Genomic DNA, 49,134 nt, shown 5'->3' with positions numbered 1-49,134 from the left:
GCGGGAGACCGCGCGGCCCTCCCGCATCTGCGGCCGCCCCGGCGAGGGGATCGGCCTGAGCCGTCGAGGCGGGTCTCCTGCCGGTGAAAAGCGCGGGCCCCACCTAGCATGGCGATCGTGGAGTACCTCAACCCCGCACGCGCCCCGTACACCGCCCAGGATCGCGCGCTCATCGGAGCCGGGCACGCCCGCCAGGCGCGCGCCCGTTTCGCCGGGCGGCGCGGTTACCGGCCGACGCCCGTCCACACCGTCCGCGGGTTCGCGGGAACGGCCGCCGTGCACATCAAGGACGAGAGCCTGCGCATGGGGCTGGGCAGCTTCAAGGCGCTCGGCGGCGCCTACGCCGTGCGCCTGATGGCCGAACGCGAGCCGGAAGGGCCTCCGTTCGTGTGCGCCAGCGCCGGCAACCACGGCATATCGGTGGCCGCCGGAGCGGCGGAGGCCGGGGTGCCGTGCGTGATCTATCTGAGCGACGACGTACCCTCGGCGTTCGAGCGGCGGCTGCGCGCGCTGGGCGCGGAGGTGCGGCGCAGCGGCCGCCACTACGACGACAGCATGGCCGCCGCGCTGCGCGCCGCCGAGGAGCACGGGTGGCGCCTGGTCTCCGACAGTTCGTGGGAGGGCTACACCGCCGTCCCGCTGGACGTCATGCGCGGCTACACGGTCCTGTTCGACGAACTCTCCGACCCCGGCGCGCTGCGGTTCTCTGCGGAACCCGCCGGACCTCAGACGATCGGGAGCTCCGTTCACGGCCCCGTGAACGGCCCGGCCGGGGCCCTGGAGGCGCCCACGCACGTGTTCGTGCAGGCGGGGGTGGGCGGGCTGGCCGCCGCTGCGGCGGCGTACGTACGCGACCGCTGGGGCGAGCGGCCCAAGGTCGTGGTCGTCGAGCCAGAGGGGGCGCCCTGCCTGCTGGAGAGCGCCCGCGCGGGCAAGCCCGTCCGCGTCACGGGTGGGCACACCACGCTCGGCCGGCTCGACTGCCTCGAACCCTCCCTCATGGCCCACCGCCTGCTGTCCCACCTCGCCGACCTCTACATGACGATCACCGACGAGCAGGCGGACGCCGCGGTACGGCTCCTGTCCGGGCACGGGGTGGCCCTGTCGCCGTGCGGCGCCGCCGGGGCCGCCGGGCTGCTCGAACTCGGCGACGCCTCCCGCGACGCGCTCGGCGTCGGCGACCGCTCACACGTGTTGCTCGTGGGAACAGAGGGACCGGTGGAACCGAAATGATCGACAACTACGTCAAAGGGGCGTGCACTCACCCAACCGGCCGAAGCATGTCCGGGGGGACGGCCGGTTGGCCGAACTCGACCTCCTGCGATTCATCGCCGCCCTGGCCGTCGTCGCCTTCCACTACCTCGTCGCGTACGCCTCCGTCTGGGGGGACAGGCCCGCCGAGCTGTTCCCGGCGCTGGCGCCCATCGCGGGGTTAGGCATCCTGGGTGTCGAGCTGTTCTTCATCATCAGCGGTTTCGTCATCTTGATGACCGTCTGGGGCCGCGGGCTCGGCGGCTTCGCGAGGTCCCGGTTCGTCCGGCTCTATCCCGCGTACTGGCTCAGCCTCGGCTCCGTCGCCGCCCTCTACGCGATCACCGGCGCCAAGGCGCTCAACCCAAAACTTTCACCAGGCGAATACCTGGTGAACGCCACCATGCTCCAGCGGCTGTTCAAGGTCACCGACGCCGGCGGCGTCTACTGGTCGCTCTGGGCCGAACTCCGGTTCTACCTGCTGATGGCCGTCCTCGTGATCATCGGCGTGACGTACCGGCGCGTGCTGGTCTTCGCGGGCGTCTGGCTGGCCGCGGCGCTCGGCGCGGAACTGCTCGGCAACGACCTGCTCGACGAGATCGTGATGCCGCGCTACGCCCCCTACTTCGTGGCCGGCATGTCCCTGTACCTCATTCACAAACACGGCAGCGCCTGGCTGCCCTGGTTGTACGTGGCCGGCGGGTACGGCCTGTCGATCAACGCCGCGCTCGGGCGGGTGCACAGCCGCGTCGAGGCCGCCGGCTTCAAGAACATGCCCGTCACCGACGTCAGCGTCATCATCACCATCACCCTGATCTTCGCCGTGATGGCCCTGGTCGCCCTCGGCCTGCTCAGGCTCAGGCCGTCGCGGGCGCTCACCGCGCTGGGCGGGGTCACTTACCCGCTTTACCTGTTCCATGGTGTGGTCGCGGTGGCCCTCATCCCCGTGCTCGTCGAGGGCCTGCCCCCCTGGGCCGTCGCCGTGACCGCGACGCTGGTCGCGATTCTCCTGTCCTATCTCGTCCATGCCTTTGCCGAACGTCCTGTCCAGCGACTTCTCAAGCCGCGCAAGGCACCGCATACCGCGTCAGCTCCCGCCGTACAGGTTGAAAAGGCGTCGGTGCCATAACCTTGTGGCCTCGGGGCACTGTGAAGGGCATAGGCTCGGGCATATAAACGGCGGATAGACAGACCCGGACGAACAGAGGGTGTTGCATGACGGTGCGTCGGGTGATGGGCATCGAGACCGAGTACGGCATTTCCGTACCTGGTCAGCCAGGCGCCAACGCGATGGTGACCTCCTCACAGGTCGTGAACGCCTATCTGGCCGCCTCGGCGGCCCGCGCGCGCAGGGCACGGTGGGACTTCGAGGAGGAGAACCCTCTGCGCGACGCGCGCGGGTTCGACCTTGCCCGGGAGGTGGCCGACCCCACCCAGCTCACCGACGAGGACCTCGGCCTGGCCAACGTCATCCTCACCAACGGCGCCCGGCTCTACGTCGACCACGCCCATCCGGAGTACAGCGCACCCGAATGCACCAACCCGCGGGCCGCGGTTATCTGGGATAAAGCGGGCGAGCGGGTCATGTACGACGCGGCGACCAGGGCGTCGGCCATTCCGTCCAACGCCCCGATCCAGCTCTACAAGAACAACACCGACGCCAAAGGCGCCTCCTACGGCTGCCACGAGAACTATCTGATGCGGCGGGCCACTCCTTTCGCCGACATCGTCAGGCACCTCACCCCGTTCTTCGTCTCCCGGCAGGTCGTCGTCGGCGCCGGCAAGGTCGGCATCGGTCAGGACTCCCGCGGCGAAGGCTTCCAGATCAGCCAGCGGGCCGACTTCTTCGAGGTCGAGGTCGGGCTCGAGACCACGCTCAAGCGGCCCATCATCAACACCCGGGACGAACCGCACGCCGACCCCGAGAAATACCGCCGGCTGCACGTGATCATCGGCGATGCCAACATGTCGGAGATCTCGACCTACCTCAAGCTCGGGTCCACCGCGCTCGTCCTCGCCATGATCGAGGACGGCTTCCTCACCCGCGACCTCGCGATCGACAATCCCGTGCAGGCGCTGCGGGCGGTCTCGCACGACCCCGGCTGCCGCTACGAGATCCCCATGCGTGACGGCCGCAAGCTCACCGCGATCCAGCTCCAGATGGAATACCTGGAGCAGGCCCGCAAATACGTCGAGGAACGCGGCACCGCCCACGACGAGATGAACAAGGACATCCTCGACCGCTGGGAGTCCGTGCTCACCCGCCTCGCCGAGGACCCGATGCAGCTCGCCGGCGAGCTCGACTGGGTCGCCAAGCTCGAACTCCTCGAGGGCTACCGCAGTCGTGACGGCCTCGCCTGGTCCCACCCCAGGCTCCAGCTCGTCGACCTGCAATACTCCGACATCCGTCCCGACCGTGGCCTCTACAACCGCCTCGTGGCCCGCGGGCGCATGCAGCGCCTCGTCACCGAGGAGGAGGTGCAGCGCGCCGTCGAGCACCCGCCCACCGACACCCGGGCCTACTTCCGCGGCCGCTGTCTGAGCCAGTACAGCGAAGCCGTCGCCGCCGCCTCCTGGGACTCCGTCATCTTCGACATCCCGGGCAGGGAGTCGCTGCAGCGAGTGCCGACCCTTGAGCCGCTGCGCGGCACCAAGGCCCACGTCGGTGAGCTCTTCGACCGCTGCCGCACGGCCGCCGACCTCGTCGCCGCGCTCACCGGCGGCGACTGACCACGCATCGTGCCGGCCTGCTCATGGTGGGCCCACGCCGGGCCCCGGGGTGCGCGCGGGCCGTCCTGGTCCCACGTACGCCATCGCCACCGGGGCGAACAGCGCCGGCACACCCGCCCGCGAAGGGCCGGGGTAGCCTGGAACGTTCCGTAGCAGAGACTTCCGCTGAAGGCGAGCTGGGAGACTGTGATGAGAAGCACATCGGCCATACTTGAGGACAAAGGGGACATCTCAACCTCCCATGGGAGCGGTCGTCCCGTTGTCGGGTAGCTCTACTATCTGGTCAACCCCGCAAGATCGCTGGATGATCGGCGCGAAATGTCGCCCGGTTCGGGGAAGATATGCAGGAGAGGCAGTCCCCCAGACGGAGGTAGGACATGGCAACCAAGGACACCGGCGGCCAGAAGCAGGCCGGTCGGCGCGAGGCCGAAGTTGAGGAGACCGAGGCCTCGGCGGCGCCGGACGTTCAGGAGCGGCAGGAGAAGCTCACGGACGATGTCGACTCGATCCTGGATGAGATAGACGAAGTTCTCGAAGAGAACGCTGAGGAATTCGTACGCAGCTATGTCCAAAAGGGTGGGGAGTAGGACCAAAGCACGTTAAGGGATGATTCGGGTGGAAGCGCCGGACCGAACGACGACCTGCCCGGACTGTGGTGAGGCATGGCCCTCGCCCGGTCCGGGCTCATCCAGCGCAGCCCCGTCGGGCGCGTGGCAAGGTCCTCTTCGGCGGCCACCCGCTTGCCTACCGTCACGGCACCACCAGGACGACTGCGAGCGCGTGCTCGCCCGTCAGGGCGAGCACGGCGCCGCTCTCGCGCGGCACGGGGGCTCGGGGCTGTTCTCTAGTCCAGGTGGTCGAGGGTGGGCTGGTCGTCCGGCATGGCATAGTCGACCGCGACGCCGAGGAGGCGCACGGGGCGGTCGAGATCGAAGCGGCCGAGCACGGTGAGGGCCGTCCGGGTGATGGCGGCCGGATCGGTCGTTGCGGCGGGAAGTGTGGCCTGGCGGGTGCGGGTGAGAAAAGGCGTGTAGCGCACCTTGACGATGACGCGGGTCGCCTGGCGGCCGGCGGCGATGGTGTCCTGCGCGACGCGCCCGGCGAGCGTCGCGACGTGGTGGGCGATGTCGGTCCTGTCGGTGAGGTCGTGTTCGAAGGTGGTTTCGCGGCTGTGGCCGCGGGCGATCCACGGTGTGGTGACGACCTCGGCCTCGCCCTTGCCGAGGGCGAGATAGCGCAGCCAGGGGCCGTTGGTGGGGCCGAAATGACGGGCGAGCTCGGCAGGGTCGGCCGCGGCCAACTCGGCGACGGTGTGCACGCCCTGAGCGGCGAGCTTACTGGCGGTCTTGGCGCCGATGCCCCACAGCGCGTCGGTGGAGCGGTGATTCATGGTCTCGGCCCAGTTGTCGCTGGTGAGCCGGTGCACCCCCGCCGGCTTGGCGAAGGCCGAGGCGAGCTTGGCCTGGTGTTTGTTGCCGCCGATGCCGACGGAGCAGGTCAGCCCGGTGCGGGCGAGCACGGCGCGCTGGAGGTCCGCCGCGAGCGCCTCGGGATCGTCGGTGGCGGCGCCGACGAAGGCCTCGTCCCAGCCCCAGACCTCCACGCGTACGGGAAACTCGCGCAGCACGGCCATCACCTCCCGCGAGGCGGCCTCGTAGGCCGGCGGGTCGCTGGGCAGGAAGATCGCTTCCGGGCAACGTCTCTGTGCGGTGCGCAGCGGCATGCCGGAGTGGACGCCGTGGGCGCGGGCTTCGTAGGTGGCGGTGGCCGCCACGGTGCGGGGACGGGTGGGGTCGCCGGTGCCGCCCACGACGACGGGCCTGCCGCGCAGCTCGGGGTGGCGCAGCAGCTCGACCGCGGCGATGAACTGGTCGAGGTCGACGTGCAGGATCCAGTCCCGGGCGGACCTGGTGGCCATGCTGTCCAGTATGGCCGGTGGGTTCGTGACGGTCGCCGCGCGGGGCACGACCCGTGGGCGGGTGTCGGGTTTGGGGGGTTCAGCCGGTACGTCAGTGGCTCCCGCGCAAGATGGTTCGCCGTTAGCTGATCGTGGGAAGTGCAGACAGCAACCCAACATGAGTAGGGTCGCCCTAGGAACACTGACGTTTGGAGGGAGTCGCGTGGCATCGCACAGGGATCTGCCCGTCGGCTTGGTGAACCACCTTTTCCGGAACACGGGGAATTCCTCGTTCACGGAGTTTGTCAGCTCATATGCGCCCGAGTTGCTGCCACAGCGAGATGAGGTTCTCGCCACCCCGATCGGCGATCAGGTCCCGCACGCGACCACGATCGTGGCCGCCACCTTCGCCGGCGGCGTGATCATGGCAGGTGACCGGCGGGCGACGTCGGGCAACATCATCTCCCAGCGCGACGTGGAGAAGGTGTTCCGCGCCGACGACTACTCGTGCATGGGCATCGCGGGCACGGCCAGCACGGGCCTCGAGTTCGCCCGCCTCTACCGCGTCGAGCTGGAGCACTACGAGAAGCTCGAGGGCCGCACGATGTCGGTGGCCGGCAAGGCCAACCGGCTGGCGACCATGATCAGGGGCAACCTCGCCATGGCGATGCAGGGGCTGGTGGTGGTGCCGCTGTTCGCCGCCTACGACCCCGACAAGGACGAAGGCCGCATCTTCAGCTACGACGTGGCGGGCGGCCCCTACGAGCGGGAGCGCTTCGACGCGATCGGGTCCGGTTCCATCTTCGCGCGCGGGTCGCTGAAGAAGCTCTACCGCGACGGCGCCTCCTCCGACGACATGGTGATGACGCTCATCCAGGCCCTCTACGACGCGGCCGACGACGACTCGGCCACCGGTGGGCCCGACGTGAGCAGGAAGATCTGGCCGATCGTGACGGTGATCGACGCCGACGGTTTCCGCCGCCTGACCGACGAGCAGGTCTCCTCCTACGTGGAGCAGATGCTCGAAGCCCGCTTGATCTCGCCCGACGGCCCCATCGCCCCGCTGCGCTAGAAAGGACCACCGCACGTGTCCATGCCTTTTGGATATGCGTCCCCTGAGCAGATCATGCGGGACAAGGCCGACTACGCGCGCAAGGGCATCGCGCGGGGCCGGTCCGTCGTCGTGCTGCAGTACGTCGACGGCATCCTGTTCGTGGCGCCCAACCCGTCGCGGGCGCTGCACAAGATCAGCGAGATCTACGACCGCATCGGCTTCGCCGCGGTCGGACGCTACAACGAGTTCGAGGAGCTGCGGCTCGGCGGCATCCGCTACGCCGACATCAACGGCTACACCTACGACCGCTCCGACGTGACCGGGCGCGGCCTGGCCAACCTCTACGCCTCCAACCTGGGCCGCATCTTCACCGAGTCGATCAAGTCGCTCGAGGTGGAGGTCGTCGTCGCCGAGGTGGGCGAGACGAAGGACGGCGACGCCATCTACCGGCTCACGTTCGACGGGTCGGTCTTCGACGAGCACGGCTTCGCGGCCATGGGCGGCCAGGCCGAGGCGGTGTCGTCGCGGCTGAAGGAACACTACCGCGAGTCGATGTCGCTGGCCGACGCGCTGGAGGTGGCGCTGACGGCGCTCACCGAGCCGGGCGGCGAGCGCCCGCCGGTGGCGCAGCTTGAGGTGGCGGTGCTCGACCGCAACCGCGAGCACCGTAAGTTCCTCCGGCTGACGGGGGCGCGGCTGGAGCGCCTGCTCGCCCAGACGACCACCCCACCCGCCTCCGAGCCCACGCCTCCGGCTGGCGAGGGCAAGGACACACCCCCGCCCACGGGTCCGGACGGCGACGTGGACGACGGCTCCTCGCCGCTGTAACGGCGGTTCCCGCGGGGGCCCCACCACGACGGGGTCCCCGCCGCCGGGCGGCCTGTGGCCGTTACGTCGCGGTGAGGGGGCCGGTGGGCTAGGCGGCGTGCTGCGTCCAGGGCCTTTGCCGGTGACCGATGGGGGACGCCAGTGACATGCTGTGCCACCGGTCCGGCTTCGTAAGGCGGTGGCCGGCGTCGGGGGTCCAGTGACCGCGCCTCACGTACGCGATCGGCCCTCACGCGGGACGGGCTCCCTGCACCCGAGGTCGTTCGCTCGTCCGGAAACCGCGATGGAGGCGGCACAGAAGTGTGTGATGTGTTTCACACTGATTTGGGCGAACTCCGGAGGGTAACCAATGATCTTACGTTGCATGAACACTTGCCTGCGCGGCATCCTCGCGGCCGGGGCAGCCGCGGCTGTGGTGCTGACCTCCGGCGGTGCGGCCGACGCGGCCGCCTATCCCAGGTACAAGGCGCCCAAGATCTTCGGCACGACCTTCCAGCCCGACCCGAAGCATGACTTCACCAAGGGAATCCACTCCCGCCGCAACGGCACCCTGCGCGGCTGGATCACCGGCGTGCGCGGGGGCACGGCGGAGTACGTGCCCATCAGGTGGAAGAAGGGCAGCCACACCCCGGGGAACTTCGTCGCCCCGCGCGAGGGGCATGTGGGTGCCTACGCCTCGCCGATCGCGAAGAACGTGGTGTTCCTGTCGGCGTACGGGTGCAAGGCCACGATGTCGAACCTGACGGTCAGCAGGAAGACGGGGCTCGGCGCGAAGAGCTGCTCCAGGGCGGCGCTGATCAAGCGTCACGGCACGAATCCGCACCCTTCGCTGATCACCGTGCACAAGGGGCGGATCGTCAAGGTGCAGGAGATTTACACCCCTTGACCTGCGCCGCGTGATCCGCGCCCCCGGGGGGCGGGCGCGGGACGAACGCCGTAAACGCCCGGTCAACGGGGCGCCGGATGAGGCCGGCACGGGAAAACACCTGCGAAGATCTCTCCCGCATGCCGATCCGTGGGCATAGTGTGAGGTGATGGATCGTCGCATCTTCGGGCTGGAGAACGAGTACGGCGTGACCTGCACGTTCAGGGGACAGCGCAGGCTGTCGCCGGACGAGGTCGCGCGCTACTTGTTCCGGCGGGTCGTGTCCTGGGGCCGATCGAGCAACGTCTTCCTCCGCAACGGCGCACGTCTCTACCTCGACGTGGGCAGCCACCCTGAATACGCAACACCTGAGTGTGACAACGTCATCGAGCTCGTCACCCACGACAAGGCGGGCGAGCGCATACTCGAGGGCCTGCTCGTGGACGCTGAGAAGCGGCTGCGCGAAGAGGGCATCGCCGGTGACATCTATCTGTTCAAGAACAACACCGACTCGGCCGGCAACTCCTACGGCTGCCACGAGAACTATCTGGTGGGCAGGCACGGGGAGTTCGGGCGGCTGGCCGACGTGCTGATCCCGTTCCTGGTGACGCGGCAGATCGTGTGCGGGGCCGGCAAGGTGCTGCAGACGCCGCGCGGGGCCGTCTACTGCGTCTCGCAGCGGGCCGAACACATCTGGGAGGGCGTCTCGAGCGCCACCACCCGGTCCAGGCCCATCATCAACACCCGCGACGAGCCCCATGCCGACGCCGAGCGGTTCCGCCGGCTACACGTCATCGTGGGCGACTCCAACATGAGCGAGACCACGATGTTGCTCAAGGTCGGCGCCACCGACCTGGTGCTGCGCATGATCGAGTCGGGCACGGTCATGCGTGACCTGTCGCTGGAGAACCCGATCAGGGCGATCCGCGAGGTCTCTCACGACATGACGGGCAGGCGCAGGGTGCGCCTGGCCAACGGGCGCGAGGCCTCCAGCCTGGAGATCCAGCAGGAATACCTGTCGAAGGCAAAGGACTTCGTCGATCGCCGCGGCGGCGACGCCATCGCCCACCGGGTGCTGGAGTTGTGGGAGCGCACCCTGCACGCGGTCGACACGGGCAACCTCGACCTGGTGTCGCGGGAGATCGACTGGGTGACGAAATACCAGCTGATCGAGCGCTACCGCAAGAAGTACGACCTGCCGCTGTCCTCGCCGCGGGTGGCGCAGCTCGACCTCGCCTACCACGACGTGCACCGTAAGCGCGGCCTGTTCTACCTGCTGCAGAAACGCGGCTCGGTGGAGCGGGTGGCGTCCGACCTGAAGATCTTCGAGGCCAAGTCGGTGCCGCCGCAGACGACGCGGGCCCGGCTGCGCGGAGAGTTCATCCGCAAGGCTCAGGAGAAGCGGCGCGACTTCACCGTCGACTGGGTGCATCTCAAGCTCAACGACCAGGCGCAGCGCACGGTGTTGTGCAAGGACCCGTTCCGCAGCGTGGACGAGCGGGTCGACAAGCTCATCGCCGGCATGTAGCCCGTGCCAGAGCGTGGCGCCGCGTTTACCCCGGCCCTACCTGAATGTCGGGTAGTGTGACGCGAATCTGACGTCTTTTCCGAGGGAAATCCATGCGCCGCGCTCTGGCCGCTTCGGCCGCCGTGCCTCTGCTCTTTTTCGCCGCCGCGTGCGGCTCCGATGACGGCGCGAACTCCGGCGCCGAGTCCAGCGCCAGCTCCAGTGCCGCGCCGGCCGACGGGGCCAAGGTGTCGGTCGCGGGGAACGTGGGCGCCAAGCCCACGGTGACGTTCCCGGCCGGCTCGCCCGCCACCACGTCGTCGTACAAGGTGATCCATCCAGGCGACGGCGACGCCATCAAGGCGGGCGACCGGGTGGTCGTCAACCTGACCGTCTACAACTGGGACGGCCAGGGCAACGCCGTTCAGGGCTCCTCGTACGACACGAAGGCGCCCGAGGCCATCCCGGTCAACGAGCAGTTGCCGAAGATCCTGCAGGAGGGCTTCACCAAGGTCAAGCAGGGCGGCCGGCTGCTGGCCGTGCTGGCCGGCGACGCCGCTCCCCAGCAGCAGGCCGCGCCCGCCCAGCCCACCAAGGTGTTCGTGTTCGACGTGGTCGGCAAGCAGCCGCCGGCGCTCAAGGTGGCCGACGGCAAGGAGACCGGCGACAGCATCAAGGGAGTCAAGGTCGACAACCCCGGTGGTGAGAAGGCTCCCACGCTGACCACGAAGACCGACGCCAAGCCGCCGGCGAAGCTCGAGGTCAAGACGGTCATCAAGGGCACCGGGGAGAAGGTGAAGGCCAACCAGTCGCTCACCGTCCACTACACGGGCAAGATCTGGGGCACCGACAAGAAGTTCGACTCCAGCTGGGACCGCGGCCAGCCGGCCGAGTTCCCGCTCGGCCAGGTCATCAAGGGGTGGCAGCAGGGATTGGCCGGGGTGCCGGTCGGCAGCCGGGTCGTGATGAGCATCCCGCCGGACCTCGGTTACGGCGACCAGGAGCAGCAGGGCATCCCCGCGAAGAGCACGCTGGTGTTCGTGGTGGACGTCCTGGGCGCCTACTGATCAGCGCCACGGTGCCGGACGGACCCGCGTAAACCGCAGGCGTTCGTCCGGCATTGTGGGACCATGGCCGGGTGCATGTCGCCCGGCCTTTTCTGCGCGCCTTGCGCGCCTCCGCGTTCGCGGCGGTGTGCGTGCTGGTGTCGGCCGCACTGCACGTGCTGGCCGGGGGCACGGTCGTGCGCCTCGGCAGCCTTTGCGTGGCCCTCGCGGCGGCCTGGGCGGGCGCCTACCTGCTCGGCGGGCGCCGGCGAGGCGTGAGCGTGCTGCTGGGGGCCTGTTTCGCCGCCCAGTACGGCATGCATCACCTGTTCGGCGCCACCCTGCCTGATCTGCCGTCCGTGGGCGGGCACGCGCACGGGGGCGGGCTGGGCATGCTGGCCGTCCACGCCGCGGCGGCCTTCGGCTCGGCCTGGTGGCTGGCCCGGGGCGAGGCCGCCCTGGCGACCCTGCTGCGGCTGGCCGTCACGTCCGTCGGCCGTTTCTGGGCCACGCTGCTCGTCCTGGCCGGCGCACCGATCGAGATTTCTCGTCCCGGCCGCACCACGGGCTGGGACGGCCCCGCGGCGCCACCACGAGCACCGTTCATGGCAGCGGTGTCCCGGCGCGGACCGCCGCTCGTTCTCTCCGTTCTCTGACCCGGGCGCTCGCCCGGCCTCAGGCCGTGTGGTTCCGTCCCGCGGCCCTTTCTCGCGTGGCCGCGCCGCCACGCGCCCGAACTGTCTCGCGGAACGCGGCACGTCCGCGGATGTGCGCGTCTCCGCCGAACGGAGAAACGCCTGATGACCTCCTCCTCCGATCTGTCGTCCGCGTCGGCGACGCAGCCGCCCGCGCAGCGTGGCGCGACCTGGGCGGCCCTGCGCCCTCTCGTGCTGCGCCTGCACTTCTACGCCGGTATGCTCGTCGCGCCCTTCCTGCTGATCGCCGCGACCACCGGCTTCCTGTACGCCGCCTCCGTCCAGATCGAGAAGATCGTCTTCCGGTACGAGCTGACTGCGCCCGCCGCCCAGACCCGGCTGCCCCTGGCGCAGCAGATCGAGGCGGCCCGCGCCGCACGGCCCGACGGCAAGGTCAGCGCCGTGCAGCCGGCCGCCGAAGCCGGCTCGACCACCAGGGTCCTGCTCGACGTGCCCGGCCTGGCCCCGAGCACCCGGCTGGCCGTCTTCGTCGACCCCCACACCGCCCAGGTGCGCGGCACGCTGGAGAGCTACGGCAGCTCCGGCGCGCTGCCCGTACGCGCCTGGATCTCCAACCTCCACCGCCACCTGCACCTGGGCGAGCCGGGACGGGTCTACAGCGAGCTGGCGGCGAGCTGGCTCTGGGTTGTGGCGCTCGGCGGCCTGCTGATGTGGGCCGGCAGGCGCAGGACCCGGCGGCGGCAACTGGTCCTGCCCGAGCGGGGCGTCGCGGGCTCGCGACGCCTGCTGTCCTGGCACGGCTCGGTCGGCCTGTGGGTGGTGCTGGGCCTGTTCTTCCTGTCCGCCACCGGCCTGACCTGGTCGACGTACGCGGGCGCGAACGTCGGCGAGCTGCGTGCCGCCCTGGGCTGGACGACCCCGGAGATCTCCACCGCGTCAGGTGGGCACGCCGGGCACGCCCCCGGGGATCACCAGCCCGTGGGCGCCTCCGCGATCAGCGCGGACCAGGTCGCGCAGACGGCGCGGGGTGAAGGGCTGTCCGGCCCGCTGGAGATCGCCTGGCCTGCGGAGACGGGCGGCCCGTACGTGGTCAAGGAGATCGACAACCAGTGGCCGGTACGCCTGGACCAGATCGCCGTCGACCCGGCCACCGGGCAGGTGACCGCGCGGCTGCCCTTCGCCTCCTACTCGCCGGCCGCGAAACTGGCCACCTGGGGCATCGACGCCCACATGGGGCTGCTGTTCGGCCTGGCCAACCAGCTCCTGCTCATGGGGGTGGCCGCCGGCCTCATCACGCTGATCGTGCTGGGGTACCGGATGTGGTGGCGGCGCCGCCCCACCGGCGGGCCGGCCGCGCCGCCCGCGCGCGGCGCCTGGCGGCAGGTGCCCCGGGCGGCGCTGGCACTGCCGGCCCTGCTCGCCGTGGGCGTCTGCGTCTTCCTGCCCCTGATGGGCATCTCCCTTGCGGTGTTCCTCGTGATCGACGTCCTCCTCGGCAGACGCGCCCGGACATGAGCGCCGCCTACGCGTCGTGCCAGTTGTGCGGGGCGCGTTTGAGCGTGTACACCGCCTGGGGCAGGTCGTCCCTGACGCGGATCATCCAGCGCGCGAGATCGGTGGTGAGGCCGGCGCGGATCGCGGCCAGCGCGGGATCGTCGTAGCGGTTGTCCAGCTCCGCGGGGTCGGCGTCCAGGTCGTAGAGCTCGCCGGTCCCGCGCTCGTCCAGGAGCAGCTTCCACTGCTCGCGCCGGAGCATGACCGTCGTGCCCGACTGCGTGACGGTGTTGAGCTCGTCGAAGGTGCGGCCCTCGTAGGGGAAGTGCAGCGAGGGTCGCTCGTCGACGTCGTACGACAGCCCGCCGAACCCGCGCTCGCCGTAGCCGGTCGCGAACTCCCCGGCCGGGTAGGGCTCGCCGGTGAGCATGGGCCACAGGCTGCGGCCCTGGACACCGGGCGGGATCTCGACGTTGATCGCGTCGCAGATCGTCGGGAACAGGTCGGCCAGCGAAACGAAGTCGGTGCGGTTGACCATCGGCCGCACGCCTGGACCGGCCACGGCGAACGGGATGCGCATCAGGCTCTCGGGCATGCCTGCGCCCTTGCGTTGCAGGCCGTAGTCGCCGGTGTAGTCGCCGTGGTCGGCGACGAAGAACACCAGCGTGTCCGCGTCGCGCCCGGTTGCGCGCAGGTGCGCGAAGAACCGGCGCAGCTGGTCGTCGATGAGCCGGAGCATGCCGCAGTAGTTGGCGCGGTAGCGCCGCCACTCGGCGTCGTAGCCGGGCCGTTTCTCCTCGATCAGGCGGCGCAGCCAGGTGTACGTGCCGCCCTTGCGCTCGGCGCCCTCGGGCCCGGCCAGCCGGTCGGGCACCTCGTCCTCCCCGAACAGGCTGAAGTACGGCTCGGGGACCTGGTACGGGTTGTGCGGCTCCGGGAACGACAGCCAGGTCAAGAACGGCCGGTCGGAGGGCGTCCCGTCGATGGCGCTGATCGCGTCGGTGACGATCCGGTGCGGGAACTGGCACTCCAGCGGGAAGGGCGCCGGTTCGCGGCCGACCGAGTGGTCGAGCGAGACGAGCCACTTCTCGAACGCCTCCTGCTCGGGCGTTGCCGATCCGGCAGGGCCGCGCTCGTGCCAGTAGGGCGCGGCGAACGTGTCGAAGTCGGCGGGTCTGCGGTGGAAGTGCGTCTTGCCTGCCAGGTGCAGTGCGTAGCCGGACTCACGCAGCACGTCCACCAGGTCGTCGCCGCGCAGCACGTGCCGAGCGGCGCTGTTCTGCCTGACCCGGTGGGCGGACGGGTAGCGCCCGGTGACCAGGCTGATCCGGGCAGGGACGCACAGCGGGGAGGTGGTGTAGGCCCGCCCGAACTGCACGCCGGTGTCCATCAGCCCGTCGAGGAACGGCATGGTGTCCAGGGGGAAGCCGCTCGCGGCCGTCCAGCCGGCGCGTTGCTGGTCGGTCATGATCAGCACGATGTTCGGTCGCTTCACAGGAAGGTTCTCCATCGTCAGCGCTTGTCGTACATCGGCTTGGTGTAGTCCTTGCCCGGCTTCCAGTTGGGGAAGGCGTAGTCGTCCGGGCCGACCTTCGCCCCCTTCTTCCTGGCCTCCGCGATCGCGCGGTCACGGTCCTTGGCGGTGTCGCTGGACAGCTTGGTCAGCGCCGCGCGGACGTCGGTGATGTCGCCGGTGAGCGCGCCCTGCACGATGTCGCCGAGGGTGGGGCGCACCGGCTTGGAGGCGATCTGCACCTGCTGGACGTCGGCGTTGCCGGCGACCGGGTCGGGGGCGAGGTGGACGCTCTCCCGGAACCAGCCGACGAGCTTCTTGTAGGCGGGGTGCGCCTTGGACTGCTCGACGACGTCGATGTCGCGCGGGGGCTGCGACATGGTCTCGGCAACCTGGCGGGAGTAGCCGGCGGTGACGAAGTAGTCGCTCAACAGGGTGTTGGCCGCCTGGGCATGCTTGGTCGCCGGTGACAGCCAGTAGTCTCCGGGCTGCGGCAGATGGTAACTGGCGACGGCGGCGCCCGCGTCGGGCACCAGCATCGGCCCGACGCCCAGCTTCTCCCCGAACTCCGGCATGTCCTGCAGCGCCACGCCGGGGCACCACGGGCCGTCGAAATAGTACGCCGCCAGCCCCGTGGTCCACCGGGCCCGCGCCACGTCGTCGACCCACGAGTTGGACCCCGGCACCAGCACCTTGTCCTGGCGCAGCGAGACCAGGAACTCGATCACGTTGAGATATTCGTCGGCGTGGAAGGCGTACTCGCCGCTTTTGTACAGCTGTCCTTGGCCGCCGGCGAACCCGGCCGCCTGTGCCAGGTCATGGACCTGTTCGCCGAGCCGGTCCGGCATGCCGATGTTCCACACCCAGCCGTAGGTGCCCTCTCCGGCCGACTGTTGCACCGTGCGGGCCGCCGCGCGGAACTCGTCGTAGGTGTTCGGCGGCGCCTGCGGGTCCAGCCCGGCGCGGCTCACCAGCTCGGTGTTGAACCAGTTGACGGCAACGTAGACCTGGTGGCTGAAGATCGGGAACGCGTAGATCTTGCCGTCGAAGATGTGCACGCCCTCGACGAGCGAGTCCTCGACGCGGGCCGTCGCCTCCTCACTGAGGGTCAGCGGCTGCGCCCATCCTGCGGCGACGAGCGCGGCGGCGGGCAGCTTGAGCCCGGCGTTGGAGTGGATGTCCGGCAACTGGTCGCTCTGCTTGGCCAGCTGCAGCGCCTGGCCCATCTTCGACGGGTTGTAGTACGTGTACTGGACGGGGACGCCGCCGGGCCTCTTGGCGTACGTGGCGAAGATCTCCGCCTTCGCCTTCTGCAGTTGGTTCTGGTGGTCCCACCATGTCAGCGAGCCGCCGCCGCTGCCTCCGCCCCCGCCGCACGCACTGGTCGCCGCCGCGGCGGCCAGGGTGCCCGCCGCGGCGAGGAACCCTCGCCGAGTCATCGCGCTCATGGTCCTGCCTTCCACCCCGCGGCGGTCAAAAGTCTTGTGAGGCAATCTTGCCGCGTGGCAAAGTCATTCTTGCCACGCGGCATGCCGCGCGGCAAGGCTCTCTTGGAAGTCGGCTCCCGATCTGGAGGTTGGACGGTCGTGGTGACACAACGTGACGTGGCGCGGCTGGCGGGAGTCTCCGTACGGACCGTCTCCAACGTCGTGAACAACTTCGCCTACGTGTCCGAGGAGACCCGAGCCCAGGTGCAGCGGGCTCTGGAGGAGCTCGACTACCGGCCCAATGTCGCGGCCCGTAGCCTGAACAGGGGGCGCTCCAACCTGCTGGCGCTCGTGCTGCCGCTGGACGTGCCCTACTTCACCGAGCTGGCCGCCCACGTGGTGGACCAGGCCGAGGAGCGCGGATACACGGTGCTCCTCGACCGCACCGAGGGCGTGGCGGAACGCGAGCGGCAGATCACGATGCGGCGGGACCGGTCGGCGCTGTTCGACGGGATCATCTTCAGCCCGCTCGGCCTGACCGAGGACGAGCTGCGGCGCTGGGCGGGCAACTGCCCGGCGGTGATGCTGGGTGAGATACGGGTGGAGGGCTTGGACCACGTCGCCATCGACGACACAGCCGCGGCGCGGGCCGCCACGGCGCATCTGGTCTCTCTGGGCCGGACCCGCATCGCCGCCATCGGGCACGTGGAACGTCCGACGGGCAACACGGCGGCGCACCGGACGGCCGGTTACGCGCAGGCGCTGGAGGAGGCCGGGCTGCCCGAGATCCACGCGACGGTGCGCCGCTACCAGCGCCAGGACGGCCGGGAGGCGATGGAGCGCCTGCTCGACCTGGGCGAGCCGCCGGACGCGGTGTTCTGCTACAACGACCTGCTCGCCATCGGGGCGGTGCGAGCCGTGCTGGCGCGCGGGCTGCGGGTGCCGGAGGACGTCGCCGTCGTCGGGTTCGACGGCATCGAGGAGGGCCGGTTCGTCACGCCGCCGCTGACCACCATCGTGCCCGACAAGAAGAAGATCGCCGAGCTCGCCATGACCCGCCTCCTACTGCGCGTCGAGGGCGGCCAGGAGCCCGCGGCCGAGCTGGAAGCGCCCTGGCGGCTCCTGGTCGACCAGAGCACCACGGGCGTCGGCGGAGCGGGCGCATGACGTTCGCCGTCACGTCCACCGGTTCGCGAAAACCGCGCGGCACCCGCACCACCACGTACGTGTGGTTGTTCCTGGCCCCGACCGTGCTGCTGTACGGCGCGTTCACCGTCTACCCGATCGCCGGCAGCTACCTCTACTCGCTCACCGACTGGAACGGCTTCGACGACAGCCCGTCCTTCATCGGCGTGACCAACAGCGCTCATCGACGGCGCCGGGTTCGCGACCGTCTTCTTCCGCATCATGCTGCCGCTGGCCAAGCCATTGACGGCCACGGTCACCGCCCTCACCTTCCTGAACACCTGGAACGCGTTCTTCCTGCCGTTGGTCTTCACCTTCTCCCGGCCCGACCTGCGCACCGTGAGCGCCGGCATGCTCGCGTTCGCCGGCGAGAACGCCACCGACTGGTCGGGCAAGGCCGCCGCGGCGACGATCTCGCTGCTGCCGGTCGTCGCGCTGTTGATCGCCCTGCAGCGCTACTTCGTCGAAGGCATCGCCGGCGCAGTCAAGTCCTGAGCACGTCCCCATCGAGAAAGTGAGCATCGTGCCTGACAACCCCGTGGTCCCCCGCCCGGAGTATCCCCGTCCGCAGTTCGTCCGCGCCGCCTGGCAGTGCCTGAACGGGACCTGGCAGTTCGAGAGAGACCCCGGCGACTCCGGGCTGGAGCGCGGCCTGCTCGACCGTGACCTGACCGGCGAGATCGTCGTGCCGTTCTGCCCGGAGGCGCCGCTGTCCGGCATCGGCGACCCCGACTTCCACCCGGCCGTCTGGTACCGCCGCACCGTCCAGGTGCCGGACGAGTGGGCGGGGCAGCGGGTGCTGCTGCACTTCCAGGCGGTCGACCACGACGCCACGGTGTGGGTCGACGGCGTCGAAGCCGGCCGGCACCGGGGCGGGTTCACCCCGTTCACCTGCGACCTGGCCGCCGCGGCCGACCCGGCGCACACGTACACCGTGGTCGTGCGCGCCCGGGATCCCCGCACCGGGCCGCAGGCGCGCGGCAAGCAGGCCACCACCTACGAGGGGCGCGGAGCGCGGTACGGACGCACCACCGGCATCTGGCAGACGGTGTGGTGCGAGCCCGTGCCGAGCACGCACCTCTGCCGGCCGCGGATCACGCCGAACGTCGCCGCGTCCGCGTTCCGCGTCACGGTGCCGGTGCCGGGCGGCCGAGCCGGGCACGAGATCCGCGTGACGGTGTCGGACCAGGCCGGCGAGGTCGCGCGGGCACGATCGCGCGCCGGCCTCGACCTGTCCGCCGAGGTGTGGCTGCCGCTGCCGGACGACCGGGTACGGCTGTGGAGCCCCGAAGACCCGCACCTGTACGACCTGCGCATCGACCTGCTCGACGGCGACGGCGCCGTGAGCGACACGGCCACGAGCTACGCCGGTCTCCGCTCGGTCACCCTCGACGGGCACGCCGTCCTGCTCAACGGCGAGGTGCGCTTCCAGCGGCTCGTGCTCGACCAGGGCTACTATCCCGACGGCCTCATGACCGCGCCCACGGACGAGGCCCTGCGCCGTGACATCGAGCTGGCCGTGGCCGCAGGGTTCAACGGCGCCCGGCTGCACCAGAAGGTGTTCGAGGAGCGTTACCTCTACCACGCCGACCGGGCCGGGTTCCTGGTCTGGGGCGAGTTCGGCGACTGGGGCGCCAACACCGGCGGCCCTCCCGGCGACAACCAGCAGCCGACCGCGTCGTTCGTGACCCAGTGGCTGGAGGCGGTCGAACGCGACTACTCGCACCCGAGCATCGTCGGCTGGTGCCCGCTCAACGAGACGTGGCAGCGGCTGCACGACCGGATCACCGTGCTCGACGACGTCACCCGGGGCATGTACCTGGCCACCAAGGCGGCCGACCCCACCCGCCCGGTGCTCGACGCGTCCGGCTACGCGCACCGGGTCCCCGGCGCCGACATCTACGACTCGCACTGCTACGAGCAGGATCCCGAGGTGTTCGGCCGGCTGATGGCCGGGCTGGCCGAGGGCAAGCCGTTCGTCAACGCCGACCGCGACGGCACGGCCTGGTCGGTGCCGTACGCGGGGCAGCCGTACTTCTGCAGCGAGTTCGGGGGCATCTGGTGGAACCCGGGCGCGCGTCCCGGGGAGAGCTCCTGGGGGTACGGTGAGCGGCCCACGAGCGAGGACGAGATGCAGGAGCGCTTCGCCGGGCTGGTCGCCGTGCTGCTGGACGACCCCCGGATGTTCGGCTACTGCTACACCCAGCTCACCGACGTCTTCCAGGAACAGAACGGCGTCTACCGCTTCGACCGCACGAGCAAGCTGGACGTCTCCCGCATCCGCGCGGCGCAACAACGTCCGGCCGCCATCGAACGGGCCACCACCATCTCGGGCTCGTAGATCGGCGGAATCGATGTCCGGTCCACCCCCTGGAGCCCGGCGGCCGGGGGCGCGCCCCCCGGCGCCCGGAGCGTGCGTCGCTGAGGTTGGCGGGAGCGTCCACGAGCCGGTGGCGTGCGTCGCCGAGGTTCGTGGGACGTCGCTCGATTCGTGGCGCCCGCTACGGCGATCAGCCCGCGCGGCGCGAGCGGGCCAGGGCCAGCCCGCCCGTCACCGCGCCTGCCAACCCCACCACCAGCGCCACGACGCCGCCACCCAGCCCGTTGCCGGTGCCGAGGCCGCCCTCGGCGGTGGCCACCACCAGCCCGCCGAGCCCCATGCCGGCCAGTCCCGCCACCAGGGCCACCACGGCCCTTCCCGACCTGCCGGGGCCGGAGGCACGCCTCAGGGCCCACCCGCCGACGACCGCGCCGGCCAGCCCCGACAGCGCGGCCACGATGGCTCCGAGCCGTCCGGCGCTCAGGGCGTACAGACCGGCTTCCGGCTGGACCAGGACGTGAGCGGCCGCCGGGGTCGCCGACCACAACCCTCCGGCCAGAGCGTTTCCGGCAGCGGCGAACACCTGTCGAACGGGCATGAGGTTCTCCTTCTCGTGCGGCAGGGCGTCCCCGCCTGCGGAGGGACGCCTTTCATCGGTACGGGATGCCCACGCCTGCGATCGGCGTCCTCGCCTGTGCGAGACGCCTCCATCGCGATGGACGTCCTCGCCTGCGGCGGGACATCCGATGGAGGACCTCGCCGCGGGACGCTCGTCCTCGGCGGAGCGTCCTCCCCGCGGGAGGACGCAGTCCGATCATCTCCGCCGGCCCCGCCGCCCGTCGTCAGGCGGGCGCGGACATTACGCCCTGCCGCCGACAGAGCAGCCGGCTACCGCGGACGCCGCAGTGGCCGCGGAAGTACCGCGTACGCGGTAGCCGGCCGGTCATCCGTGCGCGGGACCCGCCCGCGGCGGCGCTCGGTTAAGGTGCGCGCATGAGCACTGCACGGTCCGGTTCGCGGGCACCCGTCACGGACGGGGCCATCGCCGTGGGCGTGGCGGCCACGCTGCTGGTCACCGGGCTGTCGGACCAGCACTCAGGCACGTCGCTCGACGTGCTCGGCTACTCGCTGCTGACGGCCGGCGGCCTGGCGCTGGCCGCGCGCCGCCGGGCCCCGCTCGTCGTCCTGGCCGTCACCGGGCTGTGCGCGCTGGGCCATCAGGCGGCCGGCTTCGACGTGCCCGCCATCGCATACCTGTTCGCGGTGTACGCGGCCGTACGCGCGGGGCGCCGCACGGTCACGGTGGTGGTGAGCGTGGTCATGCTGGCCGCCCTGCCGTTCGCGGCCATGGTCTCGGGCCTGCACGACACAGGCGAGGCGTTCGCGCAGGCCAGGGGCGCCCTCGAACTGGCCTGGCTGATCGCGGCCGGCGCCGCGGGCGAAGCGCTGCGGCAGGCCGAGCGGCGTGCGGACGAAGCCGAGCGCACCCGGGAGGAGGCCGCGCGGCGCCGCGCCGACGAGGAGCGGCTGCACATCGCGCGGGAGCTGCACGACTCGCTCACCCACCAGATCTCGATCATCAAGGTGCAGGCGGAAGTCGCCGTCCACGTGGCACGCAAGCGCGGTGAACACGTACCGGACGCCCTGCTGGCGATCCGGGAGGCCGGCCGTGAGGCGGCCAAGGAGCTGCGGGCGACCCTGGAGACGCTGCGCGACGACGACACGAGCCCGCCGCACGGGCTCGCCCACGTCCCCGAACTGGTCGAGCGGGCCCGGACGGCCGGCCTGGACGCCACGCTCACCATCGAAGGGCGGCGCCAGGGCGTGCCGGCGGCGGTGGACAGGACCGCTTACCGGATCGTCCAGGAGTCGCTGACCAACATCGCCCGGCACGCCGCCGCCGCGACGGCGACGGTCCTCATCGACTACCGTCCCGGCGCCCTGCTCATCCAGGTGGACGACGACGGCAGGGCCACCCCGGACCTCGCGCCGGTGCCCGGCGTCGGGCTGCTCGGCATGCGCGAACGTGTCACCGCGCTCGGCGGTCACCTGCTGGCGGCGCCGCGCGGCGAGGGCGGCTTCTCCGTACGGGCCGAACTCCCCGTGGAGCCGGCGTCGTGATCCGGGTCCTGCTGGCCGACGACCAGCCGCTCATCCGCAGCGGGTTCCGCGCCCTGCTCGACCTGGAGGACGACATCGACGTGGTGGCCGAGGCCGGCGACGGCGACCGGGCCGTGGCCCTGGCCAGGGAGCACCTGCCCGACATCGCTCTCGTCGACATCCAGATGCCGGTCGCCGACGGCATCGAGGCCACCCGGCGCATCGCCGCCGACCCCGCCCTGGCCGGGGTGCACGTCGTCATCCTCACGAACTACGGCCTCGACGAGTACGTCTTCGACGCGCTGCGCGCCGGCGCCGCCGGATTCCTCGTCAAGGACATCGTGCCCGAGGACCTGCTGCACGCCCTACGCGTCGCCGCGCGCGGCGACGCCCTGCTCGCACCGTCGATCACCCGCAAACTGATCGACCGGTACGTGACCCAGCCGCTCCACACCGGCGCTGCCACGGCATTGGACGAGCTGACCAACCGCGAACGCGAGGCCGTCGTCCTCGTGGCGCAGGGCCTGTCCAACGACGAGATCGCCGGCCGCATGGTGATCAGCCCGATGACCGCGAAAACCCATGTCAACCGGGCCATGACCAAGCTCCGCGCCCGCGACCGCGCCCAGCTCGTCGTGTTCGCCTACGAGTCCGGCCTGGTGGCCCCGCGTCGCTGGTGACAGTCCCGCCGCACGCCGGGCAGGGGCCGCGGTGGTGTTCCTCGACCGGACGCGGATCACCCGTCGCCGCGCCGTGCCGTGCCGCGCCGTGCACGCGCGGGCCGGCGTCCTGAGCCCTTGCGCCCGATCAAGGCGAGAAGCCTTCGGGAACCCCCTCGGGCGGGGCGCCGTAACGCGTGCCTGCGGCCCGCTGGACCCGCCGTAGACGGTCCATGGGGTCGGTCGGCAGGAGGAGGCCCGTCAGGGGTGCAACCGCGTGGTTGCCACGGGTGCGCTCAGCCCGGCTGTCGCTGGTCCCGGCGTTCGGCCTCACCGACCGGGCAGGTCGCATGTCCCGCGACACACGCGCCCCGGTCGCAGAGCCGGCAGATGTACTGCGCGTTCCCGTTGTCCTGGTACAGCTGTGTGAGGATCTTGACGAGCAGGCCGGACAGGGTCTGCTGCTCTCCTTCGTCCAGGCAGTCGAGCACGCCGCTGAGCGGGGTCGCCCGTGCTCCCAGGATGTGCTGGGTCGTGGCACGGCCCGTCTCCGTGAGCGAGAGGGTCACCCAGTGACGGTTGAAGGGGTGCGGCTCGCGCGTGAGCAGGCCGTCGGCTTCGAGTCCGTCGACCATCCGGGCGGCCGCGGACTGGGTCAGCCCTACGCGCCTGCCGAGTTCGGACACGCTGAGGCCGGGACTGGCGGACAGCGTGACCATGGCCGTGGCCTCCCGGGCGCTCACCCCGGCGGCGCGGGTCACCTGGCCCAGCGTCACGTCGGTCAGGGCGAGCGCGGTGGCGCCCAGCAAGTTCGCCGTCGTCGCTGAATCATGCATACTTCATGTTAACATGCACGACTCATGAAAGTTGGGCGGGGGCGGAAGCACCGACAAGGCCTCCGTGCAGCGGCTCGAACGCCTGCACCGGGACGGTTTCCGGCTCCTCCGGCGTGGCGGCGCGGTAGCATCGCCTCGCCCCGGCAGCCCCCGCCGGGCCACGCGGGAGGTCATCCATGCGCCGCCGTATCGTCGCGCTGCTGCTGCCTGCGCTGCTCGCGCCGGCCGGCTGCACGGGTGAGGCCGCGGACGGCACGGAGTTGACGGTTGGCGGCGCGTTCGGAGCCCGGCCCACGATCGTCTTCCCCGCCGGCAAGCCGGCGGCCGAGCTGCGGGTCGACGAGCTGGCCACGGGCCGGGGCGAGCCGCTGCGGCCCGACGACGTGGCGATCGTCCAGTACACCGCGCACGTCTGGAACGGCAGGGACAACCGCCTGGTCGACTCCAGCTTCACCCGGGGCACTCCCGCCGCCTTCCCTCTGGGGCGGCTGCTGCCGGGCCTGGAGCGGGCCCTGCGGGGGCGCAGGGTGGGCAGCAGGGTGATCGTCGCCATCCCGCCGGGAGACGGCTTCGGCGCCAACCCGCCGCGGGGGATCGGCGCGGACGAGGAGCTGTTCTACGTCGTCGACATCCTCGGCGCCCACCCCAAGGGCGTGTCGGTCAAGGCCCGCGGCGGCTCACTGGCGGGCGTGCGCGTCCCGGGCGGCGCCCGGCCGGCGTTGGCGGTGCCGGCCGGCGCCCCGCCCGCCCGCTTCGCCGCCAGGGTGTTGCACCGCGGCAAGGGGCCAAGGACGCAGGCGGGACAGCTCGTCGTCACCCAGTACGAAGGCGCGATCTGGAGCCGGCGCCGCGTCTTCGACACCACCTGGACGACCGGCGGGCCCAAGGCGTTCAAGATCGGCGACGGCGGCGTGATCAAGGCATGGGACAGCGCGCTCGTCGGCGTCCCGGCCGGGAGCCGGGTCGTGATGATCGTCCCGCCCTCCTACGGGTACGGCCCCTCCGGCAACCCGGCGTACGGCATCAAGGGCTCCGACACGCTCGTCTTCGTCGTCGACGTCATCGCGTCCTACTGAGCGTCCTACTGAGCGTCCTACTGAGCGTCCTACTGAGCGTCCTACTGAGCGGCCCGGGCGGGACCGGTTCGTGCCGGGCGGGGGCTTTCGTAGACTCCGGCTGTGAGTAGCGACGACCTCGACGCGCTGGCCCTGCTGCACGATCCCGTACGCCGCAGCCTCTACGACGTGGTGGCGGCCAGGGGCGGCGACGTCGGCAGGGGAGAGGCGGCCGAGGCCGCCGGCGTGTCCAGGACCCTCGCCGGTCACCACCTCGACCGGCTGGTCGAGGCCGGTCTGCTGGAGAGCGGCTTTCGCCGGCCGGAGAAGAGAGGGCCCGGCAGCGGCCGGCCCGCCAAGGTCTACCGCAGGGCGAGGGGTGAGCGGTCGGTGAGCCTGCCACCGCGCGACTACGCCACCCTCGCCTCGGTCCTCGCCGGCGTGGTCGAGCTGCTCGGCGCCGACGAGCAGGCCGAGCGGGCTGCGCACGACGTGGGCGTCGGGATGGCCGGGCGGCGCCAGGGCGAGCCGGTCGAGCGGGTCCTGCGCGAGCGCGGCTACGAGCCCTACGAGGAGGACGGCCGGGTGCGGCTGCGCAACTGCCCGTTCCACGTGCTGGCCGAGGAGCAGCCGGTGCTGGTCTGCTCGGTCAACCTGGCTCTGTGCCAGGGCCTGCTGGAAGGGCTGGGCGACGACCCCGGCAGGGCGCGGCTGGACCCGCGGCCGGGGGAGTGCTGCGTGGTGTTCCGCACTTCTAAAACAAACGATGATTGACATAGAAGGCGAGGGGTGATGTGCTGAACGTCATGCATCTGGCCCAGCTCAACATCGCGCACATGCGCGCGCCCGTCGACAGCCCCGAGCTCGCCGAGTTCGTCGCCCTGCTCGAACCCGTCAACGCGCTCGCCGACGCGGCGCCCGGATTCGTGTGGCGGCTCAAGGAGAGCGAGACCGACCCCACCGCCACCGTCGTGCACGACTACGGCGACCACCTGCTCGTCAACTTCTCGGTGTGGGAGTCGCTCGACGCGCTGTGGAACTACGTCTACCGCAGCCCCCACCTGGACGTGCTGCGCCGGCGCAGGGAATGGTTCCTGCGCGTGGCCGAGCCGTACACCGTCATGTGGTGGATCCCGGAAGGGCACATCCCGCCGCTGGCCGAGGGCATGCGGCGGCTGGAACGCCTCAAGGCCGAGGGGCCGAGCCCCGAGGCGTTCACCTTCAAGGACTCCTACTCCAGCAGCGAGGCCGCCAGCCTGCCCGCCGCCGCCGAGGCCAGGAAGTAGGCCAGGTCCTCCTCCAGGCCCCTGCCCATCGTCGACAGCCGCACAGGACAGGCGCGCAGCGCCTCGTGCAGGCCCTCCACCGGAACGGGGACGAGGCGGTGGCGCACCGCCAGCAGCTCCGCCTGGTCCCTCACCCGCTCGCCGAACTCGCCCGGCAGCTCGGGCACCGGCACGTCGGCGGGAGACAGCGCGACCCTGCCGTAGGCGGTCAGCGAGTGGTGGGAGACGCCGTAGTGGCGCTCCCTCCTGTCGCCCTCGCTGACCCGCAGCGCGGCCACCGGACGCCCCAGCAGCACGCCCGCCGCGTTCACCGCCTCACCCGCCGACACCCCGGAAAAGCCCCATCGGGTGCCCGTGCCCAGGTTGCCCGGCCCCTGCGTGACGATCGCCAGGTCGGCCTCCAGCACGTGCCTGGCCGCCAGCAGCCCGGTGTGGACGGTGACCGCCTCCACGTCGCCGCCGAACGACTGCCCGACCGTCACCACGCCCTTCAGCCAGCCGGTCTCACGCAGCCGCGCCGCCGCCATCGAGAACCACGCCGGCAGCGCGCCGCCGTCCAGCATCACGTACGCGACACGGACGTCCGGCCGCGGCGCCGAGGCGTACAGGCCGCACAGGATCGGCGGCAGCGCCGAGTGCAGGTCCGCCACGATCACCGGCATGCCGTCCAGCGAGTCGGCCTCGCGCAGCAGCTCGTGATGAGGGGAGTCCTGCTCGTCGGCGCCCAGCACCGTGGCCTGCAACGGTGTGTACCGGGCCTTCACCAGGTGCCCGGGACCGTCAGGATCCTGCGGCAAACGGTTAGGGACGGCCACCACCATGGCGTAACCTCCCGTACCGAGACCCATCGCGAGCGCGGTCGTGTTGAGCAGCACCTCGTCGCCGGGTTCCGGGCGCCCGACCAGCGGCGGATACGCCAGCGCCCGGCACTCCCCCTCGGGGACGGCGACATCCAGCTCCACCGCTCCCGGCCACTCGCGTCGGATCCGGACAACTTCGCCCTTGCGCCATCTGATCACGGGGGCAGGGTAGCGTCGATCGAAGGAGGAGTGAGGCAGATGTCGCGCCGGAAGACAGAACGGCTGCTCAATCTCGTGATCTGCCTGCTCGCCACCCGGCGCCCGCTGTCGGCCGAGCAGATCCGTCACGCCGTCCCGGGTTACGACCGCGACGGCGACGAGGCGTTCCAGCGCATGTTCGAGCGCGACAAGAACGAGCTGCGCGAGCTCGGCATCCCCATCGACGTGGTGCGCGACCCGTGGGAGGACGAGCCCGGCTACCGGATCGAGCGGCAGTCGTACGAGCTGCCCGAGATCACCCTGGAACCCGACGAGGCCGCCGTCCTGGGGCTGGCCGCCCAGGTGTGGCAGCGCGCCAGCCTGGCCGAGGCCGCCTCGGGGGCGCTGCTGAAGCTGCGCGCCGGCGGCGTGGCCACCGACCAGCCCGTCGGCGCCGCGATGGGCGGGGGAGCGCTGGAGCTGCGCGTCGACACCCGCGACCCCGCGTTCCCCGCGCTGTGGAACGCCGTACGCGACCGGCGGGTGGTGCGCTTCGACTACCGCGGCGCCGGCAGCGAGGAGGTCCGCACCCGCACCGTGGAGCCGTGGGGCGTGGTCAGCAGGCGCGGCCGCTGGTACCTCGCTGGGTTCGACCGCGGCAGGGACGCGCCGCGCGCCTTCCGGCTCAGCCGCATCACCGGGCAGGTCACGACGGTCGGCAAGCCGGGGGTTGTCGAGGTGCCCGAAGGCGTCGACGTACGCGCCATGGTCGGCTACCCCGACGAGGTGACGGACGAGCGGATCGCGGTGGTCCGCGTGCGCCAGGGGACGTGCGAAGGGGTTCGCCAGCTGGCCAGGGCCGTACGCACCAGCACGGACGGGTGGGACGAGGCCGAGCTGACCTTCTCCGACCCCGAGCGGCTGGCCGCCTGGATGGCCAGCCTCGGCGCCGACGTCGAGGTCGTCGACCCGCCCGACGCCCGCGAGGCCGTCATCCGCCGACTGAAAGGGGCGCTCGCATGAGCGGATCCGCCGACCGGCTGCCCCGGCTGCTGTCGCTGGTGCCGTACCTGATGTCCCACCCCGGGGCGCAGGTCGGCGAGGTGGCCGCGGTGTTCGGGCTGAGCGAGAAGCAGCTCATCGACGACCTGCAGCTCGTGTGGATGTGCGGGCTGCCCGGTCACACGCCCGGCGACCTCATCGACGTGTCCTGGGACGGCGGCGAGATCCTCATCGACAACGCCGACACCATCGCCAGGCCCCTGCGGCTGGGCATCGACGAGGCCAGCGCGCTGCTGGTCGCGCTGCGCATGCTGGCCGCCACGCCGCAGCTGGCCGAGGTGCAGGGCGCGGACGACGCGCTGCCGCGCGTGATGGCCAAGCTGGAGCAGGCGGCCGGGGAGGGCGCCGCCACCGTCAGCAGCCAGGTCGCCGTCGACGTCGACGCGGCACCCGACGCCCTGCCGCGCGTGCGCGAGGGGCTCACCAAGGGGCGCAGGCTGTCGCTGCGTTACTACGTGCCGGGCCGCGACGAGGTGACGCCGCGCGAGGTCGACCCGATGCGCATCGTGGTCGTCGACGGCCGCGCCTACCTGGAGGGCTGGTGCTACCGCGCCGAGGCGATGCGGTTGTTCCGGCTCGACCGGATGCTCGGGGTCGACGTGCTCGACGTGCCCGCCGACCCGCCGGCCGAGGCCGAGCCCATCGACGTCGCCCAGGGGGTCTTCCGGCCCTCGCCCACCGACGAGCTGATCGAGCTGGAGGTCAGCGCCGCCGGCCGGTGGGTCGCCGAGTACTACCCGTGCGAGCAGGTCACCGAGCTCGGCGAAGGACGGCTGCGGGTGACGCTGCGCGCCCGCGACCAGGACTGGATTCTCAAGCTGGCGCTGCGCCTCGGCGACACCGGCAGGGTCGTCGCGCCGCCCGCGATGGCCGAGGCCGTGCGCCAGGAGGCCGAGCGGGCCCTGGCCCTGTACGCTCACCGGTCATGACGTGGATTCTCCTGGCCTGCGGGTTGTGCCTGGCAGGGCTGGCCGTGCTCGGGGCCGCGTTCGCCCGGGTGGTGGCCGCCGCACGTGACCTGAACAGGGAAGTCGCTCAGGTTCACGAGCAATTCGGGGATAAACAGGACGCCAAGGGATGAGGCAGCGGCCCCGGCAGCGTACGATCGGTCGTGAAGGACAGCACTCATAAACCATGAAGGACGTCACATGAACTTGGGAGCTCCGGAGATCATCCTGATCTTGGTGGCCTTGGTCCTGCTCTTCGGCGCCAAGAAGCTGCCGGACCTCGCGCGTGGCGTTGGACGGTCCCTGCGCATCTTCAAGGCCGAGACCAGCAAGATGAACGATGACGACGACAAGCCGACCGTCGTCCAGACACAGCCCGAGGCCCAGCAGCAGCCCGCCACGCCCCAGCAGCTCCAGGCCGCGGCCCCGTCGCCGGAACCGTCGCCGGAGGAGCAGGCCCGCCGGCTCGAGGAGCAGGCCGCCAAGCTGCGTGCGAGTGCCCAGGCCGACAAGCGCCCCTGATTCTTCCTCTCCTCCTCACTCCCTGGACTGGTGATGGCGCTGCTGAAACGGTCGGGGCCCAAGCGCAAGCCTGAGCCCGATGCCGAAGGCCGGATGCCGCTCATGGAGCACCTGCGCGAACTGCGCAACCGGCTGCTCATCGCGTTCGCCGCCGCCGTGGTGGGTTTGATCATCGGGTGGATCGTCTTCGACCCGGTGTGGGCGGTGCTCAAGGATCCCTACTGCTCGACCGCCCAGTCGCGTCAGCTCACGGGCGAGTGCAGCCTGACCTACACCGGCATCTTCTCGTCGTTCTTCATCACCTTGAAGGTCTCGCTGATGGTCGGCCTGGTGCTGTCGTCGCCGGCCTGGCTCTACCAGATCTGGGCGTTCGTCACCCCGGCCCTCTACCGCACCGAGAAGCGCTACACGGTGTTGTTCCTGACGCTGGCCATCCCGCTGTTCACGCTGGGGGCCGGGCTGTCCTACTTCATCATGGACACCGCGCTGGGCTTCCTGCTGAGCTTCTCGGTCGACGGCTCGGTCGCCACCATCTCGATCGACGACTACCTCGACTACGTCCTGATCATGCTGCTGATCTTCGGGGTGTCGTTCGAGCTGCCGCTGCTGCTGGTCTTCCTCAACATCATCGGGGTGCTGTCCCACGCGACGGTGGCCAAGCACCGGCGGCTGGTCATCTTCCTGATGTTCGTCTTCGGCGCCGTCGTCACGCCCGGCGGCGACCCCATCACCATGATGGCGCTGGCCGCGCCGATGATCGTGCTGTTCTCGGCGGCCGAGCTGGTCATGTACCTGAGGGAGAAGCGCAACCCGGTGAGCGAGTTCGGTCACCTGGACGACGACGAGGCCTCGCCGCTGCCCGAGGACGCCCCGCTCGACGACGATGCCGACGCCCCCCGCGCCGGGGAGGATTCCGGTTCCGGGCGATAGGCGATAAGTTCCGGGCGTGTCCCCTCAACTCGCCCTGCTCGTCAACCCCGCCGCGCGCGGCGGCCGCACCCTGCGCCTGCTGGAGCCGGTGGCTCGCCGCCTGCGCGCCGGCGGGGCCGAGCTGTCGGTGATCGTCGGCGACGACGCCGGCGACGCCCTCGACCGAGCCTGCACCGCCGTCGCCGAGCGCCCCGACGCGCTCGTGGCCTTCGGCGGTGACGGGCTCGTGCACCTCGCCGTGCAGGCCGTGGCCGGCACGGACGTGCCGCTCGGCATCATCCCCGCCGGCACCGGCAACGACATCGCGGCGGCGCTCGGGGTGCCGTGCGGCGACCCCATCGCCGCCGCGAGGACCGTGCTGCGGATGCGGCCGCGGAGCGTCGACGCCGCCCGCGTCGTCGCGGGTGCCGCGGACGAGCTGTTCGCCGGGGTCATGTGCTGCGGGTTCGATTCGCGGGTGAACGAGCGCGCCAACCGGCTTGCCTGGCCGCCGGGGATGGCGCGCTACGTCGTGGCGATGGTGGACGAGCTGCGCTCGTTCCGGCCGATCCCGTTCCGCGTCACGCTCGACGAGGACGAGGTGATCGAGCGGGAGGCCATGCTGGTGGCCGTCGCCAACACGCGTTCGTACGGCGCGGGGATGCGGGTGTCGCCGGACGCCAGCCCGGACGACGGGCTGCTGGACGTGGTGATGCTGGAGGCCGTGTCCAAGGCCGAGTTCCTGCGGGTGTTCCCGAGCGTCTACCGGGGCACGCACGTGGGCCATCGGGCCGTGTCGGTCAGGCGGGTGCGCAGCGTGCGGCTGGAGGCGGCCGATGTCGTCGCCTACGCCGACGGCGAACGGGTGGGGCCGGTGCCGGCGCACTGCGAGGTCCGGCCTGGGGCGTTCCGCGTCCTCGTATGAATCTACAATGTAAAGGCGCCTGCGCGGAGGCCGTACAAGCTCGGCGGGACGGACCGGAATGGCGATTTCGGTAGGCTGACGGGTATGACAACGCCAGCGGAACGCTATGCGGCCTTCCGTCAGAAACACGGGAACGACGGGGCCGCTCTCACATCGTTCCGAGGCCTCTACGACTTCGCCCTCGACGACTTCCAACTGGACGCCTGCCGTGCCCTGGAGGCCGGTGACGGCGTCCTGGTGGCGGCGCCCACGGGGTCGGGCAAGACGGTCGTCGGCGAGTTCGCCGTCCATCTGGCGCTGGAGCAGGGCCTCAAGTGCTTCTACACCACCCCCATCAAGGCGCTGTCCAACCAGAAGTACAACGACCTGGTCAAGCGCTACGGCACCGCCAAGGTGGGCCTGCTGACCGGCGACAACAGCGTCAACGGCGAGGCCCCCATCGTGGTCATGACCACCGAGGTGCTGCGCAACATGCTCTACGCCGGCTCGGCCACGCTGGCCGGGCTGGGGTTCGCCGTGATGGACGAGGTCCACTACCTCGCCGACCGCTTCCGCGGCGCGGTGTGGGAAGAGGTCATCATCCACCTGCCCGAGTCGGTCCGGCTGGTGGCGCTGTCGGCGACCGTCAGCAACGCCGAGGAGTTCGGCGAGTGGCTGGGCGAGGTGCGCGGCGACACCACGGTGATCGTCGACGAGCACCGCCCGGTGCCGCTGTGGCAGCACATGATGGTCGGCAACCGCGTCTACGACATGTTCGTCAGCGACGACCTGACGCCGCGCATCAACCCCACGCTGATGCGGGTGACGCGCGACGCCGAGCGGCTGACCGCCGGGCGGGGCAGGCGCGGCTACGGCAGGCCGCAGCGCTCGCGCGCGCCCGACCGGGTGCAGGTGATCGAGAAGCTCGACGCCGAGGGGCTGCTGCCGGCGATCACGTTCATCTTCTCCCGCGCCGGCTGCGACGCGGCCGTGCAGCAGTGCCTGTACGCCGGCATCCGGCTCACCACCGAGCGCGAGCGGCACGAGATCAGGCAGCTCGTCGACGAGCGGACCGCCCACCTGCCCGACGAGGACCTGGCGGTGCTGGGCTACCTCGAATGGCGCGACTGCCTGGAGCGGGGCCTGGCCGCGCACCACGCGGGCATGCTGCCGGCCTTCAAGGAGGTCGTGGAGGAGCTGTTCACGCGCGGGCTGGTCAAGGCCGTGTTCGCCACCGAGACGCTGGCCCTGGGCATCAACATGCCGGCCCGCAGCGTGGTGATCGAGAAGCTCGACAAGTGGAACGGCGAGACCCACGCCGACCTCACCCCCGGCGAATACACCCAGCTGACCGGGCGGGCCGGGCGGCGCGGCATCGACGTCGAGGGCCACGCCGTGGTGCTGTGGCAGCCCGGCATGGACCCGCTGTCGGTCGCGGGCCTGGCCGGCACCCGCACCTATCCCCTGCGCTCCAGCTTCCAGCCCTCCTACAACATGGCGGTCAACCTCGTCGGCCAGTTCGGCAGAGAGCGTGCCCGCACGCTCCTGGAGGAGTCGTTCGCGCAGTTCCAGGCCGACCGGGCGGTCGTGGGGCTGGCCAAGCAGCTGCGCAAGCACGAGGAGGCGCTGGAGGGCTACCAGGAGGCCATGACGTGCCACCTGGGCGACTTCCCCGGATACGCGGCGCTGCGCCGCCGCCTGTCCGACCGTGAGGCCGAGCTGTCCCGGCAGCGTGGCGCCGCCCGCAGGGCCGCCGCCGTGCGGTCGCTGGAGGCGCTGCAGCCGGGCGACGTGATCCGGGTGCCCGGTGGGCGCAGGGCGGGCCTGGCGATCGTGCTCGACCCGGGCCGCAACCCGCGCGGCCGCGCCGCCGGCGCCGGGCCGAGCCCGCTGGTGCTGACGATCGGCAAACAGGTCAAGAAGCTCGACCCGGCCGACTTCCCCGTGCCGGTCGAGCCGCTGGAGAAGCTGCGCATCCCGAAGAACTTCAACGGCCGCTCGCCCAAGGAGCGCGCCAACCTGGTCTCCACGCTGCTGGCCAAGATCGGCGACCGAGACCTGGGCAAGCCGGCCAGGGCCCGCGACCACGCGGTGGAGGACGACGAGGTCAACGAGCTGCGCCGGCGCATCCGGCAGCACCCCTGCCACGGCTGCGACGAGCGGGAAGACCATGCCCGCTGGGCCGAGCGCTATCACAAGCTGCTGCGCGAGACCGAGGGGCTGCGCCGCCGGGTCGAGGGCCGCTCCCATGTCATCTCCCGCACGTTCGACCGCATCTGCGCGGTGTTGGAGCAGCTGGGTTACCTCGACGGCGAGTCCGTCACCGACGAGGGCCGGCGGCTGGGCCGCATCTACACCGAGCTCGACCTGCTCACCGCCGAGTGCCTGCGGATGGGCTTGTGGGAGGAGCTCGACCCGGGCGAGCTGGCGGCGTGCGTGTCGGCGCTGGTGTTCGAGTCGCGGGCGGCCGACGACGCCCGCAGGCCAAAGATCCCGGCGGGGCGGGCGCAGGACGCCCTGACGTCGATGACGCGGCTGTGGGGCGAGCTGGAGGCTATCGAGTCAGACCACGGGCTGTCCACGATCAGGGAGCCCGACATGGGCTTCGCGTGGGCCGCGTTCCGCTGGGCCAGGGGCCACAGCCTCGACGCGGTGCTCATGGAAGGCGTCAACGGCAACGAGCTGGCGGCCGGTGACTTCGTACGGTGGATCAAGCAGCTGATGGACCTGCTGGGCCAGCTGGGGAACGCGGCGCCGCAGGGCAGCAAGATCAAGCAGACGTCGGTGAAGGCGATGGACGCCATGCGGCGCGGCGTGGTGGCCTACTCCTCGCTCACCTGAGCGTCCGGCCGCGCGGGGCTCCCACCGGGCCGCGCGGATGCCGCGAGCCATGCCCGGCTACTTCTCGGCGCGGGCGCCGACCACGGTGAGCGCGAGGCCCAGCAGGCCCGCGACGATGCTGGCGGCCGTCAGCGCGCCGCCGTCGAGCACCAGGTGCAGCAGGCCGAAGTCGCGGTCGAAGAAGAAACCGGCGATGAGGCCGCCGAAGCCCTGGATCATGAGGAGAACGCCGAGGAATGCCATGCCTCGACGATCCCAGCCCGGGGCGGCCGGATCATCGAACCAAAGTATCGGCCCGTATGCACCTTGGAACCAGTTCTCAGAAGCATCTTTGACTTTCGGCTGACGTCTGCTAGGCCATTATCTCGTTTGCACGAGATTTAACGGCGTTGCGAAGTGCCGTTCTCGGCGGGATTCTCCGGTCAAGTCTCTTTTAAATGGTGAATATGCCGTGCTATATCGCAATTCGGGTGCTAGTGTCCGTTTTGTGCAAGTTAGCCAACGGGGGAGGAATCATGGCTAGCACGCAGTTCACACAGGTCGGCCACCAGCTCGGATGGGGATGCCGTAGGCGTCGTCGTCGCCGCTGGTGCGGCGGATGCCGTCGTCGCCGCTGGTGGGGCTGGGGGTGGTAAACCGCCCCGCTGAGAGCCGGCGGCACAGCCGCCGGCTCTCATTCTCTGTCTCCGGCCGCGAGCTCGCTCCGGCGATTTCCATTCGCCGCACATTCCGCGAGTTCTGGCCGGACACTCGCGGGTTGCGCCGCCTATTCGCGGCCGGTGTCGTCCTCGCCGTCGTCGCCGCGCTGTGCGAGGTCGCCGCGATCCGCCTGTTCGGCCACATCACCGACGAAGTGCTCACCACCAAGGAGCTCGCCGCCTTCTGGACCCCCGCGTTCAGCTGGCTCGGGCTCGCCGCGGTCGCCGGGGCGGCGTCCTTCGGCGGGACGTACGTCACCGCGCTCGGGGCGGAACGATTTCTGCTGAAGCTGCGCGACCGGATCTACGCCCACCTTCAGACGCTCGCGCCGGAGTTCTCGGAGAAGCGGCGGCTGGGCGACCTGATGGCGCGGCTCACCGACGACGTCGAGGCCATCGAGGAACTCGTCGGATCCGGTGTGGTCAAAGCCGTCACCACGGTCGCCAGCGTGATCTTCTTCGCGGGAGCCGCCTTCTTCATCCGGTGGGACCTCGCGTTGATCACGATGGCCCTGATCCCGGCGTTCCTGGTGGTCTCCAAGGTGTTCGCCGGCAGGTTCAGGGGCGCCGCGGCGCGTGAGCGCCACAGCAACGGCGTCATGAACAGCGTCCTGGAGGAGGGGCTGGCCAACCAGCCGCTCGTGCAGGCGTACAACCGGCAGGGCGACGAGTCGCGGCGCCTGCACGGAGAGGGCCGCAACTGGCTGCGCGCCAACATGGCGCAGGCCTGGCTGTCCGGCCTGTACGGCCCCGCCGTGCAGGTCATCGAGACCATCTGCCTGATCGTCATCCTCGGGTTCGGGGCGTGGGAGATCGCCGCGGGCCGGCTGACCATCGGCGGGCTGCTCGCCTTCGCCGCCTACCTGGCCATGTTGTACCCGGCCGTGCAGAGTCTGGGGGAACTGGCCCTGACGGTGTCCGAGGCGGCGGCCGGGTCCGACCGGGTCATCGAGATCCTGCGGACGGAAGCCACCGTCACCGACGATCCCGGCGCCGTGCCCGCGGGCAGGAGCCGCGGGCGGATCGCGTTCGAGCGGGTGGGCTTCGCCTACCCGGGACGCGCGCGTCCGGTGCTGCGGAACCTGTCGTTCACCGCCGATCCCGGCGACGTCGTCGTCATCGCGGGGCCCAGCGGAGCGGGCAAGTCGACGGTGGCCAAGCTGCTGCTGCGCTTCTACGACCCCGACGCCGGGCGCATCCTGCTGGACGGCGCCGACATGCGGGGCCTGACGCGCGAGTCGTTGCGCGAGAACATCACGATCCTGCACCAGGAGACGCTGATGTTCTCGGGGTCGGTCCGCGACAACATCGCCTACGGCCGGCCCGGCGCCTCGCTCGACGAGGTCATCAGGGCCGCGGAGGCGGCGGGCGTGCACGACTTCGTCAAGGTGCTGCCTCAGGGCTACGACACGCCGGTCGGGCAACGGGGCCGGCTGCTGTCCGGCGGGCAGCGGCAGCGGATCGCGATCGCCCGGGCCATCCTGCGCGACGCGCCGGTGCTGGTGCTCGACGAGCCCATGACCGGGCTGGACGCCGCCACGGCGGCGCAGGTCATGAAGCCGTTGCGGCGGCTCATGGCAGGGCGTACGACGCTGATGATCACGCATGACCCGCGGCACGTGCCCGAAGGCGCACGCACGGTGGAACTGGAGCCGGTGCCAGGACCGGAGCGCATCCGGCTCAAGCGCGTCGGCGTCCGCGGCAGGCGCTCCCCGGCGCGATGCTGAGCCCCTCCTTGACCCGCCGGATGGTTGCCCCGGCCCGCGACACCCGCCCTACGGGGCGGGTGTCGTGGTTCCGGGCCCGGCTCGCCGCCGCAGCGGGCGGCCGATAGAATCACCGGGCTCTCCCCGCGTCGCGCCCGGCAGCGCGGAGGCACTCCCCCCGCGTCGAAGACAGGTTCAGCCCGTGACTCCTGCACCGCCTGACGGGAGCGGCTTCCCGCTCTCCCCGGCCGAGGCCGGTGACGGGCGAGCCCTGCCCGCCGCGGTCGCGGGAGCCGCACCGGCGCACCAGCGACCCTGCCGGGGCGTGCGGCAGCCCACCCGACGGATCTGATGGGCGACGACCACAGCTCGGCCCGGCCGCTGCGCGCCGACGCCCGGCGCCACCGGGAGCGGGTGCTGCAGATCGCGCAGGAGGCCCTGGCCGGTGACGGCCTGACGATCTCCTTCGACGAGATCGCCCGGCGGGCCGGGTTCGGGGTCGGCACCGTCTACCGGCACTTTCCCACCAAGGAGGCGCTGATCGAGGCGGTGCTGCTGGGCCGGATCGAGCGATTCGTGGCCGACGCCCGCGCCCTGGCCACCGCCGAGGACCCGGGCAGGGCGTTCTTCGGCTGGTTCACGAAGGTCGTCGACGAGGCCGCCGCCAACCAGGCGCTCTGCGCCATGCTGGAGAGCGGTTCCTGGGTGGCCTTACGGCCGGGCTCCACGCTGGAGGACGACTTCGCCGCCGCCGTCGACCGGCTGCTCGCCCGGGCGCAGCGGGCGGGTGCGGTACGCCCGGGGCTGACCGGCCGGGACGTGGCCGACCTGCTTCGCGGTTGCCTGGTCGCCGAGCGGAGAGCACGGTCCAGGAACGGGCGGGTGCGGATGGCGGACGTGGTCTGCGACGGCATGCGGGCCATCGGCTGATCAGCCGCCGGCGCGGAGGGGGCGTTCCTCGCCGCGCGGCGGCCGGGCGTTCACGTGAGGTGCGCGTCCAGGCCGGTGATGCGCAGCAGCCGCCTCATGGAGGGTGGTGCGCCCGTGACGCGCAGTGGGGTGTCCTGGCTGATGGCCTGGTTGCGGGCGGAGACGAGGGCGCCGAGGCCGGCCGCGTCGATGAAGGACAGCCCGCTGACCTCGACGACCAGGCTGAGCGTGCCGCGGTGCACACCACCGGCCTCCTGTAGCAGCCGGGTCAACCGCCCGCGGAGCGCCTCGGCGGTGGCGATGTCGAGCTCACCGGAGACGCTGACGGTCACCGTGCCGTTGTGGCGGCTGGTGATGAGACGCAGTGGGTCCATCCGTGCTCTTTCCAGAGCTGTCCCCGCCGGTGGCGCGGACCCGCCCTTGCCGTACACGCGGACGTCGTATTCGCGTTACACGCAGTTTCGTGTGCGTTTCGGGTGGAGTGTACAGGTCCGGCGTCGCTCGTTCGGGGTCTTGTGGTGTTTCGGGGGAAAAGAGAAACCCCAAGGAAAACAATTCCGATTACCAGATCGAAGATTCCCCACCCTAGGGGAGCGGCTCCGGCCGGCCGGGTCCCCGCTGGGTACTTGGGCAGCTCAGGGCGAGGCCACGACCCGGTGCGCGGCAGGGCTCGCGGCGGGTACGAGCAGCTTCATTTTGCGGAAATTAGGTGATTTGTCGGGCGTGATCACACTACGCTGCTACCCGATAAGGTACGAGGGAAAGCAAAGAACAGTGTGGATCGCAGTCGCAGTGCCCGCCGCCATCGTCGTGGGCATGGTGGTCTGGTGGCTCCGCCGCGACATCGTGGGTGTCGAGGCCGCCGGTCAGTTCGAGGTGGAGCGGAAGTGGGGCTGGGAGCTCCGGCTCGCGCCGGAGGCCGAGGCGGCGTTCATGGAGGGCCTGCGCGCCTACAACGACGGAGGCAACCGCCTGGCCGTCGACGGCGAGCGGGCGGTGCTCACGACGTACGACCCGCCGCGGCTGATCTCGCTGCACCTGCTCGCCGACGGGTTCGCGGCACGGGGTGACGCCGCGCTGCACGACCCGCAGGACACGGTGGCGGCGCTGATCGACCGGCTGGCGGGGGACGAGCGGCCGGGGGTGCTGCACCTGCGCCCCGGCCGGCTGAGCGGAGAGGGCGGGGACATCGACCCGGCGCGCTTCACCGAGGCGGTGCGTGAGATCGTGTGCGCCGGTCAGGCCGAGGGCGTCGTGGGCCGGTCGGTCGACGAGAGCCTCGGCGCGGTGCAGGTGACCGTGCTCGGCGAGCCTTCCGTGGCGCGGGGCGAGGGCCCGGCGCACGTCAACGGCAGGCAGGTGCCCGAGGCGGCGGGGCCGGCCACGGCGGCGCTCAAGGACCGTACGGCTGGGCCGGACGGCGCGCCTGGCCGGCGCGTGAACACGATGATGCTGGATCTGGCCCGGGTGCTCGACCGCTGCGAAAAGGCCCTGGCCGAGCAGCCGGACGCCACTTTGGAGGCGCTGATGCGCGAGGTCGCCCCGCGCCTGATCGCCTCCGGCGGGCCCGGGCTGACCTGGACCAGGCCGCCCTCCCAGGACGACCTGCGCATCGTGCTCGCCGCCACGGGCTCCCGAGAACTCCACTGACCGGCGCCCGGCCTCCGGTGACGGCTCTTCACCGCGTGACCGGAGGGCCCGCCGGCCCACGGGTGAAAGGCACGGGTGGACGGCACGGGTGGACGGCACGGGTGGTCGTCAGTTCTCGGCGCGGCCCTCGCGCCAGTAGCCCATGAAGGCCACCGTGCGCCGGTCCATGCCGCGTTCGGCGACCAGGTGCCGCCGCAGGGTCCGGATGACGGAGGCCTCTCCGGCCAGCCACGCGTACAGCGGCCCGTACGACGGCGGCTCCTCCTGCGGCACCTCCCACAGCTCCTCGGCGTCCACGTCCACGTCGTCGAAGGTGTCGGGCACGGGCAGCGGGGGCAGCAGGCGGCCGGCGGCGGCCCGTACGGCGGGGACGAGGTCCGCGCCGCGCTTGCCTCCGTTCCTGGCCAGCCAGGTCACCTTGACCGAGGCGGCGGTGTCCACCGGCAGGAAGTCGTCCTCGCCGGGCACCTCCATCAGCACCTCGCCCGCCAGTTGCGCGGGCAGCCGCTCCAGGACGCCGCAGATCGCCGGCACCGCGGTCTCGTCCCCGGCCAGCAGCACGCAGCCGGTGCCGGCGGGCGGGCGGAACTCCAGGCCGCCGTGCGTGCCCTCGTAGCGCGCGTCGGGGCCGAAGAGCGCCGCGACGTCGCCGGGGCGGACCTGCTCCGCCCACCGCGCGACCGGGCCGCCGTCGGGGTGCATGACCACGTCCACATCGACCTCGCCCGCCTCTGGACGCACCAGCCTGGCGGTGTAGGTGCGCATCGGGTTGCGCTTGTCGTCGTCGAGCTCCCGCCAGCGCATGTACCAGTCGGGACCGGCCGGCAGGTACGCCAGCCCGTGCTCCGGCACCGGCAGGATCAGCTTGAGTCGCTGGTCGTAGCCGTTGTCGGCGAACACGCGCAGGTCGTCGCCCTGGAAGGTGACCCGCAGGAAGGACGGGCTCAACCGCTCAAGCCGGTCCACCCGTACGTTGAACATGCGATACGGCTCGATCATCCCCGTGCACTCTCCGATCTTTATTAGGTGAGCCTAACCTAACCGATCAGGGCCGGTATGGCCAGCCGCGGCCGCTCCGATAGCGTCGTACCGCTGAAGGTCGCCGGGCGCCGGCCAGCGCCTGCCCGCGCCTGCCCGAGTCGAGGAGGCCGACGTGTCCCCCCACATCCTTTCCGCCGCGGGTGTCGCCCTGGTGCTCGACGGCTCAGGCCCAGGTCTTCCGCGCGTGCTGCACTTCGGCGCCGGCCTGGGGCCTGCCGACGGCCCCGCGCTGGAGCCTGTGCTGGCGTCCCTGGCCCCCGCTCCGCCGCTGCTGCCCGCCCAGGCAGACGGCTGGTACGGCAGGCCGGGCCTGTCGGGTGGCAGGGACGGCGAGCACTGGCCGGTCCGGTGGAGCCTCGGCCGCGTCGACGTGACGGCAACCCCCGGCGCGGGGGGCACGGTGACCGTCGAGGCCTCCGACGCCAGGGCCGGGCTCGCGCTGGTGAGCGAGCTGGCCATGGACGCCCGCGGCCTGGTGACGATGCGGAACACGGTGACCAACACCGCCGCCTCCCCCTACCGGCTGGAAGGGCTGACCTGCTCGCTGCCGGTGCCGCCGCGGGCGGGCGAGCTGCTCGACTTCACCGGCCGGTGGGCGATGGAGAAGACGCCGCAGCGCCGGGCGTTCGGGTTCGGCGTGTGGTCGAGGGAGAGCCGGCGGGGCCGTACCGGGCACGACGGCACCGGGCTGCTGGTGGCCGGGACCGCGGGGTTCGGCTTCCGCTCCGGCGAGGTGTGGGGGGTGCACGCGGGCTGGAGCGGCAACCATCTGCACCACGCCGAGCGCCTGCCCGAGGGGCCGGCGCTGCTGGCCGCGGGCGAACTGCTCGAGCCCGGGGAGATCGTGCTGGCGCGGGGGGAGAGCTACCGTACACCGCGGGTGTTCTTCACCTGGTCGGGTGGCGGGCTCGACGATGCCGGCGGCCGGCTGCACGACCACCTGCGCGCGGAGGGCCCGCTGCCGGTGCGGCCCGTCACCCTCAACAACTGGGAGGCCACCTACTTCGACCACGGCCTCGGCCGGCTGCTCGAACTGGCCGAGCGGGCCGCGGCGGCCGGGATCGAACGGTTCGTGCTCGACGACGGCTGGTTCCGGAACCGCCGCGACGACCGGGCCGGGCTCGGCGACTGGTACGTCGACGAGGGCGTGTGGCCGGACGGCCTGCACCCGCTGGCCGACCGCGTGCGCGAGCTCGGCATGCAGTTCGGGCTCTGGTTCGAGCCCGAGATGGTCAGCCCCGACTCCGACCTGGCCCGCGAGCATCCCGACTGGATCCTCGGCCACGCCGAGCGCATGCCGCCGCCGCAGCGCAACCAGCAGGTGCTCGACGTGGCCAGGCCGCAGGCGTACGCGTACCTGCTGGAGCGGCTGGACACCCTGATCGGCGAGTACGCGCTCGACTACATCAAGTGGGACCACAACCGCGACATCGCCGAGCCGGTGCACGCCGGCGTGCCGGGCGTGCACGCGCAGACGGAGGCCGCCTACCGGCTGATCGACGAGTTGCGCCGCCGCCATCCGGGGCTGGAGATCGAGTCGTGCTCGTCCGGCGGCGCGCGCGTCGACTACGGCATCCTGGCCCGCACCGACCGGGTGTGGACCTCCGACAGCAACGACGCGCTCGACCGGCAGGCCATCCAGCGCTGGACGGGGCTGCTGGTGCCGCCCGAGCGGCTGGGCTGCCACGTGGGCGCGCCGAAGGACCACGGCTCCATGCGGCGGCTGCCGCTGGCCTTCCGCGCCGCCACCGCGCTGTTCGGGCACATGGGCGTCGAGTGGGACCTGACCTCGGCGAGCGAGGCCGAACTGCGGGAGCTGGCCACGTGGATCGCCCTGCACAAGCGGCTGCGCCCGGTGCTGCACGGTGGCCGGGTGGTGCGCGCCGACCACCCCGATCCGTCGGCACTGCTGCACGGCGTGGTGACGCCCGAGCGTGGCGTGTTCGCGTTCGCGCAGCTCACCACCCGGCTCGCCATCGGGCCCGCCCCGCTGCGGCTGCCCGGTCTCGACCCGGCGGCCTCCTACGACGTACGGGTGGCGGGGCCGCTGCCCGAAAGGGCCGGGCTGCCCGGGTGGACGGCCGCCCCGGTGCGGCTGCCGGGCCCGGTGCTCGGCGAGGTCGGGCTGCCCGCGCCGGCACTGCGGCCGGCCTCGGCGCTGATCATCGAGGTCGAGCGGGCCTAGCGCAGGGAGCCCTCCCGCGGCCGAGGGGCGGGTGAAGGGTCATCGGTAGCCCTTCGCCAGCACCTCCCGCGTGTCGTGGGCGATCCGGGACGCCTGCTCGGAGGGGAGCGGCGTGCGCGGCGGGCGGCAGGGGCCGCCCTTGCGCCCCGCCAGGTCCATCGACAGCTTGATGGACTGCACGAACTCTGTCTTGGAGTCCCACCGCAGCAGCGGGTGCAGGTCTCGGTAGACGGGCAGTGCCTTGTCCAGGTCGCCGGCGGTGGCCAGGCGGTAGAGCTCGACCGTGGAGCGCGGGATCATGTTCGGGTAGCCGGCGATCCAGCCGACCGCCCCGGCGATGCCCAGCTCCAGCAGCACGTCGTCCGACCCGATGAGCAGGTCGAGCCCGGGCGCCCGCTCGGCCAGCTCGTACGCCCTGCGCACGTCCCCCGTGAACTCCTTGACGGCGACGATCAGCCCTTCCTGGTGCAGCTCGGCCAGCAGCCCGGGGGTGAGGTCCACCTTGGTGTCCAGCGGGTTGTTGTAGGCCACGACGGGCAGCCCCACTCTGGCGACCTCCCGGTAGTGGCCGACCACGGCCTCCCGGTCGGCGCGGTAGGCGTTCGGCGGCAGCAGCAGCACGGACGCGGCGCCCGCCTCGGCCGCCTGCTCGGCCCAGCGCCGCGCCTCGGCCGCGCCGTAGGCGGCCACGCCCGGCATGACGTGGAAACCGCCGGGGGCGGCCTCGATGGCGGTGCGGACCACGCGCGCGCGCTCGTCGTCCGTGAGCGTCTGGTACTCGCCGAGCGAGCCGTTGGGGCAGACGCCGTCGCAGCCGCCCTCGGCCAGGAACCGCACGTGCTCGGCGTAACCGTCGTAGTCGACGGACAGGTCGTCGTTGAAGGGCAGCGCGGTCGCGACGTGCACGCCGTGCCAGACGGGAGCGATCATGACTTCTCCTTGTTCCAGTTCTCCAGCCCGCTCGCGTCGATGGGCAGGGCGGCTGAGAGGTTCTCCGCGCCGCCCGCCGTGACCAGCAGGTCGTCCTCGATCCGCACGCCGATCCCGCGCAGCTCCGGTGGGAGCGTGCGGTCGTGGGCGTGGAAGTACAGTCCGGGTTCGACGGTGAGCGCCATGCCGGGCGCCAGCCGCGCGCCGTGGTACGCCTCGGGGCGGGACCGCGCGCAGTCGTGCACGTCCAGGCCCAGGTGGTGGCCGATGCCGCACACCAGGTAGCGCCGGTGGTGCTGGCCGCGCTCCGACAGGGCCTCGTCCACCGAGACCGGCAGCAGCCCCCAGTCGTGCAGCCCGCGCGCGATGACCTCCATGGCCGCGTGGTGGAAGTCGGTGAAGCGGCGGCCCGGCGCCACCTGCGCCAGCCCGGCCCGGTGCGCCCGCTCGACCAGGTCGTGCACCTGCCGCTGGGCGGGGGAGTAGGAGCCGGACACGGGGAAGGTGCGGGTGACGTCGGCGGTGTAGTGGCTGCGCACCTCCACGCCCATGTCGAGCAGCAGCAGCTCGCCTGGCCTGACCGGGCCGTCGCAGCGCACCCAGTGCAGCGTGGGGGCGTGCGCGCCGCCGCCGACGATGGTGGCATAGCCGGGGCCGTTGCCGTGCGTCCTGGCATACCGGTCGAAGGTGCCCTGCAGCCAGCGCTCGCCGCCGCCCGCGACCGCGGCCGGAAGCTCGGCGAGCACCGCGGCGAAGCCCTCCACGGTACGGTCGACGGCCTCGCGCAGCCGGGCGGTCTCCCAGTCGTCCTTGATCATGCGCAGCTCGGCCAGCACCCGGCCGAGCTCCCCGGACGGGTGCGCCCAGCCCGGTCCCGCGAGCAGCGCGCCGTCCGGCGGCCCGGCGAACCCCGGCAGCGCACGCACCTCGACCCCGAGCGCCCCGGCCCACTCGTCCAGGGACGGTGAGGGACCGACCCACAGCTCGCCGTAGGCGCTGTCGGCGTAGAAGCCCTGCTCGCCGGGGCGCGCGGGCGCAGGCAGGTAGAGCGTGGCCTCGCCGCCCGAGACGACGGCCACCGCGTTCTCCACGGCGCAGCCGGTCAGCCAGTAGAAGTCGCTGTCCACCCGGAAGTCGTAGGCGGTGTCGTTGCTGCGCACCGGCGCCCGGCCGGCCGCCACGACGGCGGTCGTGCCGGGAAGCGCGGCGGCGAGCCTGGCCCGGTGGGCCGCGGCGGCCTCGGCCGCGCCCGGCTCCAGCGCGGGCGTCCGGGCGGGGGAGTCCCAGCCCTCGGCGATGTACGCGGCGAACGCGGGGATCTCCGTCAGCTTGGGCAACCGGCCGTCGGTCATGGGGTGGTTCCTCCTCCTAGGTCGCGGACGAGCCCTGTCAGCCGGGCGAAGACCCGGTCGTCGCCGATGCCGTCGTGCTCGTACTCGTTGGTGACCCACGCCTGGGTGTTGCCGACCCGGGCGGCGGTGTCCAGTTGCAGGCCGGCGTCGACGTACATGTCGTCGAAATAGACGGCGGCGGCCACCGGCACCTCGTTGGCGGCCAGCCGGTCCAGGTCGTACAGCGGCGGCCACGCGGCACGTTCGGCGAGCAGTTCGACGGCCGGGCCGAAGGGGCGCAGCGCGCGGATCTCCCTGAACATCCAGGGGTAGATCATCTCGCCGGTGAACAGCAGCGGCCGGGCGCCCTCGGCGAAGGCGGGATGCCGGGCGCGTTCCCGCTCGGCCGCCCACGCCGTCGCGCCCGGGCCCGAGCCGTAGATGCTCTCCTGCAACGCCGCGAACAGCGGGTTGTCGGCGTAGGAGGAGCGCGCCAGCACCTGGTGCAGGAACGTCTCGGTCGGCTCGCCCGGCCCGTCGGATCGGGCCTCGTCGAGCAGCCAGTGCATGCGCTCGAAGCCCGGTTTCATGCCGAAGTCGACGCCCAGCGACTGCAGCCGCCGCACGGTGAGGGTGTCGCCGTCGGGCAGCCGCACGTCTCCGGTGGCCAGCTGGTCGGCCAGCCGGCCGGTGGTCCCCACGTGGTGCGGGTAGCGGCGGTAGAACGCCGCGTTCTTGGCGGCCACCCGGGGATAGGTGCGCCGGTAGACCTCGGCGGCGTCGGGGTCGAGCGAGGGCAGCCCGCCCGCCACGTAGCAGGCGCTCAGCCCGCCGGGCGCGCGGGAGAGGTACGTCAGCGTGAGGAAGCCGCCGTAGCTCTGTCCCAGCGTCGACCAGCGCCGCCCGCCGAACACGGTCGTGCGCAGGTGCTCGGCGTCGGCCACGATCGAGTCCGCGCGGAAAAGGGCCAGGTGGCCGGCCCCCTCCCGCGGGCTGAGCGCGCTCATCATCCGGCCGTCGACGCGCGAGCTGCGGCCCGTGCCCCGCTGGTCGAGCAGGATCACCCGGTACGTCTCCAGCGCCTGCCCGAGCCAGCCCGACGTGCCGGTGGGGCGCGGCCCCTTGCCGCCGGGCCCGCCCTGAAGGTAGAGCAGGCACGGCAGGTCCTCCGCGTCGCGGGCCGGGTCCACCACCTCGCGGGCGAACACCCTGATCGCCGGCCCAGGGTCCGACCAGTCGAGCGGCACCTCGACCACGTGGTCGCGCATCCGCATCCCGGGGATCGTGTACGTCGCGGTGATCAAGCCCTCTCCCTCCTGCGGCGTTCCCATTCCGGATCGATGCGCGGGATGGCCGCCAGCAGCGTGCGCGTGTACTCGTCCTGGGGGTCGCCGAACACCTGTGCGGTCGTCCCCAGCTCGACGATCCGGCCCTTGCTCATCACGGCGACGCGCTGCGCGATCTGCCGCACCACGGCCAGGTCGTGGGCGATGAACACGTAGCTGAAGCCGCTCTCGCGCTGCAACCGCCGCAGCAGTTCGATCACCTGCGCCTGCACGGACACGTCGAGCGCGGAGACGGCCTCGTCGCAGATCACCAGCTTGGGGTTGACGGCCAGCGCGCGGGCGATGCCGATGCGCTGCGCCTGCCCGCCGGAGAACTGCGCGGGGTAGCGCAGCGAGTGGTCGGGGTCGAGCCCGACGCGTTCCATCAGCTCCTTGGCGTGGGCGCGGCGGCTGCCGTGGGGCGCGATGCCCTGGTAGACCAGCGGCGCCATGAGGATGCGCTCCACCGTGTGCCGCGGGTTGAGCGAGGAGAACGGGTCCTGGAAGACGACCTGGACGTTGCCGCGGAAACGGGCCAGCGCCGGCCCCTTCGCGCGGGTGACGTCCTCGCCCTCGAACTCCAGCGTGCCCTCGCTCGGCTCCAGCAGTTTGGCGATCATCCTGGCGGTCGTCGACTTGCCGCTGCCCGACTCGCCCACCACGGCCAGCGTCTCGCCCAGCCGTACGTCGAAGCTCACCCGGTCGACGGCCGTGAAGGCGGTCTTCGCGCCGAGCGGGCCGCGGGAGACGAAGCGTTTGGTCAGGTCCTTCGCGCGCAGCAGCGTCATGCGCTCACCTCGTCGAGGGGGTCGTCGATGCGGGGGATGCTGTCGAGCAACATCCGGGTGTAGTCGTGGCGGGGCTCGGCGAAGACCTGCTCGGCGGTGCCGTACTCGACCTGCTCGCCGCGCCGCATCACCAGCACGCGGGTGGCGATCGAGCTGATCACGGCCAGGTCGTGCGTGATGAACACCATGCCCATGCCGCTCTGTTCGCGCAGGTCGGCCAGCAGGCGCAGGATCTGTGCCTGCACGGTCACGTCGAGGGCCGTGGTCGGCTCGTCGGCGATCAGCAGCGAGGGCGAGCACACCAGCGCCATCGCGATCATGATGCGCTGACGCTGTCCGCCGGAGAACTGGTGCGGGTAGTGGCCCGCCCGCCGTTCCGGATCCGGCAGCCCCACCTGGCGCAGCGCGCCGACGACGACCTCACGGGCCGCCGCGCGCGAGCCGCCGCGGTGCGCGCGATAGAGCTCCTCGATCTGCAGTCCGACCGTGTAGTAGGGGTTCAGCGACGACAGCGGGTCCTGGAAGATCATCGACATCCGGTCGCCGCGCAGCTGCCGCAGCTCCCTGGGGGAGGCGCCGAGCACGTCGGCGCCGTCCAGCCGGATGGTGCCCCGGGCCGTCGCGCCCTTGGGCAGCAGGCCCATGATCGCCAGGCTGGTCATCGACTTGCCGGAGCCCGACTCGCCGACGATGCCGACGGTCTCGTCCCTGCCGACGGTGAAGGAGACGTCCTTGACCACGTCGACGGGGCCGCGCGCGGTGGAGAAGGTGACGGTGAGGTCCTCTACGACCAGCAGATCGCTCATCTCGCCGTGATCCTCACTCTCGGGTCCAGCCTCGTGTAGACGAGGTCCACCACCACGTTGCCGATCACCACGAAGAACGCCGCCAGCAGCGTCACCGCCATGATCACCGGCTGGTCGTTCTTGGCGATCGAGTCGGCGGCCATCTTGCCGACCCCGTTCAGCCCGAACACCGTCTCGGTGATCAGCGCGCCGCCCAGCAGCGCCGCGAAGTCCATGCCGAAGATCGTGGTGATCGGCGTCAGCGCCGGCCGCAGGGCGTGCCTGCGCAGGGTCAGCGCCGGGCTGAGCCCCTTCGACCGGGCCGTGCGCATGAAGTTCTCCGCCAGGGTGTCGATCACGTTCGCGCGGGTGAGCCGGGCGTACAGGCAGGCGTAGCCGGTGGCCAGGACCAACCACGGCATCAGGTACGACTGGAACCACAGCGCCGGGTCGTCGGAGAACGGCACCGCCTGCGGGAACGGCAGCACCTGCAGCTGCACCACCAGCACGTACTGCAGGGCCAGCGCCAGCACGTAGTTGGGGATGCTGGAGCCGCCGAGCGCGAGGCCCATGGCGGCGCGGTCCCACCAGGTGCCCTCCTTGACCGCGCTGAGCAGGCCCGCGACGATCCCGATGAGCAACCACAACACCGCCGCGCCGATCGCCACGGTCGCGCTGACGGGCAGGCGCTCCACGACCATGTCCCACACGGACTGGTTGGTCTGGAAGCTGTAGCCCAGGCAGGGCGCGGCGCAGTGCACGAGGTTCGCGCCCTCGCCGTAGTCGCGCCCGGCGAAGATGCCTGCGAAGAAGCCGAGGAACTGGGCGGGGAACGGCTCGTCGAGGCCGAGGACGCCGCGGATCTGGTCGATGCGCTCGGGCGTGCACGTCTTCCCGCAGATCATCACCGCCGGGTCGGGGGAGAGCGTGAAGAAGATGATGAACGTGAACAGGCACACCAGGAAGAGGATCAGCACCACCCCGGCGGCCCGCCCGGCCAGATAGCGCGCCATCACGCGGCCTCCCCGGAGTCGAACGCGGCCCGCAGCCGGTCGCCGAGCACGGTCAGCGACAGCACGGTGAGGAACAGGAACGTGCCGGGGATCGCGAAGTACATCGGGTCGACGGCGTACCACCCGACCGAAGAGGCGATCATCTGCCCCCACGACGGCGTGGGCGGCGTGACGCCGACGCCGAGGAACGACAGCCCCGCCTCGGTCCCGACGTAGCCGGGCACCGCCAGCGTCGTCATGACGATCAGCGAGCTGCGCAGGTTCGGCAGGATCTCCTTGAACACCAGCGCCCCCGTGGAGGCTCCCGAGGCCCGCGCGGCCTCCACGAACTCCCGGTTCACCAGCGTCATCGTCTGCCCGCGCACCACCCGCGCCAGATACGGCCAGCCGAACACGCTGATCACCACGACCAGCAGCACCGGCCGGTCGCCCTGCGGCAGCGACGACAGGATGGCGATCATGAAGATGAGCGCGGGGAAGGCCATCAGGAAGTCCATGACCCGGCAGATCACCTGGTCCGCCCAGCCCCGGTAGAACCCGGCGAGCATGCCCAGCACCACGCCGAGCAGCGTCGTCAGCGCGGTCGCGGCGAGCGCGATCAGCAGCGACACGCGGGCGCCGTACGCGATGCGGGCCAGGATGTCGCGGCCGTTCTGCGGTTCGACGCCGAGCGGGTGCTCGGCGCTGATCCCGCCCAGCGTCCCGTGCGGCACCCCGCCCAGGTCGGTGTCGACCGCGGCCGTGTCGAAGTCGTTGGGGCCGTGCCCGGTGATCAGGCTGATCAGCGGCGCGCAGATCGCCATCAGCACGATCAGCGCCAGGAACGCGCTGCTGAGCACGGCGGCCTTGTCGTGCAGCAG

At 71.5% G+C, this 49,134-nt stretch carries 46 protein-coding genes; 30 read left to right on the top strand and 16 right to left on the bottom strand.

Annotation, left to right across the window (positions count from 1 at the left end; all coding sequences use genetic code 11):
• The first annotated feature begins 117 nt into the window (after positions 1 to 117).
• The 4 genes from GUY59_RS20210 to GUY59_RS20195 all read left to right on the top strand — a co-directional run bounded on the left by GUY59_RS20210 (position 118) and on the right by GUY59_RS20195 (position 4,568).
• Positions 118 to 1,233 carry a pyridoxal-phosphate dependent enzyme gene (locus tag GUY59_RS20210; protein ID WP_201761097.1) on the top strand — a complete coding sequence of 372 codons (1,116 nt, stop codon included), beginning with the start codon at positions 118 to 120 and terminating at the stop codon, positions 1,231 to 1,233.
• Positions 1,234 to 1,300: 67 nt separating this feature from the next.
• Complete coding sequence (locus tag GUY59_RS20205) at positions 1,301 to 2,380, top strand: acyltransferase family protein (protein WP_201761096.1); 1,080 nt, start codon at positions 1,301 to 1,303, stop codon at positions 2,378 to 2,380.
• Between the two features lie 86 nt (positions 2,381 to 2,466).
• Positions 2,467 to 3,981 (top strand): depupylase/deamidase Dop, encoded by a 1,515-nt coding sequence (gene dop / locus GUY59_RS20200; protein ID WP_138199179.1) that lies wholly within the window; start codon positions 2,467 to 2,469, stop codon positions 3,979 to 3,981.
• A 377-nt stretch (positions 3,982 to 4,358) separates the two neighbouring features.
• Complete coding sequence (locus tag GUY59_RS20195) at positions 4,359 to 4,568, top strand: ubiquitin-like protein Pup (protein ID WP_132332266.1); 210 nt, start codon at positions 4,359 to 4,361, stop codon at positions 4,566 to 4,568.
• Between the two features lie 257 nt (positions 4,569 to 4,825).
• Here GUY59_RS20195 and GUY59_RS20190 read toward each other — a convergent pair whose 3' ends face one another.
• Positions 4,826 to 5,899 (bottom strand): DNA polymerase IV, encoded by a 1,074-nt coding sequence (locus GUY59_RS20190; protein ID WP_138199178.1) that lies wholly within the window; start codon positions 5,897 to 5,899, stop codon positions 4,826 to 4,828.
• 202 nt (positions 5,900 to 6,101) lie between these two features.
• Between GUY59_RS20190 and prcB the strand changes: the two genes are divergently transcribed.
• From prcB to GUY59_RS20155, 7 genes are all read left to right on the top strand, one after another.
• Positions 6,102 to 6,950, top strand: coding sequence for a proteasome subunit beta (prcB, locus tag GUY59_RS20185; protein ID WP_132332264.1), 849 nt, complete (start codon positions 6,102 to 6,104; stop codon positions 6,948 to 6,950).
• A gap of 21 nt (positions 6,951 to 6,971) precedes the next feature.
• Positions 6,972 to 7,760 (top strand): proteasome subunit alpha, encoded by a 789-nt coding sequence (gene prcA / locus GUY59_RS20180; RefSeq protein ID WP_132332263.1) that lies wholly within the window; start codon positions 6,972 to 6,974, stop codon positions 7,758 to 7,760.
• A 364-nt stretch (positions 7,761 to 8,124) separates the two neighbouring features.
• Positions 8,125 to 8,646 carry a hypothetical protein gene (locus GUY59_RS20175; RefSeq protein ID WP_236667323.1) on the top strand — a complete coding sequence of 174 codons (522 nt, stop codon included), beginning with the start codon at positions 8,125 to 8,127 and terminating at the stop codon, positions 8,644 to 8,646.
• A gap of 148 nt (positions 8,647 to 8,794) precedes the next feature.
• The gene (pafA, locus tag GUY59_RS20170) at positions 8,795 to 10,153 is read left to right on the top strand and encodes a Pup--protein ligase (protein ID WP_103962987.1); all 1,359 of its coding nucleotides are present in this window, start codon (positions 8,795 to 8,797) and stop codon (positions 10,151 to 10,153) included.
• 92 nt (positions 10,154 to 10,245) lie between these two features.
• Complete coding sequence (locus GUY59_RS20165; RefSeq protein WP_138199177.1) at positions 10,246 to 11,199, top strand: FKBP-type peptidyl-prolyl cis-trans isomerase; 954 nt, start codon at positions 10,246 to 10,248, stop codon at positions 11,197 to 11,199.
• A 101-nt stretch (positions 11,200 to 11,300) separates the two neighbouring features.
• Positions 11,301 to 11,834: an MFS transporter gene (locus GUY59_RS20160; RefSeq protein WP_138199176.1), complete on the top strand. Its 534-nt coding sequence runs from the start codon at positions 11,301 to 11,303 to the stop codon at positions 11,832 to 11,834.
• A 144-nt stretch (positions 11,835 to 11,978) separates the two neighbouring features.
• Positions 11,979 to 13,349, top strand: a complete 1,371-nt coding sequence (locus tag GUY59_RS20155) for a PepSY-associated TM helix domain-containing protein (protein ID WP_138199175.1) — start codon at positions 11,979 to 11,981, stop codon at positions 13,347 to 13,349.
• A 7-nt stretch (positions 13,350 to 13,356) separates the two neighbouring features.
• Here GUY59_RS20155 and GUY59_RS20150 read toward each other — a convergent pair whose 3' ends face one another.
• Positions 13,357 to 14,823: a sulfatase-like hydrolase/transferase gene (locus GUY59_RS20150; RefSeq protein ID WP_201761095.1), complete on the bottom strand. Its 1,467-nt coding sequence runs from the start codon at positions 14,821 to 14,823 to the stop codon at positions 13,357 to 13,359.
• A gap of 17 nt (positions 14,824 to 14,840) precedes the next feature.
• The gene (locus GUY59_RS20145; RefSeq protein WP_161714621.1) at positions 14,841 to 16,280 is read right to left on the bottom strand and encodes an ABC transporter substrate-binding protein; all 1,440 of its coding nucleotides are present in this window, start codon (positions 16,278 to 16,280) and stop codon (positions 14,841 to 14,843) included.
• A 147-nt stretch (positions 16,281 to 16,427) separates the two neighbouring features.
• Between GUY59_RS20145 and GUY59_RS20140 the strand changes: the two genes are divergently transcribed.
• The 3 genes from GUY59_RS20140 to GUY59_RS20130 all read left to right on the top strand — a co-directional run bounded on the left by GUY59_RS20140 (position 16,428) and on the right by GUY59_RS20130 (position 19,794).
• On the top strand, positions 16,428 to 17,435 hold the full coding sequence (locus GUY59_RS20140) for a LacI family DNA-binding transcriptional regulator (RefSeq protein WP_212746136.1): 1,008 nt from the start codon (positions 16,428 to 16,430) through the stop codon (positions 17,433 to 17,435).
• A gap of 201 nt (positions 17,436 to 17,636) precedes the next feature.
• The gene (locus GUY59_RS20135) at positions 17,637 to 17,948 is read left to right on the top strand and encodes an ABC transporter permease subunit (RefSeq protein ID WP_289512957.1); all 312 of its coding nucleotides are present in this window, start codon (positions 17,637 to 17,639) and stop codon (positions 17,946 to 17,948) included.
• A gap of 19 nt (positions 17,949 to 17,967) precedes the next feature.
• A complete protein-coding gene (locus GUY59_RS20130) occupies positions 17,968 to 19,794 on the top strand; it encodes a glycoside hydrolase family 2 protein (protein ID WP_330849185.1) in 1,827 nt (608 codons plus the stop codon).
• 169 nt (positions 19,795 to 19,963) lie between these two features.
• Here GUY59_RS20130 and GUY59_RS20125 read toward each other — a convergent pair whose 3' ends face one another.
• A complete protein-coding gene (locus GUY59_RS20125) occupies positions 19,964 to 20,371 on the bottom strand; it encodes a DUF6223 family protein (RefSeq protein WP_138199171.1) in 408 nt (135 codons plus the stop codon).
• A gap of 395 nt (positions 20,372 to 20,766) precedes the next feature.
• Between GUY59_RS20125 and GUY59_RS20120 the strand changes: the two genes are divergently transcribed.
• Positions 20,767 to 21,894, top strand: a complete 1,128-nt coding sequence (locus tag GUY59_RS20120) for a sensor histidine kinase (protein WP_138199170.1) — start codon at positions 20,767 to 20,769, stop codon at positions 21,892 to 21,894.
• Positions 21,891 to 22,553: a response regulator gene (locus tag GUY59_RS20115; protein WP_138199169.1), complete on the top strand. Its 663-nt coding sequence runs from the start codon at positions 21,891 to 21,893 to the stop codon at positions 22,551 to 22,553. Before GUY59_RS20120 ends, GUY59_RS20115 begins: the two co-directional genes overlap by 4 nt.
• 275 nt (positions 22,554 to 22,828) lie before the next feature.
• On the opposite strand, the gene GUY59_RS20110 is transcribed toward GUY59_RS20115, so the two are convergent.
• A complete protein-coding gene (locus tag GUY59_RS20110) occupies positions 22,829 to 23,368 on the bottom strand; it encodes a MarR family winged helix-turn-helix transcriptional regulator (RefSeq protein ID WP_138199168.1) in 540 nt (179 codons plus the stop codon).
• 176 nt (positions 23,369 to 23,544) lie between these two features.
• On the opposite strand from GUY59_RS20110, the gene GUY59_RS20105 reads away from it, so the two are divergent.
• From GUY59_RS20105 to GUY59_RS20095, 3 genes are all read left to right on the top strand, one after another.
• Complete coding sequence (locus tag GUY59_RS20105) at positions 23,545 to 24,444, top strand: FKBP-type peptidyl-prolyl cis-trans isomerase (RefSeq protein ID WP_138199167.1); 900 nt, start codon at positions 23,545 to 23,547, stop codon at positions 24,442 to 24,444.
• A gap of 102 nt (positions 24,445 to 24,546) precedes the next feature.
• Complete coding sequence (locus GUY59_RS20100) at positions 24,547 to 25,197, top strand: helix-turn-helix transcriptional regulator (protein WP_138199166.1); 651 nt, start codon at positions 24,547 to 24,549, stop codon at positions 25,195 to 25,197.
• 32 nt (positions 25,198 to 25,229) lie between these two features.
• The gene (locus GUY59_RS20095) at positions 25,230 to 25,709 is read left to right on the top strand and encodes a DUF3291 domain-containing protein (RefSeq protein WP_171055295.1); all 480 of its coding nucleotides are present in this window, start codon (positions 25,230 to 25,232) and stop codon (positions 25,707 to 25,709) included.
• Here the strand turns inward: GUY59_RS20095 and GUY59_RS20090 are convergent.
• Positions 25,655 to 26,728 (bottom strand): DUF3866 family protein, encoded by a 1,074-nt coding sequence (locus GUY59_RS20090; protein WP_138199164.1) that lies wholly within the window; start codon positions 26,726 to 26,728, stop codon positions 25,655 to 25,657. The two genes, GUY59_RS20095 and GUY59_RS20090, sit on opposite strands and share 55 nt — an antisense overlap.
• Before the next feature lie 39 nt (positions 26,729 to 26,767).
• On the opposite strand from GUY59_RS20090, the gene GUY59_RS20085 reads away from it, so the two are divergent.
• The 7 genes from GUY59_RS20085 to GUY59_RS20055 all read left to right on the top strand — a co-directional run bounded on the left by GUY59_RS20085 (position 26,768) and on the right by GUY59_RS20055 (position 33,892).
• The gene (locus GUY59_RS20085) at positions 26,768 to 27,730 is read left to right on the top strand and encodes a helix-turn-helix transcriptional regulator (RefSeq protein ID WP_138199163.1); all 963 of its coding nucleotides are present in this window, start codon (positions 26,768 to 26,770) and stop codon (positions 27,728 to 27,730) included.
• Positions 27,727 to 28,698 (top strand): helix-turn-helix transcriptional regulator, encoded by a 972-nt coding sequence (locus GUY59_RS20080; protein WP_138199162.1) that lies wholly within the window; start codon positions 27,727 to 27,729, stop codon positions 28,696 to 28,698. Before GUY59_RS20085 ends, GUY59_RS20080 begins: the two co-directional genes overlap by 4 nt.
• Positions 28,695 to 28,850 (top strand): hypothetical protein, encoded by a 156-nt coding sequence (locus GUY59_RS20075; protein ID WP_161714620.1) that lies wholly within the window; start codon positions 28,695 to 28,697, stop codon positions 28,848 to 28,850. The genes GUY59_RS20080 and GUY59_RS20075 overlap by 4 nt, the downstream gene beginning before the upstream one ends.
• Before the next feature lie 67 nt (positions 28,851 to 28,917).
• Positions 28,918 to 29,238, top strand: a complete 321-nt coding sequence (tatA, locus tag GUY59_RS20070; RefSeq protein WP_132332247.1) for a Sec-independent protein translocase subunit TatA — start codon at positions 28,918 to 28,920, stop codon at positions 29,236 to 29,238.
• A gap of 33 nt (positions 29,239 to 29,271) precedes the next feature.
• Positions 29,272 to 30,168 carry a twin-arginine translocase subunit TatC gene (gene tatC / locus GUY59_RS20065; RefSeq protein ID WP_236667322.1) on the top strand — a complete coding sequence of 299 codons (897 nt, stop codon included), beginning with the start codon at positions 29,272 to 29,274 and terminating at the stop codon, positions 30,166 to 30,168.
• Positions 30,169 to 30,184: 16 nt separating this feature from the next.
• On the top strand, positions 30,185 to 31,072 hold the full coding sequence (locus tag GUY59_RS20060; protein ID WP_138199161.1) for a diacylglycerol/lipid kinase family protein: 888 nt from the start codon (positions 30,185 to 30,187) through the stop codon (positions 31,070 to 31,072).
• An 84-nt stretch (positions 31,073 to 31,156) separates the two neighbouring features.
• Positions 31,157 to 33,892 (top strand): DEAD/DEAH box helicase, encoded by a 2,736-nt coding sequence (locus tag GUY59_RS20055; RefSeq protein WP_171055294.1) that lies wholly within the window; start codon positions 31,157 to 31,159, stop codon positions 33,890 to 33,892.
• 57 nt (positions 33,893 to 33,949) lie between these two features.
• On the opposite strand, the gene GUY59_RS20050 is transcribed toward GUY59_RS20055, so the two are convergent.
• The gene (locus tag GUY59_RS20050) at positions 33,950 to 34,135 is read right to left on the bottom strand and encodes a hypothetical protein (RefSeq protein WP_138199159.1); all 186 of its coding nucleotides are present in this window, start codon (positions 34,133 to 34,135) and stop codon (positions 33,950 to 33,952) included.
• A gap of 514 nt (positions 34,136 to 34,649) precedes the next feature.
• Between GUY59_RS20050 and GUY59_RS20045 the strand changes: the two genes are divergently transcribed.
• Together GUY59_RS20045 and GUY59_RS20040 are read left to right on the top strand one after the other, a co-directional pair.
• Entirely contained in the window at positions 34,650 to 36,317 is a 1,668-nt protein-coding gene (locus tag GUY59_RS20045; protein WP_236667321.1) for an ABC transporter ATP-binding protein, read from the top strand.
• Between the two features lie 330 nt (positions 36,318 to 36,647).
• Positions 36,648 to 37,226, top strand: coding sequence for a TetR/AcrR family transcriptional regulator (locus tag GUY59_RS20040; RefSeq protein ID WP_138199157.1), 579 nt, complete (start codon positions 36,648 to 36,650; stop codon positions 37,224 to 37,226).
• A gap of 50 nt (positions 37,227 to 37,276) precedes the next feature.
• Here the strand turns inward: GUY59_RS20040 and GUY59_RS20035 are convergent, their stop codons facing one another.
• Positions 37,277 to 37,600 (bottom strand): STAS domain-containing protein, encoded by a 324-nt coding sequence (locus tag GUY59_RS20035; protein WP_138199156.1) that lies wholly within the window; start codon positions 37,598 to 37,600, stop codon positions 37,277 to 37,279.
• A gap of 400 nt (positions 37,601 to 38,000) precedes the next feature.
• Between GUY59_RS20035 and GUY59_RS20030 the strand changes: the two genes are divergently transcribed.
• A complete protein-coding gene (locus tag GUY59_RS20030) occupies positions 38,001 to 38,876 on the top strand; it encodes a hypothetical protein (RefSeq protein WP_138199155.1) in 876 nt (291 codons plus the stop codon).
• Positions 38,877 to 38,984: 108 nt separating this feature from the next.
• Here the strand turns inward: GUY59_RS20030 and GUY59_RS20025 are convergent, their stop codons facing one another.
• Positions 38,985 to 39,875: a siderophore-interacting protein gene (locus GUY59_RS20025; RefSeq protein ID WP_171055293.1), complete on the bottom strand. Its 891-nt coding sequence runs from the start codon at positions 39,873 to 39,875 to the stop codon at positions 38,985 to 38,987.
• Positions 39,876 to 40,029: 154 nt separating this feature from the next.
• Between GUY59_RS20025 and GUY59_RS20020 the strand changes: the two genes are divergently transcribed.
• Positions 40,030 to 42,102 carry an alpha-galactosidase gene (locus tag GUY59_RS20020; protein WP_138199154.1) on the top strand — a complete coding sequence of 691 codons (2,073 nt, stop codon included), beginning with the start codon at positions 40,030 to 40,032 and terminating at the stop codon, positions 42,100 to 42,102.
• Between the two features lie 39 nt (positions 42,103 to 42,141).
• On the opposite strand, the gene GUY59_RS20015 is transcribed toward GUY59_RS20020, so the two are convergent.
• From GUY59_RS20015 to GUY59_RS19985, 7 genes are all read right to left on the bottom strand, one after another.
• Positions 42,142 to 43,032, bottom strand: a complete 891-nt coding sequence (locus GUY59_RS20015) for a dihydrodipicolinate synthase family protein (protein WP_138199153.1) — start codon at positions 43,030 to 43,032, stop codon at positions 42,142 to 42,144.
• Positions 43,029 to 44,384 (bottom strand): aminopeptidase P family protein, encoded by a 1,356-nt coding sequence (locus tag GUY59_RS20010; RefSeq protein ID WP_138199152.1) that lies wholly within the window; start codon positions 44,382 to 44,384, stop codon positions 43,029 to 43,031. Before GUY59_RS20010 ends, GUY59_RS20015 begins: the two co-directional genes overlap by 4 nt.
• Positions 44,381 to 45,667 (bottom strand): alpha/beta fold hydrolase, encoded by a 1,287-nt coding sequence (locus tag GUY59_RS20005; RefSeq protein ID WP_138199151.1) that lies wholly within the window; start codon positions 45,665 to 45,667, stop codon positions 44,381 to 44,383. Before GUY59_RS20005 ends, GUY59_RS20010 begins: the two co-directional genes overlap by 4 nt.
• On the bottom strand, positions 45,664 to 46,476 hold the full coding sequence (locus GUY59_RS48850) for an ATP-binding cassette domain-containing protein (RefSeq protein ID WP_138199150.1): 813 nt from the start codon (positions 46,474 to 46,476) through the stop codon (positions 45,664 to 45,666). The genes GUY59_RS20005 and GUY59_RS48850 overlap by 4 nt, the downstream gene beginning before the upstream one ends.
• On the bottom strand, positions 46,473 to 47,282 hold the full coding sequence (locus GUY59_RS48845) for an ABC transporter ATP-binding protein (protein ID WP_138199149.1): 810 nt from the start codon (positions 47,280 to 47,282) through the stop codon (positions 46,473 to 46,475). Before GUY59_RS48845 ends, GUY59_RS48850 begins: the two co-directional genes overlap by 4 nt.
• Positions 47,279 to 48,274 (bottom strand): ABC transporter permease, encoded by a 996-nt coding sequence (locus tag GUY59_RS19990; RefSeq protein WP_138199216.1) that lies wholly within the window; start codon positions 48,272 to 48,274, stop codon positions 47,279 to 47,281. The genes GUY59_RS48845 and GUY59_RS19990 overlap by 4 nt, the downstream gene beginning before the upstream one ends.
• The coding region (locus GUY59_RS19985) for an ABC transporter permease (RefSeq protein ID WP_161714619.1) at positions 48,274 to 49,134 on the bottom strand (861 nt) is incomplete at its 5' end. The genes GUY59_RS19985 and GUY59_RS19990, both read right to left, overlap by 1 nt.

Origin of the sequence: Nonomuraea sp. K271 (assembly GCF_009908215.1) — a bacterium.
GTDB lineage: Bacteria > Actinomycetota > Actinomycetes > Streptosporangiales > Streptosporangiaceae > Nonomuraea > Nonomuraea longispora.
The sequence above is the reverse complement of the archived record's forward strand: the minus strand, read 5'-3'. Positions and strand labels throughout refer to the sequence as shown.

Bases quoted from the DNA above. Each gene is read 5' to 3' on its own strand.
- GUY59_RS20125 (WP_138199171.1), bottom strand. From the start codon at position 20,371: ATGCCCGTTCGACAGGTGTTCGCCGCTGCCGGAAACGCTCTGGCCGGA.
- GUY59_RS20050 (WP_138199159.1), bottom strand. From the start codon at position 34,135: ATGGCATTCCTCGGCGTTCTCCTCATGATCCAGGGCTTCGGCGGCCTC.
- GUY59_RS20155 (WP_138199175.1), top strand. From the start codon at position 11,979: ATGACCTCCTCCTCCGATCTGTCGTCCGCGTCGGCGACGCAGCCGCCC.
- GUY59_RS20175 (WP_236667323.1), top strand. From the start codon at position 8,125: ATGAACACTTGCCTGCGCGGCATCCTCGCGGCCGGGGCAGCCGCGGCT.
- GUY59_RS19990 (WP_138199216.1), bottom strand. From the start codon at position 48,274: ATGGCGCGCTATCTGGCCGGGCGGGCCGCCGGGGTGGTGCTGATCCTC.
- GUY59_RS20190 (WP_138199178.1), bottom strand. From the start codon at position 5,899: ATGGCCACCAGGTCCGCCCGGGACTGGATCCTGCACGTCGACCTCGAC.
- GUY59_RS20025 (WP_171055293.1), bottom strand. From the start codon at position 39,875: ATGATCGAGCCGTATCGCATGTTCAACGTACGGGTGGACCGGCTTGAG.
- GUY59_RS20015 (WP_138199153.1), bottom strand. From the start codon at position 43,032: ATGATCGCTCCCGTCTGGCACGGCGTGCACGTCGCGACCGCGCTGCCC.
- GUY59_RS20010 (WP_138199152.1), bottom strand. From the start codon at position 44,384: ATGACCGACGGCCGGTTGCCCAAGCTGACGGAGATCCCCGCGTTCGCC.
- tatA (WP_132332247.1), top strand. From the start codon at position 28,918: ATGAACTTGGGAGCTCCGGAGATCATCCTGATCTTGGTGGCCTTGGTC.
- GUY59_RS48850 (WP_138199150.1), bottom strand. From the start codon at position 46,476: ATGACGCTGCTGCGCGCGAAGGACCTGACCAAACGCTTCGTCTCCCGC.
- GUY59_RS20085 (WP_138199163.1), top strand. From the start codon at position 26,768: ATGTCGCGCCGGAAGACAGAACGGCTGCTCAATCTCGTGATCTGCCTG.
- pafA (WP_103962987.1), top strand. From the start codon at position 8,795: ATGGATCGTCGCATCTTCGGGCTGGAGAACGAGTACGGCGTGACCTGC.
- GUY59_RS20145 (WP_161714621.1), bottom strand. From the start codon at position 16,280: ATGACTCGGCGAGGGTTCCTCGCCGCGGCGGGCACCCTGGCCGCCGCG.
- GUY59_RS48845 (WP_138199149.1), bottom strand. From the start codon at position 47,282: ATGAGCGATCTGCTGGTCGTAGAGGACCTCACCGTCACCTTCTCCACC.
- GUY59_RS20120 (WP_138199170.1), top strand. From the start codon at position 20,767: ATGAGCACTGCACGGTCCGGTTCGCGGGCACCCGTCACGGACGGGGCC.
- GUY59_RS20080 (WP_138199162.1), top strand. From the start codon at position 27,727: ATGAGCGGATCCGCCGACCGGCTGCCCCGGCTGCTGTCGCTGGTGCCG.
- GUY59_RS20095 (WP_171055295.1), top strand. From the start codon at position 25,230: ATGCATCTGGCCCAGCTCAACATCGCGCACATGCGCGCGCCCGTCGAC.
- GUY59_RS20055 (WP_171055294.1), top strand. From the start codon at position 31,157: ATGACAACGCCAGCGGAACGCTATGCGGCCTTCCGTCAGAAACACGGG.
- GUY59_RS20195 (WP_132332266.1), top strand. From the start codon at position 4,359: ATGGCAACCAAGGACACCGGCGGCCAGAAGCAGGCCGGTCGGCGCGAG.
- GUY59_RS20040 (WP_138199157.1), top strand. From the start codon at position 36,648: ATGGGCGACGACCACAGCTCGGCCCGGCCGCTGCGCGCCGACGCCCGG.
- dop (WP_138199179.1), top strand. From the start codon at position 2,467: ATGACGGTGCGTCGGGTGATGGGCATCGAGACCGAGTACGGCATTTCC.
- tatC (WP_236667322.1), top strand. From the start codon at position 29,272: ATGGCGCTGCTGAAACGGTCGGGGCCCAAGCGCAAGCCTGAGCCCGAT.
- GUY59_RS20110 (WP_138199168.1), bottom strand. From the start codon at position 23,368: ATGCATGATTCAGCGACGACGGCGAACTTGCTGGGCGCCACCGCGCTC.
- prcA (WP_132332263.1), top strand. From the start codon at position 6,972: ATGCCTTTTGGATATGCGTCCCCTGAGCAGATCATGCGGGACAAGGCC.
- GUY59_RS20105 (WP_138199167.1), top strand. From the start codon at position 23,545: ATGCGCCGCCGTATCGTCGCGCTGCTGCTGCCTGCGCTGCTCGCGCCG.
- GUY59_RS20165 (WP_138199177.1), top strand. From the start codon at position 10,246: ATGCGCCGCGCTCTGGCCGCTTCGGCCGCCGTGCCTCTGCTCTTTTTC.
- GUY59_RS20035 (WP_138199156.1), bottom strand. From the start codon at position 37,600: ATGGACCCACTGCGTCTCATCACCAGCCGCCACAACGGCACGGTGACC.
- GUY59_RS20075 (WP_161714620.1), top strand. From the start codon at position 28,695: ATGACGTGGATTCTCCTGGCCTGCGGGTTGTGCCTGGCAGGGCTGGCC.